37 protein-coding genes (1 of these 37 running past the window's edge) are annotated in these 57,671 nt (G+C 71.5%); 10 read left to right on the top strand and 27 right to left on the bottom strand.

Features of this window, described 5'->3' with window-relative positions:
• Positions 1 to 2,797, bottom strand: the 5' portion of a protein-coding gene (locus WME79_RS02755) for a DNRLRE domain-containing protein (RefSeq protein ID WP_437531505.1). It extends 2,828 nt beyond the left edge of the window; the window shows 2,797 of its 5,625 coding nt (coding positions 1-2,797); its start codon is at positions 2,795 to 2,797; the stop codon falls past the left edge of the window.
• Positions 2,798 to 3,095: 298 nt separating this feature from the next.
• On the opposite strand from WME79_RS02755, the gene WME79_RS02750 reads away from it, so the two are divergent.
• Entirely contained in the window at positions 3,096 to 5,561 is a 2,466-nt protein-coding gene (locus WME79_RS02750) for a membrane dipeptidase (RefSeq protein WP_437531503.1), read from the top strand.
• A gap of 588 nt (positions 5,562 to 6,149) precedes the next feature.
• Positions 6,150 to 7,502, top strand: a complete 1,353-nt coding sequence (locus WME79_RS02745) for a glycosyltransferase (protein ID WP_437531501.1) — start codon at positions 6,150 to 6,152, stop codon at positions 7,500 to 7,502.
• A gap of 79 nt (positions 7,503 to 7,581) precedes the next feature.
• On the opposite strand, the gene WME79_RS02740 is transcribed toward WME79_RS02745, so the two are convergent.
• From WME79_RS02740 to WME79_RS02730, 3 genes are read right to left on the bottom strand one after another with little or no spacing between them, the layout of a single operon-like run.
• On the bottom strand, positions 7,582 to 8,133 hold the full coding sequence (locus WME79_RS02740) for a manganese efflux pump MntP (protein ID WP_437531499.1): 552 nt from the start codon (positions 8,131 to 8,133) through the stop codon (positions 7,582 to 7,584).
• A gap of 14 nt (positions 8,134 to 8,147) precedes the next feature.
• Entirely contained in the window at positions 8,148 to 9,167 is a 1,020-nt protein-coding gene (gene dmeF, locus WME79_RS02735; RefSeq protein WP_437531497.1) for a CDF family Co(II)/Ni(II) efflux transporter DmeF, read from the bottom strand.
• An 11-nt stretch (positions 9,168 to 9,178) separates the two neighbouring features.
• Positions 9,179 to 9,457, bottom strand: a complete 279-nt coding sequence (locus WME79_RS02730) for a metal/formaldehyde-sensitive transcriptional repressor (protein WP_437531495.1) — start codon at positions 9,455 to 9,457, stop codon at positions 9,179 to 9,181.
• Positions 9,458 to 9,810: 353 nt separating this feature from the next.
• Here WME79_RS02730 and WME79_RS02725 point away from each other — a divergent pair, with 353 nt between their 5' ends.
• Positions 9,811 to 10,992 (top strand): hypothetical protein, encoded by a 1,182-nt coding sequence (locus tag WME79_RS02725; RefSeq protein ID WP_437531493.1) that lies wholly within the window; start codon positions 9,811 to 9,813, stop codon positions 10,990 to 10,992.
• A 494-nt stretch (positions 10,993 to 11,486) separates the two neighbouring features.
• Here the strand turns inward: WME79_RS02725 and WME79_RS02720 are convergent, their stop codons facing one another.
• From WME79_RS02720 to WME79_RS02630, 19 genes are all read right to left on the bottom strand, one after another.
• On the bottom strand, positions 11,487 to 14,891 hold the full coding sequence (locus WME79_RS02720) for a GAF domain-containing protein (protein WP_437531491.1): 3,405 nt from the start codon (positions 14,889 to 14,891) through the stop codon (positions 11,487 to 11,489).
• A gap of 105 nt (positions 14,892 to 14,996) precedes the next feature.
• On the bottom strand, positions 14,997 to 15,842 hold the full coding sequence (locus WME79_RS02715) for a lysophospholipid acyltransferase family protein (protein ID WP_437531489.1): 846 nt from the start codon (positions 15,840 to 15,842) through the stop codon (positions 14,997 to 14,999).
• Between the two features lie 141 nt (positions 15,843 to 15,983).
• Entirely contained in the window at positions 15,984 to 17,441 is a 1,458-nt protein-coding gene (gatB, locus tag WME79_RS02710; RefSeq protein ID WP_437531487.1) for an Asp-tRNA(Asn)/Glu-tRNA(Gln) amidotransferase subunit GatB, read from the bottom strand.
• A gap of 55 nt (positions 17,442 to 17,496) precedes the next feature.
• Entirely contained in the window at positions 17,497 to 18,171 is a 675-nt protein-coding gene (locus tag WME79_RS02705) for a NuoI/complex I 23 kDa subunit family protein (RefSeq protein ID WP_437531485.1), read from the bottom strand.
• Positions 18,172 to 18,182: 11 nt separating this feature from the next.
• Complete coding sequence (locus WME79_RS02700; protein ID WP_437531483.1) at positions 18,183 to 19,949, bottom strand: complex I subunit 1/NuoH family protein; 1,767 nt, start codon at positions 19,947 to 19,949, stop codon at positions 18,183 to 18,185.
• Entirely contained in the window at positions 19,946 to 21,628 is a 1,683-nt protein-coding gene (locus WME79_RS02695) for a 2Fe-2S iron-sulfur cluster-binding protein (protein WP_437531481.1), read from the bottom strand. Before WME79_RS02695 ends, WME79_RS02700 begins: the two co-directional genes overlap by 4 nt.
• A 79-nt stretch (positions 21,629 to 21,707) precedes the next feature.
• Positions 21,708 to 22,922, bottom strand: coding sequence for an NADH-quinone oxidoreductase subunit D (locus WME79_RS02690; RefSeq protein WP_437531479.1), 1,215 nt, complete (start codon positions 22,920 to 22,922; stop codon positions 21,708 to 21,710).
• Between the two features lie 3 nt (positions 22,923 to 22,925).
• On the bottom strand, positions 22,926 to 23,579 hold the full coding sequence (locus tag WME79_RS02685) for an NADH-quinone oxidoreductase subunit C (protein WP_272097621.1): 654 nt from the start codon (positions 23,577 to 23,579) through the stop codon (positions 22,926 to 22,928).
• On the bottom strand, positions 23,576 to 24,121 hold the full coding sequence (locus tag WME79_RS02680; RefSeq protein ID WP_437301525.1) for an NADH-quinone oxidoreductase subunit B: 546 nt from the start codon (positions 24,119 to 24,121) through the stop codon (positions 23,576 to 23,578). Before WME79_RS02680 ends, WME79_RS02685 begins: the two co-directional genes overlap by 4 nt.
• 26 nt (positions 24,122 to 24,147) lie before the next feature.
• On the bottom strand, positions 24,148 to 24,504 hold the full coding sequence (locus WME79_RS02675) for an NADH-quinone oxidoreductase subunit A (protein ID WP_437531476.1): 357 nt from the start codon (positions 24,502 to 24,504) through the stop codon (positions 24,148 to 24,150).
• A 268-nt stretch (positions 24,505 to 24,772) separates the two neighbouring features.
• Entirely contained in the window at positions 24,773 to 25,879 is a 1,107-nt protein-coding gene (locus WME79_RS02670; protein WP_272097618.1) for a hypothetical protein, read from the bottom strand.
• 416 nt (positions 25,880 to 26,295) lie between these two features.
• Complete coding sequence (locus WME79_RS02665; RefSeq protein ID WP_437531474.1) at positions 26,296 to 28,818, bottom strand: MXAN_6577-like cysteine-rich protein; 2,523 nt, start codon at positions 28,816 to 28,818, stop codon at positions 26,296 to 26,298.
• 244 nt (positions 28,819 to 29,062) lie between these two features.
• Complete coding sequence (locus WME79_RS02660) at positions 29,063 to 31,996, bottom strand: MXAN_6577-like cysteine-rich protein (RefSeq protein ID WP_437531472.1); 2,934 nt, start codon at positions 31,994 to 31,996, stop codon at positions 29,063 to 29,065.
• A 93-nt stretch (positions 31,997 to 32,089) separates the two neighbouring features.
• Positions 32,090 to 33,289, bottom strand: a complete 1,200-nt coding sequence (locus WME79_RS02655) for an alpha/beta fold hydrolase (protein ID WP_437531470.1) — start codon at positions 33,287 to 33,289, stop codon at positions 32,090 to 32,092.
• Positions 33,290 to 33,293: 4 nt separating this feature from the next.
• The gene (locus WME79_RS02650) at positions 33,294 to 33,419 is read right to left on the bottom strand and encodes a hypothetical protein (RefSeq protein WP_437531468.1); all 126 of its coding nucleotides are present in this window, start codon (positions 33,417 to 33,419) and stop codon (positions 33,294 to 33,296) included.
• 692 nt (positions 33,420 to 34,111) lie between these two features.
• Positions 34,112 to 35,137 (bottom strand): TIGR02757 family protein, encoded by a 1,026-nt coding sequence (locus tag WME79_RS02645; RefSeq protein WP_437531466.1) that lies wholly within the window; start codon positions 35,135 to 35,137, stop codon positions 34,112 to 34,114.
• On the bottom strand, positions 35,134 to 36,825 hold the full coding sequence (locus WME79_RS02640; RefSeq protein WP_437531464.1) for a sensor histidine kinase: 1,692 nt from the start codon (positions 36,823 to 36,825) through the stop codon (positions 35,134 to 35,136). Before WME79_RS02640 ends, WME79_RS02645 begins: the two co-directional genes overlap by 4 nt.
• A 12-nt stretch (positions 36,826 to 36,837) precedes the next feature.
• A complete protein-coding gene (locus WME79_RS02635; protein ID WP_437531462.1) occupies positions 36,838 to 38,643 on the bottom strand; it encodes a GAF domain-containing protein in 1,806 nt (601 codons plus the stop codon).
• A gap of 471 nt (positions 38,644 to 39,114) precedes the next feature.
• Positions 39,115 to 41,556 carry a thioredoxin domain-containing protein gene (locus WME79_RS02630; protein WP_437531460.1) on the bottom strand — a complete coding sequence of 814 codons (2,442 nt, stop codon included), beginning with the start codon at positions 41,554 to 41,556 and terminating at the stop codon, positions 39,115 to 39,117.
• A gap of 443 nt (positions 41,557 to 41,999) precedes the next feature.
• Between WME79_RS02630 and WME79_RS02625 the strand changes: the two genes are divergently transcribed.
• The 7 genes from WME79_RS02625 (at position 42,000) to WME79_RS02595 (ending at position 53,411) form a co-directional block, all read left to right on the top strand.
• Positions 42,000 to 44,429, top strand: a complete 2,430-nt coding sequence (locus tag WME79_RS02625; protein ID WP_437531458.1) for a hypothetical protein — start codon at positions 42,000 to 42,002, stop codon at positions 44,427 to 44,429.
• 1 nt (position 44,430) lies between these two features.
• Positions 44,431 to 46,806 carry a hypothetical protein gene (locus WME79_RS02620; protein ID WP_437531457.1) on the top strand — a complete coding sequence of 792 codons (2,376 nt, stop codon included), beginning with the start codon at positions 44,431 to 44,433 and terminating at the stop codon, positions 46,804 to 46,806.
• 134 nt (positions 46,807 to 46,940) lie between these two features.
• A complete protein-coding gene (locus WME79_RS02615) occupies positions 46,941 to 47,285 on the top strand; it encodes an HU family DNA-binding protein (RefSeq protein WP_012233145.1) in 345 nt (114 codons plus the stop codon).
• A gap of 162 nt (positions 47,286 to 47,447) precedes the next feature.
• Positions 47,448 to 48,677, top strand: coding sequence for a tyrosine--tRNA ligase (tyrS, locus tag WME79_RS02610; protein ID WP_437531455.1), 1,230 nt, complete (start codon positions 47,448 to 47,450; stop codon positions 48,675 to 48,677).
• Complete coding sequence (locus WME79_RS02605; RefSeq protein ID WP_437531453.1) at positions 48,670 to 49,716, top strand: hypothetical protein; 1,047 nt, start codon at positions 48,670 to 48,672, stop codon at positions 49,714 to 49,716. The genes tyrS and WME79_RS02605 overlap by 8 nt, the downstream gene beginning before the upstream one ends.
• A gap of 42 nt (positions 49,717 to 49,758) precedes the next feature.
• Complete coding sequence (locus tag WME79_RS02600; RefSeq protein WP_437531451.1) at positions 49,759 to 51,900, top strand: alpha/beta hydrolase; 2,142 nt, start codon at positions 49,759 to 49,761, stop codon at positions 51,898 to 51,900.
• A 173-nt stretch (positions 51,901 to 52,073) separates the two neighbouring features.
• Positions 52,074 to 53,411, top strand: a complete 1,338-nt coding sequence (locus WME79_RS02595; RefSeq protein ID WP_437531450.1) for a metallophosphoesterase — start codon at positions 52,074 to 52,076, stop codon at positions 53,409 to 53,411.
• 36 nt (positions 53,412 to 53,447) lie between these two features.
• Here WME79_RS02595 and WME79_RS02590 read toward each other — a convergent pair whose 3' ends face one another.
• From WME79_RS02590 to WME79_RS02575, 4 genes are all read right to left on the bottom strand, one after another.
• Positions 53,448 to 54,059 carry a DUF2914 domain-containing protein gene (locus WME79_RS02590; protein ID WP_437531448.1) on the bottom strand — a complete coding sequence of 204 codons (612 nt, stop codon included), beginning with the start codon at positions 54,057 to 54,059 and terminating at the stop codon, positions 53,448 to 53,450.
• Between the two features lie 241 nt (positions 54,060 to 54,300).
• A complete protein-coding gene (locus WME79_RS02585) occupies positions 54,301 to 55,644 on the bottom strand; it encodes a multicopper oxidase family protein (protein ID WP_437531446.1) in 1,344 nt (447 codons plus the stop codon).
• A gap of 1 nt (position 55,645) precedes the next feature.
• Positions 55,646 to 57,127, bottom strand: a complete 1,482-nt coding sequence (locus tag WME79_RS02580; protein WP_437531444.1) for a TolC family protein — start codon at positions 57,125 to 57,127, stop codon at positions 55,646 to 55,648.
• Complete coding sequence (locus tag WME79_RS02575) at positions 57,117 to 57,464, bottom strand: hypothetical protein (RefSeq protein ID WP_437531443.1); 348 nt, start codon at positions 57,462 to 57,464, stop codon at positions 57,117 to 57,119. Before WME79_RS02575 ends, WME79_RS02580 begins: the two co-directional genes overlap by 11 nt.
• Positions 57,465 to 57,671 lie beyond the last annotated feature (207 nt).

Here is a 57,671-nt window from a genome sequence, read left to right as displayed (position 1 = left end):
ACAAGGGCGCCTTGCCGGCGACCGCGATGTTCGCGCCCGTCGCCAGATCGATCCAGATCAGCGTGCGGTTCGCGCTGTCGGTGACGTACAGGTGGCCTCCGACCACGGCCACGTCACGCGGCGTGCCGACCACCGTGCGGTCGGCGATCGTCGTGACCTGGTTGTTGCTCAGCGTGAGCTTGCGGATCGTGCGGCTGCCGCGATCCGCGAGGTAGAGGGCGCCGTCGTGGAGCGTGATGCCCGAGAGGGTGTTGAACCGCGCGGCGGTGCCCACGCCATCGGCGGTGCCCGCGGAGGTCGACCCCGCGATCGTGGTCACCGCGCCGCTCGTCAGGTCGATGCGGCGCACGGCGGTCCGATCCGCGACGTAGAGCATCCGGGTGGCCGCGTCATAGGCCAGATCGCCGGCCTGGAGGAAGCGGGCCTGCGCGTAGCTGCCGTTCGTGAGGGCGCGCGACCCGGCCAGACCGAAGGGCGACGACGCCACGGGGAGGCAGCAGACGCCGTGCTTCTGGCAGCCCGAGATGTCGCGGAGATCGTCGCTGCGCACGTCGGTCACGCAGGTGCCGTCGCTGTCACACTCGTCACAGGTCTTGTTCGCGTTCCACTTGGCGGTGAAGCCTTGCTTGAAGGCGCTCTTGAGCAGCTTGGCCTGCTTCTCCTTCATGAAGGTGGCGAACAGCTCGTACGAGAGCTTGCCAGAGTCGCACCACTCCTCGGTGATCCCCGTCCAGTCGTCGATGCAGGCGCGGCCGCCGGTGATGAAGGTGAGGCAGCAGGAGTTGTTGGTGTCGAGCGGGGAGCAGCCGAGGTTCAGCTCCGACTCCTCGACCAGCCGGTTCGAGCAGTACGTCTGATCCTTGTGGTTGAAGACGGGCTTGCACTCGAGGTCCTCGTCGGGGTTGCTGTTCACGAGCGCCCGCTCGAGCGAGGTGTTGAGATCGACGACGCCGCCGGAGCCGCTCGGCCTGAGATCCACGGAGAAGCCGATGCTCGCCTCGACGCCGACCTTCAGCCGCTTGCCGAGCGGCACGCCGAGGAAGAGCTTCGCGCCGATCTCCGGCTTCACCGAGACCTCCGTCCCCGCCTCGCCGGTCACGTCCGGCGCCTGGAACGGGTGCATGTCGCGACCGAAATCGACATCCCCGATCTTGTGGTTCGTGTGCTTGTTGAGCGCCTCCTGCAGGCGCTTGCGCATGAAATAGGCCTCGTCGTACCACTTGACCCCGGCGCCGAGCCGGAAGTACGGGATGAGGAACGCGCCGGGGACCGGGGGGAGCGGGATCTTCGTCAGCTCCTTCTCGATCGGCTTCATCCGCATATCCAGGTTGAGCGCAGCGGCCATGATGGCGGCGGAGCGCCCTTCCCAGTCCTCGACCGGCTCCGCCGCGTCCCTGGGCCAGGTGGCCGGGCTCGGAGCGCCGCTCGGCGTGTAGTCCGCCGTGTAGGAGAACGGCATGTAGGTCCCGATGAGGAACTCCTGCGGAGACACCCGGCCGTCGTGATCGGTGTCGAGCGATTCGGTCTGATCCTCGTCCGCGAGGTAGAAGACCCCGTTCTTCTTGGCGGCGGAGAGGCTCAAGCCCCCGCCGCCCGAGTGGCCGAAGGCCGCGATGCCGAGGGGGGCTTCGCGGTTGAACCACTTGTAGCCGTCGAGCTGCATGTTGAACTCCGTCCCCGGAAGGATGCTCAACGTCTTGCCGAACGCCGTCACGGCGAAGCCGCCGGTGCGCATCTGGGCGCGCCGCTCCTCGCTCAGGTTATGCGACGTGTAGCGGCCGCCGATGCCCCACTTGCCGTCGCCGCTCTCGACCATCGTGGCGTACGCGCCATGGCCGGCCCAGGGGATGCACATGTGCAGATCGGGCCGCTGCTCGGAGTAGCTGCCGAGGTGGTAGCCCTCGGTGTAGAGGTCGATATAACACTGGATCTTCGCGAGCAGCTCCGTCGCGTTCTCGAGCTCGCCGCCGGCCTGCTCCAGGAAGTCGGCGAAGCGCCCGTCGGAGATCTCGCCGGCCATCTTGTCGAGCCACTTGACCGCCTTGAAGGCCCATTTGTACTTGCCCGCCTCGGTCTGCTGGACGTCGTTGGAGAGCCAGACGAGCACGCCGGTGCTGCAGGTGTTCGTCGGCGTCGTGACCGGGTCGCAGAAGTCGGAGCACTCCTCGTAGGTCGTCTTGCTCTTCTGGATGACGTCCAGACACCCGGCGGCCACGCGCTGGGTGCAGATGCACTTGCCCTTGTCCGCGTCCGCGACCGGCTCCGTGTCGGCGGCGTTGATCGCCTCGGCCGTCTTGTTGATGATCGACGAGAGGAGCTGCATCGACTGCAGGACGTGGAAGTTCGTCGTGATGTTCTGGAGGTCGGCGCCCTTCGGGTTGGGGTTCTCCGGCATCTTGCCGAGCAGGTTCGGGTCGCACGCCTTGGGCTTGAACTCGAAGCCTGAGCCTCCGCCGGCCCCGCTTGCGCTGCTGGCGCTGCTCGACGCGCTGCTGGCGCTGCTCGACGCGCTCGCGGCGCCCGAGCCGGTCTCGAACTCCTCGAAGACGGGGTCCGGCCGATCGGGCTGCTGAGACCACCTTGGCCAGCTCGGGGCGCCGCTCTGGCAGCCCACGTCGTCCGCGGAGCAGAGCGCTTGTTGCACGCTTCCGATGGGCTCGTTCGGCTCGCTCGGCTCGTCGGCGCCGCCCGCGCAGGCCGATGCGACGATGCCCAGGCACAGGAGGAGCGGGAGTCGCCCCGCGCGCCTGGGATCCGCGAGGGCGTCTCGTGATTGGATGAGCTGACGTATCAGCATGGACCTGAGAGCTGTCATTGAATCAACCCCGACGGCCTGATCGGCCGAGATGAGCGGACGTGACGCGGTCGGCCGCCGTGCCCGCTCGCGGAGCGGCTCGCGGTCTCCCATCGTTGCGTGGATTAGCTGCCTCCGGGCCGGAGGCGAAGGCGACAAAACGCGCCAGGCGCTGACAAAACCCGCCACGCGCCGCGCGGGCCCGGTTCACCGCTTGAAAATACGGCAGGGTATACCCCAGCTAACCAGGCGCCCTCATCGCCTGGAACCCCCACGACCGAACCCCCGGACCGCGACATCCATGACCTGCCCCGACGATTGCCTGACACGCGCGCTATCGACTCGACCTGGCCCGGCGCCCCGAGCGCGCCGCCGGCGCTGGCCGCGCTTCTTCGCGACCGCGGCCCTGGCCGCCCTCGCGCTCACGACGTCCGCGTGCGACCCGGGAACTCCCTCGCCTCCCGGCGAACAGGGCGCGCCGGACGATCTCGCGCTCTCTGCCTCGCTCGGCCTCTCCGCAAGCGCCACGACGGAAGCCGGCGCCGCCGCGGCGCTCCCGGTCCCCTCCCCGGCGCCGCTCGGCGGAGCGCCGGTGAGCGGGTTCGCGGACCTGCACTTCCACATGATGTCGGAGGAGGCGTTCGGGGGTGGATGGCTCCACGGCAAGCACGACGGCGCCGGCGCCCTGGACGATTGCGACGGCGGCAGTCCAGGGAGCGATCACGCGCGCGTTCAACAGGGCCTCAGCGGGCTCCTGGACCACTGCCCTCAGTCGACGATGCTCGATCTGGCCAGCGGCGGCGCGCTGTCAGCGCTGCTCGGCCTGGGCGGCGGCATCGGCGGCTCGGAGGTGATCGGCCAGACGGAGGGGACGAGCGGCGACACAGGGCTCCACCTCGAGCGAAAGCGCTTCTCCGAGGGGTGGCCGCGCTGGGACACCATCGCTCACCAGCAGGGTCACGTGAGCTGGCTGCGCGCGGCCCACGATCGCGGGCTGAGCCTCATCGTCATGTCGGCGGTGAGCTACGACTGGCTCTGCTCGATCCTTCCGGAGCAGAACCGGCAGCGGGCGTGCGACGAGATGGTGGATGTCGATCTCCAGATCCAGATGACCCACGCGCTGGCCGCTCGCAACGCCGGCTGGATGGAGGTCGCGCTCTCGCCGGCGCACGCCCGGCAGATCATCGGCGCGGGCAAGCTGGCGGTGGTGCTGTCCATCGAGGCCAGCCACCTGTTCGGCCGAGACGTCGACGCGGCGAAGATGCGCGCGCAGCTCGCCAGGTACCACGCCCTGGGGGTCCGGACGCTCCAGCCGGTGCACCAGGTCGACAACGCCTTTGGCGGGGCGGCGCTGCACAACCCGATCTTCCAGCTCGCGCAGTACACCGAGAACTGCTTCATCGACACCGACTGCGGCGCCACCCTCGCGGGGATCACGCTGGGCATGGATGTCGACGCGAGCTGCCGCAACGTGCGCGGGCTGACGCCCCTCGGCGAGGCGCTCGTCGGCGAGATGATGGACCGGGGGATGCTGCTCGACGTCGCGCACCTCTCGGAGCGCGGCGTGGATCGGGTGTTCGAGCTGGCGCGGGCGCGCGACTATTATCCCATCTACATCTCCCACGGTCACTTCCGGGAGATCATGGCCCCGGCGGTGGCTGAAAAGGAGAAGTCCACGCCGGCGCGGGTGATCCGGATGCTCCGGCAGACCGGCGGCATCTTCGGCCTGCGCACCGCGCACGACGAGACCCGACAGTACAGCCGCAGCTCCGTCGAGAACAGCTGTCAGGGCTCGTCGCGCTCCTTTGCGCAGGCGTACGAGTATGGGCGGCTCGGCCTGAAGGTCCCCATGGCCTTCGGGGCAGATCTCAACGGCTTCATCCAGCAGACCCGGCCGCGCTTCGGCGAGGACGGCGCCTGCTCGGCGGCGTTCCAGGCAGAGGCCGATTGCCAGGCCTGGGAGCAGCGCGCGCAGGGGCCCGGCCCCCTGGGGACGGCGTTCGACGAGAAGGGCCTGGCCCACGAGGGGATGCTGCCCGACCTCCTGGCCGATCTCGATCGCCTGGGCGTGGACACGACCGGCCTGAGATCCTCGACCGAGTCCTTCCTTCGCATGTGGGAGCGCGCCCAGGGGCCGCGGGCCGGGATGGCCGATCCCGCCGCCGATCTCGACGAGAGCGGCATCGCGCCCTTCGCGACGGCGGAGGAGCGGGAGTCTGCCTATCCCACGAAGTGCGGCGCGGCCTACTGCCCTGGATATCAGGTGCTGGGCGGGAGCTGCCGGTTCAATGAGGAGTGCGAGAGCGGCCAGTGCACGGCCGTCGCCTGCAACGCGATCCCGGGCCGCTGCGTCTGCAACGACGACGCCGATTGCGGCAGCGGCCTCCGCTGCGCGCTCAAGACGCCCGGGGTCGGCGGCGACAACGCCTGCGAGCCGAAGAAGGCCGAGCATCAGCTGTGTACGCGCGACAGCGAGTGCGCCTCCGGCCATTGTGGCGGGCTGATCGCCGGCGCGGGCTTCTGTTACACGCCCGGATCGAAGGCCATCGGCCAGGGGTGCCGTGTGAACGAGGAGTGCCCCAGCAACCGCTGCGGCGATCTCACCCAGACGTGCCTCTGCCGCTCCGACGCGCACTGCGCAGCGGGCCAGTTCTGCGGGTGGGGTACCAACGAGGGCGAGTGCGTCAACAAGCGCGGCCGGGGAGCGGCGTGCACGAAGGACAACCAGTGCGCATCCGGGAACTGCAGGTTCCTCTTCTGCCGCTGACGCGTCACGCAACATGCCACGTCGCCAATCTCACATGCCTGGAGGCAGGTCGATCGCCGGCACCTGACTGACCGCGACGGGAGCGATGACGCGTGAACCTGCCCGCCGTCGAGGAGCGCCCCCACCCCCTCTTCAATGCCTCTCCATCGCCAGGCGCCGGTTCTGCAGGACAAAGCCGTACGCGGCCCCGGAAGAAACCCGACACTCGCGCCGAGGCTAGAAGTCGCGGACGGATCCCGTCCAGCCGGAGCGAGCGCACGGCGCGCGGCCCGGCCTGGGCAACAATCCTCACGCACCGCCGTCTTACCATTCATCACAGTTTTGTATTGCCACATTCCTGGTTCGGCCTATATTCCACACCAATCAACTTTCCTACTGTCCGCCGCGCATCGGCCTCGGCGTACTGCGGCGCTCACGGTTCTCAAGCCCAGGACGCTCGTCCATCATCGCTTCGCTGCATCGGTCAGGGAGCGCAGCGCCGCTCCGCCGATCGGAGAAGCCAGATCACGCCTTGAGAAGCCAGGCAACGCAGGCACGCTGGACGAGCAGCGCGCGTCGACACGATTCCATTCGTTCGAGGGGGGAGACATGGATCTTCGTGACATTTACGGCGTGGGAGACCGCGACCGGAGCAGGGCGGGGCTTCCATGGAAGCTCGCGATCGCGCATGTGGTGAGCAGCTTGAAGGCCGGCGACGCCGAGCGGGTGGTCGTCGATCTGGCGGTGCTCCAGCGCGCTGCAGGCCACGACGTGACCGTGATCGCCATCGCCGATGAGCCGGACGGCCCGCTGGCGGAGCACCTGCGGCGGCGCGGCGTCGAGGTGCAGCTCCTGCCGAAGCGCCGCGGCTTTGACGTGAGCATGACCGCCCGGCTCGTCGCGTTCTTCAGGGCGAGAGGGTCGTCGCTCGTCCATGTGCACGACCAGCTGCCGCTCGTCTATGCCGCGCCCGCGGGCTGGCTCCACCGCGTCCCCGTCATCCACACGAAGCACGGCGCCTCGGAGGATCTGCGAGGCCGGCGATGGCTGCACAGCGCCGCCGCCGCGTTCGTCGACGCCCACGTCGCGGTCTCGCGGCCGACCGCCGAGACCCTGGTCAGCCAGGGCGAGGTCAGCGCCGAGAAGCTGCACGTCATCGCCAGCGGCGTCGATCTATCGCGGTTCGCGCCCGATCCGGTGGCCCGGGCCCGTGTCCGGGCCGAGCTCGGCATCTCGCAGCAGGCCTGGGTGCTCGGGTGCGTGGCGCGCCTCGCTGCCGTGAACAATAACGCATTGCTCCTGCGCGCGGCCGCGCAGGCGCTGCCGGAGGACGGGCGGCTGCTCCTCGTCGGAGATGGCCCGGAGCGCGCGCGGCTCGTCGCGCTCGCGCACGAGCTCGGCCTGTCCGGGCGCGCGCTGTTCGTCGGCAGGCGGCACCGCATGCCCCAGGTGCTCGCGGCGCTCGACGCGTTCGCCGTCTCCTCCACCTCCGAGGGCCTGCCGCTCGCCGTCCTCGAGGCGATGGCGGCCGGGCTCCCCGTCGTCGCGACCGCCGTGGGCGGCGTGCCCACGGCCCTCACCGACGGATACACGGGCTTCCTCGTGCCTTCCGGGGACGCCGAGGCGCTCGCGGCCAGGCTGACGGAGCTCCGCGACACCCCCGCGCTCGCCGCGCGGATGGGTCGGTACGGCCGGAAGGTCACGCTCCAGCGCTACTCCGCTGCCCGCATGGTCGAGCGTTACATGGATCTCTACACTCTGCTGCTCGTACGGCAGCTGCACCGCGGCCTGCCTGCCATCCGGCCGAGCGACTTGCTCGCCTGTGCGCGGAGCACGTCGTTCTTGCAGCGCGCGTTCGGCGTCAGCGCGGCTGCCAAGGCGCCGGGCCGCGGCTGGGGCGCGCCGCACAGCGACGCAGCGGCCAGCGCGCGGACGCGCTCGCCGATCGCGCTGTCGATCTGAGCGAGCGCTGCGGCGCAACTCAAACTCGCCTCGTCCCTGTGCACTCGGAGCCTGGCGGGCGCGGCCTGCGGGGACACGCCTAAGACACCATGAGGTGTTCGAGGAGAATCTTGACCCCGAGGCCGATGAGAACGACCCCCCCAGCGACGTCGAGACGCTTGCCGAGCATCGCCCCGAACCGCCGTCCCGCGAAGAGCCCCGCTGCGCTGAGAAGCGCCGTGACGACGCCGATCGTCACGACGGAGATCGCGAACGGGGCGTTCAACATCGGCAGTGTGATGCCCACGGCGAGGGCGTCGATGCTCGTGGCGATCGCCAACACGAACATCGAGCTCCACGCGAAGGGATCGGCCGTGGTCTCGCCCTCGCCGCTGTTGTCGCCGCGGGCTTCCCAGAGCATCTTTCCACCGATAAACGCGAGCAGTACGAACGCAATCCAGTGGTCCCACGCTTGCACGCGCGGACCGATCCGCGCTCCGAGCAGCCAGCCGATGACGGGCATCAGGGCCTGAGCGCCGCCGAAGAACCCCGCGACGAGCAGGACATGGCGCGCCCGAATCACCGGGACTGACAGCCCTCGTGCCGCCGCGACAGCCGTCGCGTCCATCGCGAGCCCGAGCGCGAGGAGCAAGATCGCGCTGAAATTCATGAGCCCCTCCGCGCGTCACCGACAGAGAGCGGGTGAACCTCGACCGTGACGTGCTGGAGGCTCGCGATCGGGACGAGCGCATCACGGTAGGCGGAAGGCGCCTGAGGGCTCGGTCCCGCGACCGAAACGATGCAGGCGCGCGCGCCTGGACCGATGTCCCACAGGTGGAGATCGACGACGCTCGCCCCTGCGAAGGTCGACTCGATTCGATCGCGGATGCGCTGAGCAAGGGACTCGGAAGGGACGACGTCGAGCAGCTGCTTGGCCGCCTGTCGACAGAGTCCGTAGCTCCACTTCGCGATGACGAGCCCGCCGACGATGCCCATCGCGGCGTCGAGGAACGTCCAGCCAAAGGTGCGCCCACCGAGGAGGGCGAGGATCGCGAGCACGCTGGTCAGCGCGTCCGCGAGGACGTGGAAGTACGCCGCACGCAAGTTGTGGTCGTGCCCGTGGTGGTCGTGGCCATGGGCGTGCTCGTCGTCGTGATCGCCATGGTCATGGTCGTGGTGATCGTGGTCGGAGTGGTCGTCGTGCGCCTCATGATGGTGATCGTCGGCGTGGAGGAGCTTCACGCTGACGAGGTTGACCGCGAGGCCAACGACGGCGACGGGAAGCGCCTCGGAGAAGGCGATCGACTCGGGATGGAGGAAACGGCGCAGCGACTCGACGACCATGAGGAGCGCGATGAGCGCAAGCACGACCGCGCTTGTGTACCCGGCGAGGGCGTGCACCTTGCCTGTCCCGAAGGAGAAGGCGCTCGACCCGGACTGCTTGCGCGCGAACCAGTACGCGAAGGCCGCCATGCCGAGCGCGCCCGCATGCGTGGCCATGTGCCAACCGTCGGCCGTGAGCGCGAGCGAGTTCGTCGCATAGCCGACCACGAGCTCCGCCACCATCATGGCGAAGGTCAGCGCAACGACCCACCGGGTCCTGGCTTCGTGCGAAGACGCGGCGGCGCCGTGGTCGTGGGCGTGTCGAAACTGGGCGAGCTGATCGGATCCCGTGGAGTCGCTCATCGTTGCTTCCTTCACTTCACATAGGCGCGGACGATCTGAACCAGCTCGTCCGCGGCCTCCCGCTGAGGCGCCGTTGCACGCTCCCCGTCGATGACGTGCGTACGGATGTGACCTTCGATGAGCTCGCCCACGAGGCCGTTCAGCGCGCCACGCGCCGAGGTCACCGTCTGCAGGACCTCCGAGCAACCCGCTTCGCCCTCGAGGGCCCGCTCGACCGCTTCGAGCTGCCCACGGATCCGCCGGACACGAGCGATGAGCTTCTTCTTGTTCTCGACCGTGTGCACGCTCATAGTATAGGGGGGTATACTATGTGGATCAAGCGCCACGCGCTGGCCCCTCTCGGAGGCCGGCGACGGTCGGTGCAGGTCCGCCGCCCTCGCCGAGGCCGCTGAGGCCGAGCTCCCAGGGGTTCGGCAGGGTGGACGACGGGGGACGTGCGCCTCGCGTTATCCAAGCTGCCGCATCGCACACATCACCACACTTCACCAGCATCACCACGCGGCAACGCGCACGCTTCCGTCCATTTCATACAAGCGTCCGGGCGAGCGCGAGCGGAAGATGGATGCTTCGAGCAGCGACCGCCGCTCGAAGCACCACGGTGAACATCGTGGTGTTCACCCCGTTCCCATGGAGGGAAGCGCCTATGCTGGGATGGTTAGGATTTCTCGCGGGCAGCGCCTTTGGCGCGTACGACATCGCCTCGGTCGAGGTCACGCGACCGCATCCATTGCTCGAGAGGGTGGTCTACGAAGTAGACGCCGGGGACAGCCCCCTCGATCGATTCTCGATCATCCACGTGAGCAAGCGCGGGGCCGGCCACGGCTGCAGCGAGCCCGTGATCCTCTTCAGCCCCTTCACATTTCCGGGCGAATTCTACGAAATCAGCGAGTCCGGGCGGTACGCGAAGTCCGCTGCGGGCGAGCTCGCCATGGCCGGCCACGACGTCTGGCTCGTCGACCAGCGGAGGACCGAGCTCCCGCCCGGCGCGTGCGAGTCTGGCGCCGCCGATTGCAGCGTGATGGCCGACTGGAGCTTCGACACCCTCTCGAACGACGGGCTCTTCGCTCTCGCGCTCGTGCGCTCGCAGAACCCCGGCGCGCGGCCCGTCATCGGCGGATTCTCCGCGGGCTCCAACACGGCCATGGCGCTCGTCAATCGCGCGCCCCGCGCCTTCTCGGGCGTGTTTCTCTACGAGGGCACCTTCTACACCGAGGATCCGGAGATCGCCGCGCACAACGACGTGATCTGCAGCAACCTCGAAGGGGCGCTCGCCGCGGGCTCGACCTACGATCCCAGCATCGCCGTCCTCGGGCTCGCATTGCGCGGCGCCGCCGCCGATCCTCAGGGCGCGTTTCCTCTGCCCATCTTCCCCCCGGGCACGACCAACCAGCTCGCCATGCTGCTCGTCTTCGGCGCCCCGCCTCCTCCAGGCGCGCTCGCCCCGACGCCGTCGTTCGTGCGCACCGTCGCCGATTTCGAGACCCAGAGCCTCGTCTATAGCGACCAGTCCCGGCTCGAGCTCGTGGGCCCCCTCTTCGACAACTACGGCTCCCTGGCCGCCGTCCGCGATCTCGCCTGCGGGCTCTCAGGACGCGACTCGAGCCACACGTCAAACCTCTCCGCCTTCCGCGGCGATGTGCTCATTTACGTCGAGGGCACCGGCTTCGGCCCCGCCATGTTCGACACCGCCGGCCTCTTCGATCGTGCCGCATCGGTCACCATCGATCACAACCCCGAGCTCGGCGAAGCGGACGTGTACTTCAACGTCCACTGGAAACAGACCTTCCTTGCCCCCTTCACGCGCTGGCTTCGCCAGAAGATTTAAGCGCTCGTACTGAAGACGTTTCGCGCTCTCAGGTGTGCGCCGACATGTTCGCTCAAGGCATGTATCGCGACGCGCCACGCGTGGAGAACGACGCATTCCGATCAGGGGCGTCAGATTTTCAACATCATATCTCCGCCGATCTCGCGCCCATAGCACCTCGACATCTCGGAGCCGGAGCGAGTCGCGGAGCGCCCCCCTTTTCTTATCCAACGGGTGCCAAGGCGGTGAGCGCCGGGGTGGGGGTGTGCGCGGCAGCGCGCGGGGGGCGCGCTGGAGCACCGAACGAGGTGCCATAAGGTCCCAGCAGGCACCACGTCCCAGGCGCGCCTTATGTGGCGCGCAACGAAACGTCTCAGAAGGCAGGGCCCGAAGTGAGACATGCCGGGCGGTGTTTCATGCGCAAGCTCCCCCGCCCCAGTCTTGGCGGATGGCCAGCGCCCCCCGCGCGCTGCCGCGCACACCCCCACCCCGGCGCGTGCCCCCCGGATCCCCCGTCAGTCGTCTCGGGACCAAGGCATCAGCCCGGTCGCCAGGCACTTCACCGCCGCCGCCAGCTCGATCGGCTCGATCGGCTTGGGCACATGCATCTGGTAGCCGGCCGCGAGCGCCCGCACCCGGTCCTCGGTTCGCGCGTACGGCGTCAGCGCCAGCGCCGGCGTGCGCCCCACCTTGCGCGGCAGCAGATCCCGCACCCGCCGGATCAGCGAGTACCCGTCCTCCCCCGGCATCCCGATGTCGACAACGAGCAGCGCCGGCTCCGACGTCTCCAGCAGCTTCAGCGCCTCGTTGCTCGACGTCGCCGTGCTGACCTCGGCCCCGCAGCGCCGCAGCACCGCCGAGAGCATCGCCAGCGTATCGGGATCGTCGTCCGCGATGAGCACCCGCACCCCGGTGAGCCGCGGGAACGGGTTGCGCGGGTCCGGCGCGATACCCGCGTTCGTGAGCGCCGTCGCGGTCGCGCCCGTCGAGAGCGGCAGCTGCACCGTGCACGTCGTCCCGCGCCCGGGGCCGGCGCTCGTCACGCGCACCATGCCGCCGTGCAGCCCGACGATGTGCCGCACGATCGACAGCCCCAGCCCGAGCCCCCCGTGCCGGCGCGCGCCGCTGTTGTCCTCCTGCCGGAAGCGCTCGAAGACGTGCGGGAGCGAGTCCGCCGAGATGCCCTCGCCGTCGTCGATCACCTTGACCTCAGCGAAGCGCTCGTCCTGCGAGAGCTGCACCTGCACGAGCCCCCCAGGGCGCGCGAACTTCACCGCGTTCGAGAGCAGGTGCCACACGACCTGCTGCAGCCGCGCAGGGTCGCCCTCGACGAACACGCCCTCCGGATCGAGCCTCGTCTCGATCGCCACGCCCTTGCCCGCGGCCGACGGGAGGATCGACTCGACCGCCGTCTGCACCGGCAACGTCAGCTCCACCGCGAGCCGCTCGATCTTCAGCGTGCCCGTCACGACCTGCGACGCGTCGAGCAGCTCGTCGATCAGCGTCACCTGGTGCTCGGCGTTGCGCTCGACCGCCGACAGCGCCCGCGTCTCCGCGACCCGATCGAGCGAGCCCGCCTGCATCATCCTCGCCCAGCCGAGGATCGCGTTGAGCGGCGTCCGCAGCTCGTGCGACACCGTCCCGAGGAACTCGTCCTTCAGCCGGTTGGCGTCCTGCACCTCACGGTAGAGGCGCGCGTTGTCGAGCGCGAGCGCGGCCCGGTGCGCCACCTCCTCCGCGAAGGCGACGTCGGACCGCTCGAAGAACCGGCCCGACTCCGACGACACGAGCGAGATCGCGCCGAGGATCCGCCCGCGCGCCCGGAGCGCCACCACGAGGTACGAGAGCGGCGCGAGCGTCCGGTTGGCCGTGGCCTCCTCGCTCGTCATCGCCTCGTTCAGCAGCACGTCCCCGCGGACGTCCGCGTAGAGCTCCGACCGGCCCGTGCGCAGCACGCGCGCCACGGGGCCCGGCTCGCCGTCGACCCGGCTCGGGTGGAAGTACCGGAGCAGCGGCTCCTTCAGCGGGCTCACGTGCGCGGCCGCGACGTGGCGCAGGCCGAGGCCGTCGTCGATGTCGATCAGGCAGAAATCGGCGAGCACCGGCAGGACGAGCCGCGCGAGCGACTGGAGCGTGGCCGTGAAGTCCAGCGACGCGGCCAGCGCCGTGCTGAGCTCGGCCAGGAACGCGAACCGCCGCGCCGCCTCCTCGGCCTCCGCCCGCGCCGCCTGCACCCGGATCAGCCGGGCGCGCTCCTCCTCGGCCCGCTTGCGATCGGTGATGTCGCGGTGGATGCCGACGAGGAACAGCGGGCGCCCCTCCTGGTCGTGGACCGCGTACGCCGTGATCTCGATCGGCACCTCGGAGCCGTCGCGCCGCACGCACGGGACCTCGCCGACGAAGGTGCGCGCGTCCTCGATCTGCTGGAGGATCCGGGCCGTGCTCTCCTCGCGGACGTCCTCGCGGTGGAGGAGCGCCATGCTCTTGCCGACGATCTCCTCGGACAGGTAGCCGAAGATCGACTCGGCCTCGCCCATCCAGTACCGGATGTTGCCCTCGACGTCCGTGACGAGGATGGCCTCGGGCATCTGCTTCAGCACCTCGTGCGAGAGGTGCATCGCCTCCTCCGTCTGCAGCGCGGAGAGGCGCGCCCGCTCGAGCGCCTGCGCGCTCTGCTGGACCAGCGCGAGCATGAACGCCCGGTCGTCCTCGGAGAACGACTGCGGCGCCGAGAAGCCGAACCCCACGGCGCCGAGCACGCGCCCCTCGAGGAAGAGCGGGATCGCGGCGTACGCGCGCTCGCCCGTCGCGACGCAGCACGACGCGAAGCCCGGCTCGAACTCGCCGAAGCGCTCCTCCGACTCGAGGAAGATCGGCTGCCGCTCCCGGACCGCGCGCGCGAGCGGCAGCTCCGCGCCGAGGTCGAAGCTCTTGAAGCGCGCGATCTGCGCCTCGAGGTAACCCGTCGAGCGCACCGTCTCGAGCTCGCCGCCGAGCCCGGCGCGCAGCGCCACCACGCCGGTCATCGCCCCGGCGGCCGCGACGACGTCGCTCGCGAGCACGCGGAGCACCGCGGGCGGCGTGATCGCGTCGGACAGCGCGGCCGTCACCGCGAAGAGCCACGCGGCCCGGTCCGCGCTCCGCTCCGCGGCGTGGCGCGCCTCCTCCGCCTTCCGGTAGAGGTAGGCGTTGTCGAGCGCCAGCGCCACGCGGTGCGCGAGCTCGGCCGCGAGCACGAGGTCGTCCGCGGAGTAGATGCGGTTCGACTCCGAGACGCCGAACGACAGCACGCCGAGCTTGCGGCCGCGCGCGATGAGCGGCACCGCCATCGCCGACCGCGTGCCGAGCTGCTCCAGCGCGGCGGCGCGCTCGGCGGCCTCGTCGCTCTTCTCGCGATCGAGCTCGTGCAAGAGCTCGGACTCGCCGCTGTGCAGCACCTTGGCGATGCCGAGGCGCTCCTCGGCGTCGGGCGAGATCGCGCGCAGGAGCCCCTCGCGCTCGGGGTTCACGTGCTTCGCGGCGACGCGGCAGAACCGCTGCCGCGTCGCGCCCGCATGGCCCGCGCGATCGGAGCCCGCCGGGTCGGAGTCCGCGGCGGCGCGCTGGCGCCGGGCCGCGTAGATACCCGCCACGGGCGCAGGGTCGAACCCGTCCGCCCCGGCCACGAACGTGGAATCGCCGTCCGACGACGGCGGAGGCGGCGGCACGGAGCCGACCAGGCCCATGGCGTCCGCGGCGCCACGCTCGATGAGATCGACCGTGCACCAGTCCGCCAGGTAGGGCACCGACAGACGCGCGAGCCGCTCGAGGATCGTATGAGGGTCAAGCGATCCGGTGAGCTGCTCGCTCGCGTCCGCCAGGAACATCAGCTCATTATGGATCGCCCCTCCGCGGGGCGGCTTCAGGACCTGCCACGTCATGGCGGTCTCGCTAGGGTTGCCTTCACGCTCCATGTGGTCGCCGGCGGCCCGCATCGTAGCGAGGGCCGATCGCAGAAGCCAGCGGCGCAGGAGAGAGCGCGGCGCCTAACCGTCGGCGGCGAGCCGCGCGCGGGCGCGGTGGACCAGCGCCTGGACGGCCCTGTGTGACTCGTCGCGCACCTCGCCGACGTCCTGGCCTACCGTGGCGATGGGCGCGCCGACCTCGAGCGCCACCGGGATACGTCGCGCACGGCTCACCCGGGCCATGTGCGCCGTGAACGACTCGTCGACGTAGGAGGACTCGGCGCCGCCGTACACGAGCCCCACAGGGACGATCTCCGCGCCAACGCGGCACGCCGCGGTGAAGCCGCCCGCGCGGAACGGCCGCACCTCATCTCCGGAGAACGTGGTCCCTTCGGGGTAGACCATCACACCACGGCCGCCCTTGAGCGCGGAGCACATCGCCTGGACGACCGCAGAGCCGCTGCGCTTGCTGGATCGGTCGACGAAGAGCGTTCCGACGCGGCGCGCCGCCATGCCGATGACCGGCCATCCGGCGAGGTCGGCCCGGCTCACGACCGTGGCCTCGAAGAAGGCGAGCGTGATCATGATGTCGAGCGCGGAGCGGTGGTTCATCACGAACAGCCGACCGAGCCCAGCGGCGTCGCGCCCGGGACAATACCCGGCGCCCACCGGATCGGCCGCGCCTGCGGCGCGCCCTGCCGCGAGCTCATCACGGACGAGACCGCCCGCACGCGCATCGAGTCCGTAGAGCTTCAGGAGCGCGCGCCCATACCGGCGCATCCATGTGTGGAGGACCACTTCGCGGTCGGCCGCGGGCGAGATCGCGGTGTCGACCTCGAGCAGGCCGTACATGCTGAAGGTGAGGCCGACGAAGCCGGCCGTGCGGAGAGGGAAGCGGAGGGCGTCGAGGGGACGAGCGCTGACCATGCGTCGGATGTCCTGCCCGTTCGGGGCGATCGTTCAACCAGGGCTTCGGCGAGGCGGAGGCGCGGGGCGCGCCCCGGATCGCGCGCCGAGAGCGCCTGCCGGCGGTACCCTATTTCACGCTTGCGCTCGGAGAAAGCGCCGTCACCCGCCCGTGGCGGGAGCTCCCTCGAGCAGTCGCTTCAGCACGTCGTTCACGACGGCCGGGTTCGCGCTGCCCCCCGTCTTCTTCATGATCTGACCGACGAAGAAGCCGAACAGCGCGGTCTTGCCGGCGCGGTACGCCGCCGCCTGCTTCTCGTTCGCGGCGATGACCGACGCGGCGACGGCCTCGATCGCGGCGGCGTCGCTCATCACGGCCATGCCCTTGTCGCGGACGATGTCGCCGGGCGCCCGGTCCGTACCGGCCATCTCCATGTACACCTCCTTGGCCTGCTTGCCGCTGATCGCGCCCTCGTCCACGAGGCGGAGCAGCGCGGCCACCTGCCCGGGGGCGACCGGGAACGTCGCGGAGAGCCCCGTCGTCCGGGTGTCGCGCAGCACCTCGCCCTGGACGAAGTTCGCGACCTTGACGGCGTCGCCGTGGAGGCGCGCGGCCTCCTCGAAGAACGCCGCGATCTGCGGGTGCCCGGTCAGGACCGACGCCGCGTACGGGGTGAGGCCGAGCGACTCGGTGAAGCGGCGCCGCTTGTCGACCGGCGGCTCCTGGAGCGCGCCGCGCACGTCGGCGAGGAACGCCTCGTCCACGACGAGCGGCGGCAGATCCGGCTCGGGGAAGTAGCGGTAGCCGGACTCGTTCTCCTTGTCGCGGAGGAGGTACGTCTCCTTCTTCTCGGCGTTGTACCCGCGGGTCTGCTGCCGGACGCGGCCGCCCTGCTCGATGAGCGCGATCTGCCGCCGGATCTCGAGGTCGATCGCCTCGGCGACGAAGCGGAACGAGTTGATGTTCTTGAGCTCCGTCCGCGTGCCGAGCTTCGCCTCCCCCACCTTGCGGACCGAGACGTTGGCGTCGCAGCGGAAGCTGCCCTGCTCGAGGTTGCCGTCGTTCACGCCGATGAACATCAGGATCTCGCGCAGCCGCTTCAGGTACTCGGCCGCCTCCGCGCCCGAGCGGAGATCGGGCTCGCCGACGATCTCGATGAGCGGCGTGCCGGCGCGGTTGAGATCGACGACCGACAGGCCGCCGATGCCGTGGAGGTTCTTGCCGGCGTCCTCCTCCATGTGGACGCGCGTGATCCCCGCCCGCGTCTTGCCCGCCTCGGTCTCGATCTCGAGCTGGCCGCGCAGCGCGAGCGGCCGATCGAACTGGCTGATCTGGAAGCCCTTCGGCAGGTCGGGGTAGAAGTAGTTCTTCCGCGCGAAGACGCTGCTGTCCTGGACGGCGCAGCCGAGCGCGAGCGCGGCGCTCACCGCCATCCGGACCGCCTCGCGGTTCAGGACCGGGAGCGCCCCCGGGAGGCCGAGGCAGACAGGGCACGTGTGCGTGTTCGGCGGGTCGCCGAAGCTGGTCGCGCAGCCACAGAACGCCTTGGTCCGGGTGAGGAGCTGCGCGTGGACCTCGAGCCCGATGACCGCCTCGAAGGAGCCGTACGTCGTCGCCATGACCCGGCCTTCTAGCAGAACCAGGCGCGGGCGAGGGGCCTCCGGCGAGGCCGGCTCAGTGATCCGCGTGGTCGCGCGAGAGGCCAGGGTGCGTCGGATCGCCCGGCTCGTGGCGCGTGTTCGCCGTCAGCCGCGAGCCCGAGCGATCGGAGAGGCTCATGAGGAGATCGCGCCTGTAGATGAACTGCTCGCGCGAGTCGTAGGGCACCGCGTGGAGGCCTGTGTCCATCCGGATGGCGTCGACGGGGCACGCCTCGACGCAGAAGCCACAGAAGACGCAGCGGAGCTCGTCGATGACGAAGCTGCTCGGGTACCGCTCGTAGCCTTTCCGCTGATCGCCGTCGGGGTACTCGGCCGGCTCGATCGCGATGCACTGCGCCGGGCACGCCGTCGAGCAGCAGAGGCACGCGACGCAGCGGGGCGAGTTGTCCTCGCGCAGCGTGAGCCGGTGGATGCCGCGGAAGCGCTCCGGGTAGGGGCGCTTCTCCTCGGGGTAGCTGATCGTCGTGACGCCCGGCTCGAGCGCGTGCAGCACCGGGTCGGGCTTCTGGCCAAGCACCATCTCCTTCGTGTTCTTGAAGAAGTGCTTCATCGTGATCCCCAGGCCCTTGACCATCTCGGGGATGTAGGCCTGCACGTCGGCGCTCCGGACCGGGCGCGGGATGGGCTTGCCAGCGACCGGCCTGCCGGCCGGCTTCGTCCACGTGTTGCTGGGGGTAGCTCTCGCCATGAGATCCTCCTCTACGCCTGCTGCGGCGACGCCTTGGTGCCCCCCGCCGCGGCGGTGAACCGGGAAGAGGTGGAGTTGACGGTACGCTGGCGCTCGACCGGCTCGAGGAGGCCGGCGATCAGCGCCACGACCGCCGCGAACCCGCCCAGGGCGACGAGCGCGTGGGTGACGTCGCCCGCGACCTGGAGACCGCTGACGAGCCCCGCGGGCGCCGAGTCGACGGCCAGCACGATGATGCCCGTGACCATCATGTTGACGATCGTGAGCGGCAGGAGCTTCGTCCACCCGAGCCGCATCACCTGGTCGTAACGGAAGCGCGGCAGCGTCCAGCGGAAGAAGACCTGCACCCACCCCATGAGGATCGTCTTGCCGAAGAACGCCAGCACGTAGGTCAGGCTCACGGCGAAGTGGGTCATCTTGTACTGGAAGAGCGTCGCGTCGCCGAAGGCGATGTTGATGCCGTCGCGGTCCAGGAACGGCAGGTGGTAGCCGCCGAAGAAGAGCGTGACGAGGAGCGCGCTCGACGTGATGAGCTCCACGTACTCGCCCGTCATGAACATGCCGAACTTCATCCCGGAGTACTCGACGAAGTAACCGGCGACGATCTCGCTCTCGCCCTCGGGCTGATCGAACGGGATGCGCTTCGTCTCGGCCGCGAGGGCCGCGAGGAACAGGACGAACGCGAGCGGCTGGACGAAGATCCCCCACGCGTGCTCGGCCTGCCACTGCACCATGTCGCCGAGCCGGACGCTGCCGTAGATGATGAAGAGCCCGACGACGCTGAGGCCCATCGCGACCTCGTAGCTGACCATCTGGCTCGCGGCGCGCAGGCCGCCGAGCAGCGAGAACTTGTTGTCGCTGGCCCAGCCGGCGAGCGCGGCGCCGATGATGCCGGTGCCCGCCATCGCGAAGATGTAGAGGATGCCGACGTTGAGGTCCGCGACCTGGAGGTTCACGACGTGGCCGCTGCACGTGAACGCCTGGTCGACCGTCCGCTTGAGAAGCGGGAGGTCACCGAAGCCGAAGACCCCGTCGCCGTTGTCCTCGAAGCAGAGCTTGTCGCCGAACGGGATGACCGCGAACGTCACGAGCGCCGGGAACATCGCGAGCAGCGGCGCGAGCGAGTGGAGGAGCCGGTCGGCGTTCTTCGGGATGAAGTCCTCCTTCCAGATCATCTTGATCGCGTCGGCCGCGGCGTGGAGCGTGCCGAGGAGCCGCAGCGGGATCTTGCCCTCGGGCACGCGCAGCGCCGCGTAGGCGCCCGTGACGAGGAGCAGCGCGCCGAGCAGCACGCACGCGATCCGCGCGACGACGGGCGCCGCCGAGAGCGGGACCGCCTGCGTCAAAAAGAAGACCGCGAGGTGGGCCATGACGCCCCCGTAGAAGATGTTGCGGGGCTCGACGCGGGCGAGCGCCTCCTCGGCCGGGTTGATCGGGCCGCCGCTGCGGGCCGACGCGCAGAACACGATCAGCCCGAGCCAGGCCACGGCCACCGCGAACTGCGCGGCGGCCACCATCGTCTCGGCCGCGGCCGGCGCGGACGCCGGGCGCGTCGCCGTGAACACGGAGAGCGCCGCGAGCAGCGCCGGGGGGAAGAACACGATGCCCCGCACCACCAGGGACGGCAGGTAGACGACCGCCCGGTTCGGGCCGACGCGGTCCTGCACCATCGCGCCCTGGCGCCGGTCGGCCCAGGTGGCGATCGCCGCCATGTTCAGCAGGAACAGGACGACGATGAGGATCTTGACGATCGCGAGAACGAGCTCGACGCTGGTCATGCCGTGGCCTCCGTCTTCTTCGGCTCGACCCGCGCGCCGTCGGCGACGGCGGGCGCCGCGCCGAGCGCCGCAGCGGGAGCGGCTGCCCCGGCTGGCCCACCAAGCGCCGCGCCGGGCGGCATCGCGCGGCGGAGCTCGGCCAGGGTCTTCCACCCGGTCTCGTACCCGAGCGCGCGCCCGAGCCGGCCGATGAGCTCCCAGGCCGGGCGCGCGTCGCCGTGCGGGAGCAGCGCCCGCTCGCTCCGCTGCGCCAGGCCCTTGCCGTTCACGTATGTCCCCTCGGCCTCGGCCCAGGAGCACGCCGGCAGGGCGACGCGCGCGGCCTTCGCGAGCGGCCCCTCGTGGGCGGCGATCGTCACCACCCCCTTCAGCCGCGAGAACGCCCGCTGCGCCTCGCCCGCGTCGACCTCGAGGTCCGACCCGAGGGCGACCACGTACGAATACTGCCCGGACGCGATCCCCTGGAGCAGCTCCGCGACCGGGCGCGGCGGGGTCGCCGCCGCGATCTGCACGGCGCCGCGGGTGTTCGGGTTCTTGTCCTCGCTGATGAGGATCTCATCGCCCTGGCCGAGCGGCTTGCCCGACACGAAGAAGTCGGTCGCGCCGAGGTACGTCGTGGCGAGGTGGTAGAGCGCGAAGTTGTCCTCGTTCGAGTGCTGCGCCGACAGGACGATCGCGACCTTCGCCGGGTCGTCGTCGTGGCCGGCGAGCTGCTCCTTGGCCGCGGCGAGCGCGTCGTCGACGCTCGCGTCGTCGTTGCCGACGAGCGCCGTGAGCAGCCGCCCATCGACCGCGTGCCGGTACGAGAGCATGCCCTCGTCGCACATCCAGTACGTGTTGACCGCCATGTTCTCGCGGGGGCGGTGCCGGTACGGCGTGTTGTTGCGCGGATCGTAGTCGAGGTAGGCGTTGCAGCCCGTCGCGCAGCCCTGGCAGACGGTCCGGGCGCTGCGGAGGAACCAGACGCGCGCCTTGAACCGGAAGTCGCGCGACGTGAGCGCGCCGACCGGGCAGACGTGCTCGGTCATGAGCGTGTAGTTGTGATCGAGCTCGCGCCCCGGCGAGACCGTGATCTCCCCGAGGTTGCCGCGCTCGCGGACGGAGAGCACCGGATCCCGGGCGAGCTCGTCGCAGACGCGGATGCACCGCGTGCAGACGATGCAGCGCTCGGCGTCGTACACGATGGTCGGGCCGAAGGTGACCGCCTTCGGCTTGTGCACTGGCTCCTGCCGCATCCGCTTGCCCTTGCGCTGGTGCTCCAGCCAGTAGTCCTGGAGGCGGCACTCACCGGCCTGGTCGCAGATCGGGCAGTCGACCGGGTGGTTCAGGAGCAGGAGCTCCTGCACCGCCGAGCGCGCCTCGGACACGTGGTCGCTGTTGTCGGACAGCACCTCCATGCCGTTCGCGCAGGCGATCTGGCAGGACGGCTGGAGCTTCGGCTTCGCCGCCGGCACGTAGTCCTGCTTCGCCGCGTCCCAGCGGAGGATGTCGAGGCTCATCGCCGGCCGCCCCGGCGGCGGCAGCACCTCGACCAGGCACATCCGGCAGTTGGCGGCGACGCTGAGGCCCGGGTGCCAGCAGTAATGGGGGATGTCGATCCCGGCGCGGTGCGCCGCGCGGATGATCGTGTCACCGCTCTCGAAGGGGATCTCCCTTCCGTCGATCTTGATCGTAGGCATCGTGCTCTCGATTCCCGGCGGGGCCGCGGAGGGCCCTTGCTTTCCTAAGTCGATGACGGGAGCGCTCCTCGCGCCGTCGCTAGTGGTCGCACTCCCCGCCGATCATGTTGAGGGAGCCGAAGGTCGGCACGACGTCGGGGATCATCAGCCCGGTGATGAGCTGGGAGAGGCCCTGCGTCGTGGCGAAGCACGGCGGACGGATGCGGACGCGGTACGGCGTGCCGCTGCCGTCGGACACCAGGTAGAAGCCGAGCTCGCCGTTGCCGGCCTCGGTGTACGAGTAGCACTCGCCCGCGGGCACCTTGATGCCCTCCATGACGATCTTGAAGTGCTGGATGGTCGCCTCGATGGTCGTGTAGACCTCCTCCTTCGGCGGCAGCACGATGCGCGGATCGTCGATGTTGACGGGCCCCTCGTCGGGCATCTGCTCGAGCGCCTGCTCGATGATCCTCCCCGCCTGGCGGATCTCCTCCTGGCGGCACATGAACCGGTCGTAGTTGTCGCCCCGCGTGCCGACCGGAACGTCGAACTCGAAGCGGTCGTAGACCATGTACGGGTTCGCCCGGCGCACGTCGTAGGGCACGCCGGTCGCCCTGAGCACGATGCCGGTCCAGCCGAGCGCGAGCGCGTCCTCCTGCGAGATCTGCCCGACGCCGTCGAGGCGATCGAGGAAGATGCGGTTCTTGAGGATGAGCTTCTCGGCGTCGTTGATGAGCGCGAGCACGCGCGCGAGGCCCACGCGGACCATCGCCTTGAAGTCGGCCGTGGGCGGCCGCGCCATGCCGCCGACGCGGCCGAAGCTGTGCGTCAGGCGCGCCCCCGTCTCCTCCTCGAAGATCTCCCAGAAGATCTCGCGCGCGCGGCACAGGTAGAGGAACGGCGTGAAGGCGCCGAGCTCCATGGCCATGGCGCCGCTGCAGATCATGTGATCGCAGATGCGCGCCATCTCGCCGAGGATCACGCGGTAGTACTGGCAGCGCTCGGGGACCGTGACGCCGAGCATCTTCTCGACCGCCAGCGCGAAGCCGACGTTGTTGAGCATCGGCGAGACGTAGTTGAGCCGGTCGACGTACGGGAAGACCTGCGACCACGTGCCGCGCTCGCACATCTTCTCGAAGCCGCGGTGCAGGTAGCCGATCTGCACGTCAGCCTTGTTGATCGTCTCACCGGACAGCTCGAGCACGATGCGCACCGTGCCGTGCATCGCCGGGTGAGACGGCCCCATGTTGAGGAGCATCGGCTCGCTCGGTAGGTCGAGCTCCGCCTCGTCCAGCTCGCGATCCAGGGGTTCCATGGGTCAGCTCCGCTCCTCCAGCGCGCCAGCGCGCTTGCCGTTGCTCACGGCCTCGTCTCCGTCGATCGACGCCCCGGGGCCACTCCGCGCGAAGTCGTGCGACTGGCGGCCGAAGCTCATGCCCTCGTCGGGGCCGAACGGCGGCAGCTTGCCGGTGTTCGGCACGTCCCGGAACGGGATGAGCGGCTGGATGCGGTTGGCCGGATAGTCCTTGCGCAGGGGGTGCCCCTCGAACTCCGGGTACATCAGGATGCGCCGGAGATCCGGGTGCCCCTTGAAGACGATGCCGAGCAGGTCGTAGCACTCACGCTCGAACCAGTTCGCGCCCTTCCACACCGGGACGATCGAGTCGATCTCGGCGCCGTTGCCCTCCTCGTCGCCGACACGCGCCTTGATCCGGACGCGGTGGTTGCGCTCGAGCGACCGCAGGTGGCAGACCACCTCGAAGCGGGGCACGTCGCCGCGCCAGAGGTAGTCGACCGCCGTCAGGTCGACGAACATGTTCATCAGCGTGCGCGGGTCGTTGCGGAGGAACAGGGCGGCGTCGCGCCACACGGCGGGATCGAGCACCGCCGTGTCGTCGCCGAACTGCGAGTGCGTCTCCAGGACGGCGCCCGGGAACTGCGCCGTGAGGAGCTCCAGGACCTTCTTGCTCATGGCAGGCTCCTCTCCTTGCGCTGGAGGGTGACGAGGTGCTCCGTCGTCTGCGCCGGGTCCTCGCGCGGCTTGACGATCGCCGGCGTGCGATCGCCGCGCGCGATCTTGTCCTGGAGCAGCATGAGGCCGTCGAGCACCGCCTCGGGGCGCGGCGGACAGCCGGGCACGTAGACGTCGCAGGGGATGACTTTGTCGATGCCGGCGACGGTCGTGTAGTTGTCGTAGAAGCCGCCGCACGAGGCGCACGTGCCGAAGGCGAGCACCCACTTCGGGTCCGCCATCTGCTCGTAGATGCGGCGGAGCGCCGGCGCCTGGCGCTGGCTGATGGTCCCCACCACCCAGAGCAGGTCGGCCTGGCGCGGCGAGAAGCGCGGCACCTCGGCGCCGAACCGCGCCATGTCGAAGCGCGGGCTCGCCATCGCCATGTACTCCATGCCGCAGCACGCCGTCACGAACGGGTACTGGAACAGCGAGTACTTCTTCGCCCAGTTCAGCAGCGCGTCCACGCGCGTGGTCGCGAAGCCGTGCTCGGAGCCCTCCATCACCCGCGTCGAGGGCCCACCGGCCTTCATTTCTCCCATTCCAGAGCTCCCTTCTTCCACACGTACACGAGCGCCACGACGAGCAGCGCGATGAACGAGCTCATCGTCGCGAGGCCCGTCCACCCGAGGGAGCGGAACTGGACCGTCCACGGGTAGATGAGCACCGCCTCGATGTCGAACACGACAAAGAGGATCGCCGTCAGGTAGAACTTCACGCTCGGCTTGACGAATCGCCCGCCCGTCGAGTCGCTGCCGCACTCGTACGGGATCATCTTCTCGGGCGTCGGGTTCCTCGGGCCGAGCAGCGACGTCAGCGTGAACATCGCGAGCGCGATGATCGCGGCGACGAGAAACAGCAGGAACAGGGGGATGTAGGTGGCCATCGAGAGAGCACTCCTACGTGTCGACCCCCTGGAGGGGTCGACCATCTCGCCGAGGCGCGCTGCGTCTCGGGGCGAGACCTCGGGGCCCGCGGCCCCGAACCATGCAGTCCAAAAAGGTGAGAGCGACGCGGCGATGCTGCCTGAAACAGCAAAAATCCGAGCGATCCCGGCTTAATCCGCGCCGGATCTAGTCGGCCGCCGCGGGGGTGTCAATGGAGGCGGACGGTCAACCTACGGGCAGCGGTCGGTCAACGCGCGGGCCGCAATCCTAGGAGCGGTTGGCGGCCAGGACCAGCCCTCGCCACGCGGTGAGCGCCGTCCCCAGGGTGGCCTCGATCTCCCGGATCTCCTCCACCATGTCGGCGTCCGCCACGCCCACGCTCCGCGCCTCGCGGACGCAGGCGAGGGCGGCGACGAACTTCTTGCGCTGCACGAACGCCCGCGCGAGCAGCGGCCAGATCTGCTTCGGCGGGGCCCCGAGGTTGGCGGCGCGCCGGAGGGGGCCGATGGCCTCGCCGGCCCGGCCGTCCTCGAGCATGGCCTCGCCCAGCCGGCGGAAGATGTCGCCGGCCGCGGCCCCGTCGTGCGCGTACTGGACGGCGAGGCGCATGACCTCCTCGCCCTGGTGCTCCTCGCCGAGCTTGACGCACGCGGTGCCGAGGAGGCCGAGGCCCTTGGCGATCAGGCTGCGGGCGTCCGGGGTGAGCATCTGCCCCTCGGGCGTGCGCAGGAAGATCGCGAGCGGGGCCGGCCAGGTGCCGAGCAGCTGGATCACCTTCGGGAAGTCGCCGCGCTGCGAGGCGACCTCGGCCTCCGCGACCTTCGTGAGGTCGATGGCGGAGCGCGCGCCGGCCGAGGCGCGCTCGAGCTCGTCGCGCACGTGCGAGCGGATGCGGGCGCGGAACTCGTTGAGCTCGTGGGTCTCCTCGATTCCGTCGCGCAGGAGGAGGAGGCGCGAGGTCTTCCCCTCGACCGCGAGCTTGCGGAGGCTGTAGCCGTAGAGCGGGGCGAGCAGCAGGTAGCGGACGCCGATGTGGAGCTGGATGCCCTCGAGGTCGGTGTCCCGCTCGGGCGCGGGCGGCGTCGTGTCCTCCGTGAGGAGGGCGCCCACGAGGCGGTGGCGGAAGTCCGCGAGCGTGAGCCGCTGGACGTCGCCGTCGATATCCTCCTCGCCCGGCGGCGCGATAACGAAGTCGACCAGGGTGTTGTCCGGGTTACGGCGGTCGACGGTGAGCGCCGTGATGCGGGCGCCCGTAATCATCGAGAAGGCAAAGAACGCCTCGCCCACGATCTCGCAGAGCGCCTGGAAGCTGCCGATTCCGTCGCCTATGCGCTCGAACCAGCCGTCGGTCCGAACGGCATCGAGGGAGAACACGCGTTCCTTTGGCATGGTTCGACCCGGATCACAGGGGCGCGTCCCGGATGACGGGCGCAAGTCCCAAGGGGGCCGAGACTCGCACGGGCGGGCGCCGCTCTCAAGAAAACTCCTAGGGCGTGCGCGTCGACGCGCCGACGCGCACGCCCGCGTCGCTCACCGACGAGAGCGCTGGCCGCCTTCCATGGCTCCCCGTTGCTCCCCATCGCTCCCCACCGCTCCCCATCGCTCCATGCCGGTCCACCTGCCCCCACGCGCGCCGATCCGCTCCTCCCCTCCCCAGCCCATGGCCCCGAGCCCCCAGCCGGGGGCCGCCGCGACGGCCGACCCGCCACAGCGTCCGTGCCTCGCAGGGTCGAGCCGCCCCGCTCTCCGCTCCCCGCCGGCCGAGGGGTCGCCGAGCGGGGCGCGCCCGCTCAAGGGGCAGCGGCGATGTTGAGGGTGAGGTTGCCGGAGGCGGAACGCCGGCTGTCGCCGATGATCGTGATCACCTGCCCTGCCGTGAGGGTCACGGTCACGCGCGAGCTGACCCTGTCCGTGTTGTCGTTGCACGCGAGCTCGGGGCCGGAGCAGCTGTCGCCGTCGTGCACATGAAGGACAGTGTCGAAGTTCGACGACAGCGTGTCGATGACGTAGGTCCCGTCCGCCGGCGCGACGAAGCGGTAGACCCTGTCGTTGCCGCTCGACGGGACGCAGCTAGGTGTGGCCGAGTTCGGCTGGTACAGGGTGGAGCCCGTCGTCGTCTGCGGGACCGTCGAGCCGAGATCGATGGGGTTCCCGCAGATGCCATCCCCCTGGAACAGGCTGATGTTGAGCGTGAACGCGCCCGTGGCCTCAGGTTTGGCGCCATCGACCACGACGACGCTCTCCTGCCCCGCGGCGAGCGGCACCACGACCCGCGATTGGATGCCCGTGGCGTTGTCGTTGCAGCCGAGCACCGCGCCGCCGCACGTGCCGGCGTGCACGTGGACGACCGTGTCAAAGCTCGATCCGAACGTATCGAAGACGTACAATCCCTCGGCCGGCGCCGTGAAGCTGTACGCCAGCTCTTCGCCGCCAGGCATGCCGCACGGCGTGCTCACGTAATCGCCGGCGCCGACGGTCGTCCCACTCACGGTCTGCGGGACGACCGACTCCAGCGCGTTCGCCGGGCACGGGGGGGCCGGGGTGCCGCTCACGTTGAGCGTGTACGCGCCGTGCTTCCCGGACGCGCCGTCCACGACCACATACGCCGTCTGCCCCTGCGCGAGGGGCGTGGACACCTGCGATTGGTACGAGCCCCCCGCGTCGTCGTTGCACCCCAGCGAGGTGCCCGTGCAGCTGCCGTCATGAACGTGGAGCACCGTGTCGAAGGTCGAGCCGAGCGTATCGAATGTATACCGGCCTGCGATGGGCGCCGTGAAGCTGTAGCTGACCTCGGGGGAATTGCCCATGGCGCAAGTCGGCTGGAGGACGCCGTCGAGGCCTGACGTGTAGCCCGTGACGGTCTGCGGGTAGGTGGAGCCGAGATCCCGCATGGGGCACGTGGGCGGCGCCCACTCGGCGACGTTCAGCGTATAGGGCCCACGCGCGCCCTCGAAGCCGTCGATGACCGCCACGACCTTCTGGCCGGCGCTGAGCTCCACCGTGGCGCGCGACTGTGACCCTTCTCCTGAGTCGTCGGAGCAGGTGAGCACGTCGCCATCACACGCGCCATTGTGCAGCTCCAGGATCGTATTGAACCCGGAGCCGAAGGTATCGAATACATACTTCCCTGCCGCCGGCGCCGTGAAGACATAGCTCGCGTCGGGGCTGTCTGCAGCTCCGCACCTCGGCCTGATCGCGTCGCCGAAGTGCTCGGTGTTGCCGGTGAGCGTCGTCGGGAGCGCAGCGTCGATCACCCACCCAGGGCACTTCGGCGGATCGGCCTTCGCCATGTTGAGCGTGAAATCACCCTCCCCTCCGTCGAAGCCGGTCACGACGATGAGCACCGGCTGGCCCGCCTCGAGGACCGCGCGGACCCTCGATTGCTTGACCCCGGTGTTGATGTCATCGTTGCAGGCGAGTTGAGCGCAGGTGGTCGCTCCCAGCACCCCGATGGCCGTATCGAAGGTGGACCCGACGGTGTCCAGCGTGTATGTCCCCGCCTCGGACGGCGTGAAGCGATAGACCCGCTCCGACGAGGCGGCGGCCACGCACGCGAGATCGTAGTTCGTCTCGCCGCTGATGGTGGTCCCCGTGACCGTCTGCGGGAACGTGTTGCTGAGCTCGTCATACGTCCCGAGGACGCAGGTGCAGGCGCCTGCCTGGCATAACGCCCCTCGCTCGCACGCGACGCCGCAGGCGCCGCAGTGGAGCTGGTTCGTCTCCAGATCGGCGCACGCGCCATCACAGTCCGCGAGACCGGCAGGGCAGGTGCAGGCGCCATCGACGCACTGCTGGGCAGGCGCGCAGCTGGATTCACACTCGCCGCAGTTGAGCCTGTCGCTCAGCACATCCACGCAGGCGCCGTCGCACTCCGTGAGGTCGCCCGCGCATGCGCAGGAGCCGTCCGCGCAGACGTACCCCTCGGCGCACTCGACGTCGCAATCGCCGCAGTTCCGCGGGTCGGTCTCGAGGTTCACGCATCTGCCTGAGCAGTCGGTCTGGCCTTCTCTGCACTCCTCCCCGCCCCCAACGCCGGCTCCTATACCGCCGCCGCCCTCGCCGCCGCCGCCGCCCTCGCCGCAGCGGCCCTCCACGCAGAGCTGCCCCTCTTCGCAGGCGTCGCCGCACGCGCCGCAGTGCTCGGCGTTCGCCTGGAGCTCGACGCACTCTCCATTGCACCGCGACAGCCCCTCGGCGCACTCGCTCGACGCGTTGGGGCTCTCCGCGCAGGACGCCGCGAGGACAACCCCCGCCGCCAGGAGCAGCGCGGCGGACGACAGGGCGGGCCTGGGGCGCAAACCGGATCTGTTCATAGCCATCCTTGGGGGGTGCCTGGCCGTTCGAGGCGAGCGGAGAACGAGGCGCGCGCCAGGATACGCCTACGGCCGACGTATCCGCAACCGGCGGGGGTGCTCGGCCAGCGCGAGGTTCGGCTGGCTGCGCGCAGGTCGAGCCGCGGCCCAGACCGCGCTCGCCGCGCCGCGGAGAGGCGCCCTCGCGGGCTCGACGCAACAGACGCCGTCGTCAGGCCGGCTCCAGGGCACATCCGGCGCGGACTCAGAGCTTGGCGATCTTCAGCGTGAAGTCGCCGGACGCTCCATTGTACCCGTCGACCACCACGGTGATGGTCTGATTGGGGGCGAGATCGATCTTTACCCTCGACGCTCGTGAGTCGGTCAGATCGTCGTTGCATTGTTGCTCGGTGCCGCCGCAGCCATCGGTGTGGACATGAAGTACGGTGTTGAACGACGAGCCGATCGTGTCGATGGTATAGGTGCCGCCGATCCGGGCGGTGTAGGTGAACACCGCCTCCGGAGAGGTCACGGACGCTGCGGACACGCATTTTGGCCTCACCGCGTCGGGCTGGCCGCGCGTGGTGCCGGTCCTGGTGAGCGACAGCGCCGATCCGAGGTGGATCGCCGTCGCGCACGTCCCCGGGCCGGTGAACCGGTCCACCTGGAGCACGTAGTCGCCGGAGCTCGTGCCGCTGCCGTCGACGACGACGAGGACGGTTTGACCGGCGGTCAGGCTGAGGGCGATACGCGACTGCTTACCGTCCATGTTGTCGTTGCACCCGAGCGACGTCCCCGTGCAGCTCTGGTTCAAGATCTGGAGTACGGTGTCGAAGCTCGATCCGAACGTATCGAAGATGTAGAGCCCGTTTTCCGGCGCGGTGAAGCGGTAGATCATGTCTGGAGCATTCGAGGAGCCGCAGGCCGGGCGAACGGACTCGGGCCGCTCCGCGGTGCTCCCTGTCACGAGCTGCGGGACGGCGGAGCCGAGATCGATCGCCGTCGAGCAGGTGCCGCCGCCGGAGAACGGCGCGATGTTGAGCGTGAAATCGCCCGACGCGCCCGCGGCGCCGCCGTCCACGAGGAGGACGATCGTCTGCCCCTGGGCGAGCTCCAGCGTCACCCGCGACTGCTCGCTTCCCGGCGCGTCGTTGTTGCACGCGAGCACGGCCCCGGAGCAGCTGCCGTCGAGGACGGAGAGGACCGTGTCGAAGCTCGATCCGAACGTATCGACGACGTAGGTGCCGGCCGCCGGCGCGGTGAAGCTGTAGGTCACCTCGCCGGCGCCGCCGCTGCCGCAGCTCGGGCGCAGGACGTCGGCCGCATCCGCGGTGGTCCCCGTCACTGTCTGAGGCACCGTCGACCCGAGATCGAGCACCGGGCACGGGAGGACGAAGGTCTGGCTCACGTTGAGCTTGAAGGCGCCGGAGGCGACCGCAGCGTAGCCGTCCACGACGACCGAGACGGTCTCTCCCTCGCTGAGCGTCACCTTCACCTGCGATTGCCGGCCAGAGGTGTCGTCGTTGCACGCGACGCTCTCGCCGCTGCATGTCCCTTCGTGGACGTGCAGGACCGTGTCGAAGGAGGAGCCGAAGGTATCGAAGGTGTAGAGTGCGGTCGCCGGCGCGGTGAAGGCATAGGTGGCCTCGGGGCCGCTGTTGCTGGTGCAGGGCGACGGGAGGGCGCTCACGCGATCCGGGATAGCCGTGGTGCCCGTCACCGTCTGCGGAAACGTGGCGTCGAGCGTGAACTCCGGACATGGAGGCGGCACGTACTCGGCGACGTTGAGCGTGAATGGCCCGGCTCCGCCGTCGATGCCGTCGACGACCGCGACCACCGTCTGGCCCTCGGCGAGGTTCGCGACGAGGCGCGACGTCGCGGCGCCCATGGCGTTGTCGTTGCAAGCGATCACCGTCCCGGAGCAGGACCCCCGGCGCAGCTCGAGGACGGTATCGAACGTGGAGCCGGACGTGTCGAAGATGTACCTGCCAGCGCGCGGCGCGGTGAAACTGTAGCTCGCGTCGGGGGTGTCGATTGAACCGCAGCCCGTCGAGACGGCGTCGCCGAGCCCCCAGGTGTCCCCGGTGACGCTCTGCGGGAGAGCCGTCGCGAGGGTGCCGAGCGGGCACGCCGGCGGCGCGATCCGGTCGAGGTGAAGGGCGAAGTCGCCTTGCGCGCCGTCGTAGCCCGAGACGACGACGAGGACGCTCTGCCCTTCCTCGAGGGCCACCGAGGCGCTGCCCGTCGGGGCTTTCCCGCGATCGTCATTGCACGCGAGCTCCTCGCAGGCGTCGAAGTCCAGGACGCCGATGGCGGTGTCGTAGCTCGATCCGGCGGTGTCGAACTTGTACCTGCCGGCCTCCTCCGCCGTGAACCTGTAGACGAACTCGGTCGAGCCGGCGGCCATGCAGGTGAGCGAGAAATAGGTCTCCGCGCCGACCGTGGTGCCCGTCAGGAGCTGCGGGACCGTCGAGCCGACGTCCTCGTAGTCGCCGACGGCGCAAGCGCACGCGCCCTCTCGGCAGAACAGCCCCGGGGCGCACGCCGCGCCGCAGGCGCCGCAATGCGCCGGGTCGACGGCCAGATCGACGCACCTGCCGCCGCAGACCGCGAAGCCCTCGTCGCAGACGCACGTCCCCCCCACGCACGCCTCGTGGAAGGGGCAGCGGGCCTCGCAGGTCCCGCAATGCAGCCGATCGCTCTCCACGTCCACGCAGCCGCCGCCGCACTCGGTGAGGCCGGAGGCGCAGCGGCAGGCGCCGCCCTCGCACCGCTGTTCGGCCGCGCATTCCTGGCCGCAGCCCCCGCAATGGGCGGCGTCGGTGTCGAGGTCGACGCAGCCGCCGCTGCACGCCACGAGGCCGGGGGCGCACAGCCCGCCGCCCGCGCCGCCCGTCGAGGCCGCGTCCATGCCCCCCGCTCCGTCCACGCCCCCGCCCCCCGCCCCGCCGATGCACACGCCCGCCTCGCACCGCTTCCCGCTCGCGCAGACGCCGTCGCAGCCGCCGCAGTGAGCCGGATCGGCCTGCGTGTCGAAGCACGCTCCCCCGCACAGCGTGAGGCCGTCATCACACGGCGCGGCGGCCGAGTCCCCCGCGCAGGACGCGGTAAGGGCGGCAAGGGCGACGAGCGCCGCGACCGTCAGCCAGAGCGCCATCGACGACAGCTCGAATCTGGCGCGCAATCCGGGGTGACGCATGAACATCCTTCGGCGGACAGGCCGGCCACCGCGTGGCTCCGAGAGATCCGGCGTCGAGGGTACCCCTCTTCGCTTTCGTTCTGCAATCGGACGTCAGGCGGCCGGGAGATCCGGCATCGGAGCGGCCTCGTCGGATGTCGGCTGACGCGCCTGGATGGCCTCCAGCGCCACAGCGCCCGTCTCGGGCCCTGGCGCGTCTTCGGCCTGCAGATCGGGGCCGAGGAAACGAGCGATCGGCTCGAAGAGCTCGACGCCGGTATAGGCGCCGACGGCCAGATCGCCGTGACCGTAATCTTCTCGCGCTCCGAAGTCGCGCCCGAGCACGAGAAAGCGCTTCGGCGTCTCCGGGCGATCGCGCGCCCACGCGTCGAAGGCCGCGCGCACCGCCGAGGCGGGGGCTATCCTGTCGGCGCTGCCTGCGATGAACAGGGCCGGCGCCGCGACCGAGGCGAGGCCGTCCAGGGCCCTCTCGCCGTCCACGCGGATCTCCCCGTCGCTCGCCATCCAGGCGGCGAAGTCGGCGTTCAGCGCTGCAGGGATGTCTTCGATGCAGTTGACGAGCGCGAGCCGTGTGACGCCGGGAGGCACGTTGCGCGGGTTGGCCACGGCGTGATGGATCGGCGTCGGCAACCACTCTGACGCGAACGCGACGCTGCGTGCCATGAGGCGGAGCGGGACGCCTGGCAGCAGCCGGCCCGGCAGGAAGCGCATGAGGCGCACCGGCGTGCTGATCCGGCCAGGCGAGCCGACGATGACGACGCGGCGGACCCGATCGCCGGGGACGCTCCGGCCAAGCGCGGCATAGAGGAGCATGCCACCCATGGAGAAGCCGACATAATCCAGCGAACGGGCGCCGGTGCGCTCCAGGATCGCCTCGATGGCGCAGGGAAGATCGTACCGGACCATGGCGGAGAACCGGACGCTGCGGCGCTCGGCGCGGGTGAGGAGGCGGCCGCTGCGCAACGTCAGCAACCACACGTCACGTCCGAGCGTGGCGAGGTGGCGAGCGAGCGAGTAATCGGGGTGGATGTCCTGGTTCCTGTGGTTCGCGGCGAGCCCATGGACCAGCAGGATCGGCGGCAGGTCCGGCTGCGCCTCCGCGCCGTCCGGCCGGGGGACGCGGCGGATCTCGATCGGCGCGCCATCCTCGGTCCGCAGCACCTCTTCCACGCTGTACTCGAGCGGCAGCGTCAGCCGCTTGACCCAGTAAAGGAGGTGCGCCCAGAGCCCGATCGCCGCCAGCACCGCGAGCGCCAGCGCCACCAGGAGGGTTGCCCCGAATGTCCAGACCATACGGTCAATCTACCTGCTGGCGCTGCTTCCGCATGCAAGCAACCTCGACATTCTTTTTCACCAGGATGGACGGAACACAGGCCAGCCGCTCGTCGAGGCCGCAACCCGGTTCGCTCGTCTGGATGATCATGAATCCATGGGAACAGCATGTTTCACAATCATCTCCCGCAGCGCGTGAAAAAGTCACACAGCGCTCCGGAAGCCACTCCACCCCATCGAGCCGGACAGCGCCTGGGGCGACTGCCCCTGGCGGAAACGCACGTTGGCAACGGCTCGTTTTCCCTGGGATTCACGTCTCGCAAGGACATGACCATGTGCCCAGGCCTACCGCGGCGCGAGATTGAGAGCTCCAGCACAGGCGTGCACAAAGGTTCCAGATCTACCGGCCCCGGAAACTGGCATGCGGGTCGCAATACGCCAGGGCGACAAGAGAGCTGGCAAGGGTTCCGTAAGCACCCGGGAAGGGGGGCACGGCAAGAAGAACGCCGCAGCAGAGCTCGGGGGGGCTCCGTTGCGGCGCTCTTCTTGCCGTGCCGTCTGCCGAACGGCCGCGCTCATGCGCTTGCCGGAGACAAAATGAAAAAAGCGCCTCGCGGACCTGGGGGGGGAAGGTCTCCGCGACGGCGCTCGACCGTCTTTTTGCAGGCTCTGTGCCGTCCTATTCAGAATAGAATTTCAAATACTTACAGCAAACGCCACTAGCCGTCGTTGCATCCTTGAAAATCAAAGATGCAATCTGGTTCAGATTCGAAGGACTTCACGTCATCGATCTGAATCGGCATGTAACTGTTCCGGACGGAAATCTGCCGTGTGGGGGCGTGTTCACTCGTCCCAGTGGCGGCAGACCGGCTTCACGCCGCACCCCTCGCAGCGGACCGGATCGCGCCGCGAAGGGCATTGCTGGAGCATGCCGAGGTGGCAGAGGGCGAAGTCGTATTTGACCGGGTCGGTCGGATCGAAGCCGCGGAGAGCCGCGGTGATCTCCTCTGCCGTCTTCCAGGTGGCGCCCCTGCGATCGGTGAGCCCGATGTTGTAGCCGAGCTTCTCGATGTGCGTGTCGACAGGGATGAGGAGGGCCGACGGGGGCACCGGCCACAGGCCGAGGTCCACGCCGTCGGCGGGGCGGATCATCCACCGCAGCAGGAGCATGAGCCGCTTGGCGGCGCTGCCCTTCTCGGGATCGGGGAGGATGTGCGCCGCTCCGCGGTCGTCCGGACGCCGGTCGAGGCCGCCCGCGCTTCGGATCGCCCGCACCCAGGCCCCGAGGGCCTGGCGCAGGTCGCGGGTGCGGGAGAGCTCGGCCGCAAAGGCGGCGCCGAGCGAGCCTGAGGCCCGCTGCACCCGCCGCGCGCCGACGATCAGCCCGACGAGGTCGCGATCGCGGTAGATCCGGTGCCGGAAGCCGCGCAGCCGCGCCGAGACAGCCCGGGCGTCGTCGGCGGTGAGGGCGATCTCCGGCCCGAGGCGGTCGAGCGCCTCGCCGATCTTGGCGTGGAGCGCCTTCACGTTGCCGAAGGCGAGCGACGCGGCGATGAGCGCCACGAGCTCCTGATCGGCCGGATCCGTGTAGCGATGGACGAAGGAGACCGGGTCTCGCGCGCGGCGCTCCTCGACGGCGCACCGCGCGCGTACCCCGTCGAGCGCAGCCTTGACCGCGGCGCTCCGCGTGGCGTCCGTCCGCTGGGGCGCCGACTTGACCGCGGGGACCGTCCGCTGGGGCGCCGACTTGACCGCGGGGACCGTCCGCTGGGGCGCCGACTTGACCGCGGCGTCCTTCCGCCGGGGCGCCGCCTTGACCGCGGCGTCGCCCGACCGGGGCGCCGCCTCGCCGCTCCTGCGCGCCCTCATGGCGACCCCGCGTCCGGCGCCGGATCGGCCACGACCGGCTCGGCGGTCGCGGCGGGCTCTTGCGCCTCCCGATCGTGCTCCAGCGCGGGGAGCGACACGACGAACGCGCTGCCGCGCCCGTCGTCGGTGAGCGGGCTCTCGACCCGCACGGCGCCGCCGTGGCTCTCGGCGATGTGCTTCACGAGCGCGAGCCCGATCCCGCTGCCGCGCACCTGCCGCTCGCTCGCCCGCCGTCCGCGCGCGAAGCGCTCGAAGATGTGCTTCTGCTCGTCGGGATCGATGCCCGGCCCGCGGTCGCTCACCCGGATGGTGACCCGCCTCGCCTGGCGCGTCAGCGCGGCGAGGCGCCCGCCGCTCCCGCCCTCGGCCTCCACCGCGACGGCGACGCGGCCGCCGTCCTTCGCGTACTTGAGCGCGTTGTCGAGCAGGTTCACGAGGGCGAGCTCGAGCGCGCGCGCGTCGATGAGCGCCTCGGGCAGCCCCTCGGCGATCGTCAGCTCGACGGTCATCTCCTCGCGCTCGGCGCGGTAGCGGTACATGTCGACGGCGCGCGTCGCCACCTCGGCGACGCTCCCGCGCGCGAACTCGTAGGCGGCCTTGCCCCGCTCCACGCGGGCGAAATCGAGGACGTTCTCGATGAGCGCGGTGAGCCGCTCGCTCTCGCTCACGATGATCTGCAGGTACTGGCGGCGCTTCTCGTCGTTCGGGACGCGGCCGCCGAGGAGGAGCTCGCCGAACATGCGGACCAGCGAGAGCGGCGTCTTGAGCTCGTGGGACACGTTCGCGACGAAGTCGCTCTTCAGCGCCGCGAGCCGCCGCTCGTTCACGGAGGCGAGCACCACGATCGCGAGCCCTGCCAGCGCGACCAGGGCCGAGAAGCCGACCATCAGGATCTCGATCAGGCGCTGCCGCTCGACCTTCTCACCGAGCTCCTCGGCGGTGGTGAGCGCCATCTGGAGGCGCCAGTTGTAGAGCGTGGTCGGGAAGGGGCGCCCGACGGTGAACTCGCCGCCGATGATGGGCGGGCCGAACACGATGCGGCCCTCCTCGTCGATGACGTTCATCCGGCTCTTCTCGCGATCGAGGTCGCGGAAGAGCCGGGGCATCACCTCGTGGACCAGGCGCGGCACCTCGTGCCACGCGACGATGAGGCACTTGCGCCCCATGTGCTCGCGCTGCCAGTAGCTCACGAGCAGGCTCTGCTGATCGATGACGTGGTGGAGGTGGCGCAGCTCGGTCGTGTCGCCGGCGAAGTTCATCTGCGGCAGGAGGCGGGCGAGCAGGAGCTTGCGGAAGGCGTCGTCCTCCCGCCCGGACGCGCCGCGCGAGGCGAACGCGAGCACGTCGTGCGCCTCGTTGTCCATGTCGAGGACCAGGATGGCGCGCACGGTCGGCGTCTCGCGGGCCGCCGTGGGGAGCCACCGCCGCGCGATGACCGAGAGGTTCGCCACGTCGACGTGCGCGGCGACGACGTTGTCCTGGGCGATGATCAGCTTGTCGAGCCGGTCGACGCGCTCGTCGGCGAGGGTGAGCGTCGCGTCGAAGACGGTCTGCTGCCGCGCCTTCTCGATCTGCAACGTCGTGCGCAGGGCGATCCCGCCGAGCACGAGCACGGCGACGACGATGGCGGGGACGAGGGCGAAGTACGGGACGCGATGGCGCTTCCCAGCGGAGGGGAGGAGGTCCATCGCTCGGCTCCGCTAGCGGGCGGCCTTCTTCGCCCCCGCGGTCACGAGGCCGGGCTCGAGGACGACGCCGCGCGCCCCGACGAACTCCGCGAACTGCTGGCCGATGTACGTGAGCGCGTTGCCGTCGCTCTCGGAGAAGGGCTTGCCGTCGAGCGGGTTTCCGATCTCGAGGAGGCCGAGGTAGCGGCCCGCGAGCTCGACGGGCGCGCAGATGACGCTCCGGAGCTCGACGCCGATCGCCTTCCACCGCTCGTCCATGACGCGCTCGTCCTTGGCCGCGTCGGGCACCACGACGGCGCGCCTCGACCGCATCGCGGCCATCGCGAGCGGCGCCCGCTCGGACAGCCTGGCGAGGAGCGCGCTCTTGCCGCCGTACTGCCGGACGACGACGAACTCGCGCCGGTTGATGTCGAACAGCGACACGAGGCCGAGGGCGCACGGGATCTTGTCGAGCGTGAGCGCGAGGATGAAGTCGGCGCCCGCGAGGGTGTCCTGGAGGAAGTGCAGGTCGCTGCACGCCTCGAACAGCTCGGCGATGAGGTCGTCGCCGGAGAGGCGCCCGTTCTTCGGAGGAAAGGAGGAGCGCCGCCGCGGCGGGGCCGGCGTGGGTGCAGCGACCTCGGGTGGCTCCGGAACGAGCTGGAGACGTGGCAGCGCTCCCTGCTCGTCGGCCGGCACGGCGAGCAGCACCACGTCGGCCGGCGGCGTGAGGGCTGGCCGCGGCAGGTCCGCAGAATACGCGGCGGCCGGCGGTGGCACGTCCGCAGGCGGCGCGGCGTCCGCAGGCGGCGCGGCGTCTGCAGGCGACGCGGCAGCCGCAGGCGGCGCGGGGTCTGCAGGCGACGCGGCAACCGGCGGCGCAGCAACCGGCGGCGCGGCAGCCGGCGGCGCGGGGTCTGCAGGCGACGCACTGGCCGGCGGCGCGGCAGCCGGCGACGCGACAGCCGGTGGCGGTACATCCGCGGGCGGCGCCGCAACCGGCGGCGCCACGTCCGCAGGCGGCATGGCCGGCGGCGGTGCGGTGCCGCCGGTGCGCGGGCGGAACTGGATCTCGGGCTCGGCCGAGCGCCAGTCTTTCCAGGCGAGGGTCGCGAGCGGGCTGCGTTGAGGCCGGCCGTCGAAGACGTGATCGAACACGGCGATATGGATGAACTTGCCCGGGCGCGCGTCGTCGATGCGCTGCCGTGCGCGCTCGAGCCGATCGACCAGCAGCGCGCTGACGAGATCGCGCGGGGTGCCGGTCGCGACCGCATAGACGAACTCTCGGTACGTGAGCGGTGAGCGCTCGGACGGGTTCTCCTCGCGCTGTGAGATGAGCTGATACGGCGGCAGCTCCGCGGGCGCTCGCTCCGGCGCGGCGCCTCGCTCCGGCGGCGCATCCCGCCCCGGCGCGGCCTCCCCGCCTTTCGCCGGCTGCGCCTGGGCGCCCGCTTGCTCCGAGACGAGGAGCGCGGTGCCCATCGAGATGAACGGGACCGTGGGCGCGATCGGGCGCTTCCCTGCGACACGCCCCGCAGGCTCGGCCGGCTTTGGAGAAGCCGCCCCGGCCGGGGACGCGCCCGCCGGCGTGTCGGTCCCGTCCGTCAGCGCCGCGTCGTCCGGGGCGCGCTGCACGACGTACCGCACGCGCGTCGCCGGATCGATCGCTCGGTAGCCGCTCTCCAGCAGATCCACCGAGAAATTGTTGAGCGGGCCCCCATCACCGCGGAGCGCTCGGGCCTTCTGCAGCGCGGGCTGCCACTGCGGGGCCTCGACGCACACCTTCCTGCTCGGCGGAGCGTTCTGGCCTAACGACGAGATCTCGACGAACCAACGCATCGTTTGCGGTTCCAATCCGCGCTGGCGCTGACTGGGTGGCGCGCTCGGGCGCGAAGATCGTTCTACTCGACGCGTGCGAGAGGGGTCAACGCGCAGGCCGCACGGGGAGCGCGCGGAGGGCGCGCGGACACCTTTGGAGGATGGCGCGAAATCTTCTCAACCGGGACCGGCAAGAAGAATCGGGCCTGACCTGAAATCGCGCCGCCCGCGCCGCGAGTCGCCGCGGACGAACCCGTTCGTCCACTGAACGGCCGCGGGGTGTCCCCCGTGGCAGGAGGTCCCCCGATGTCGAGCCGCGCCATCGCGCTGAACGGGGCCACTCCGCCTCGCTCGTCGCCACGCCATCCGCCGTTCTCTTCGCGAGCGGGATACCCGTCCTACATCCAATCCAGCCGGGGGACGATCCGGGAGGCCCGACGTTGGGACTCCCCACGTGCGCGGATCCACCCCTGCGGGGGCCGCGCACGCTCGCTATTGCGTCCGCAGGATGATGTGGAAGCCGAACGGCGTCTCCACGACCCCGCTCATCGCGCCGACAGCGAGGTTCTCCACCGCCTGCTCGAACTCGGGCACCATCATGCCCTTGCGGAACGTGCCGAGATCGCCGCCGCGCGCGCGGCCAGACGGATCGTCGCTGTACTGGGTCGCGAGATCCTCGAACCTCGCCCCCTGCTGCGCTCTCACGAGCAGCTGCCCGGCGAGCGCGCGCGCCTCGTCCCGCGTGCGAACGATGTGCGCCCGGGCCCGCAGTGATCCTGCATACATGATGAGCAGGTGCTTCGCCCCCATCTGGCCGACCGTCGCAGGGGACTGGGCCGGCACCGGTTGCGCCGCGCCCGGCGTCGGCTGCGCCGCGCTCGGCTGGGCCGGCGTCGGCTGCGCTGCTCCCGCCGCGGGCTTGCCCGCGCCGTGAAGCGACTCCTTCTTGGGGGGATCGTGCGGGCCGAGCGCCCTGTCGACGAGCCGCTTGAAGTGCGTGATCGGCTGCGCCCCGCCGAGAAAGTAGTCGTTGATGGCGAAGGACGGCGTGCCGGTGATGTGCAGGCGCTCGGCGAGCTTCTGATCCGCCTCGACCGCCGCGCGGTGCGCTCCCGAGTCGAGCGCGGCGCGAAACTTCGCCACGTCGAGGCCGATCGCGGCCGCGTGGCCCTCGAGCGCCCCCCGGCCGAGCCCGCTCTCGGACGGGTCCTCCCACAGGCGCTGCGCCATCGCCCAGAAGCCGGCCTCGCCCTTCTGCCGGAACGCCTCGATCGACGCCTCGGCGGCGAGGGGCGCCCGCGTGTGGAAGGGGAGCGGCAGGTGCCTGAAGACGACGCGGACCTTGCCCGGATACGCGGCGATGACCTCGTCGATCGTGGGCTGGACGCGCTTGCAGAACGGGCACTGGAAGTCGGCGAACATCTGAATGGTCACCTTCGCGCCAGGCTTCGCGCCCTTGCCGGGGTTGTCCCTGGTCGGCGCGGGGGCGAGGATCCGCTCGGGCGGGTTGCCAGCCCTCGCGTCCTTCTGAAGCGCGTCGTAGACCTTCGCGGGCGGCGTGCCCGCGGCCACGAGCTTCGCGGCGTTCGCGATCTGCTCGTCGATGAGGGCCTCGAACCTCTCTGCCGGTTGGGCGCCGGCGATCCGCCTGCCGTTGACGAAGAAATGGGGCGTCCCCCTCGCCGCGAGCTCGTCCGCGAGGCGCTGATCGCGCTCGATGCGCGCCGCATGCCGCCGGGCGGCGATGGCCCCCTGCGCGCGGGCCACGTTGAGGCCCAGAGACTTCGCGTGCGCCGCGAGATCCGCGTCCTCGAGGCCCCCGGTCTTCAAGAGCTCGTACGCGCTCCAGAACGCCGCGTCGCCCTTCTGCGCCTTGGCCTCCAGCGCGAGCTCCGCGGCGGGCTCGGCCCGCTTGTGGAAGGGGAGCGGGTTGTGTTTGAAGACGACGCGCAGCTGAGCGCCGTACTTCTTTTCGAGGCCGTCGACGGTCGGGACGACCCTGCGACAGAACGGACACTCGAAGTCCGAGAACATGACCAGCGTGACCGGAGCGTCCGGGTTGCCCCGGATGGGCGACCCGTCGACAGGCACCTTCCACACGGTCGTGTCCTCGGGGGCCGGCGGCGTGGGCGGCTTCGGGGCCGGAGCGCGCGCCTTGTTCTGCTCGGACAGGGCCGCGTAGACGCGCTCCTGCGGGACGCCGGCTCGCCGGAGATCCTCGGCCGCCCGGAGCTGCTCGTCGACGAGGGTCCGGAAGTCGTCGATGGGCCGCGCCCCGCTGACGAGCACCCCGTTCACGAAGGTCGCCGGGGTGCCCGTGACGCCCGCGGTCTTGCCGGCCTCGATGTCCCGGTCGATCTTCGGCGCGTGCCGCTGCTCCTCGAAGGACGCGTGGAACGCCGCCTGATCGACGCCCGCCTCGGCGGCCCACGCCTCGAACGACTCCGGCGTGAGCGAGCGCTGGTTGGCGAAGGCGAGCTGATGGAATTTCCAGAACGCCTCGGCCCCGCCGAGCCGAAAAACCGTCTCGGCCGCCAGGTGCGCCGGGCGCGCATTTTTGTGGAACGCGAGCGGGAAGTGCTTCCAGACGATGCGCAGCCGATCGGGCCCGTAGGCCTCCTTCAGCTGCTCCAGCGTCGCCATGTACCTGGAGGTGAAGGGGCACTCATAGTCGCCCCACACCACGAGGGTCACCGGCGCGAGCGGCTCGCCCCACCACGGATCCGCGCGGGTGACGGGCACGGCGGTGCCCGGCTCCGGCTCCGGCTCGGGCTCGGCCGCCACGACAGCGGTCGGCGCGGGGGTGGGGAGGACCACCGTCTTCGGCCGCTCGACCGCGGACGACGAGCCCCCCGCGCCCGACGCGCAGGCAGCGAGGAAGCACCAGAGGAACAACAGCGAGAACAGACGGGAAAACGGCGGTAGCGCAGGCATGAGCCCCCTAGAGTGTCGCGGTCCGTGGACGGGATCCTACACGGACGGCCACAGCTCAGGTCGCCCGAGCCGCGGCGCGCCAGCGCTGCAGACGGGCGCACGACGGGAGCCTCGGCGATCACCGACGGCGAGCGCCTGCCTGCCAAGAAACACCCGCAGATCCGTCCGCCAGCCATCCGACCAGCGAGGCAACGGAGAAAAAAAAAGAGCGCCCGCTCGACGGCGGGGGGGGGAGACCGTCACGGGCGCTCTGCACTCCTGACTGAGCAGGATGCGGGCCAAACGCGTCCCTTCCGAGTTCAGGGACTTTCGCTAGTAAAACGTCTTACCTCTTTCAATCCTGAAGCAACCGCTTGCAAACGTGCGGGGCAGAGCCGGCGGCCTCAGCCTTCACGGGCGGGCTCCTCGGCTCGGGCTGCGTGAAAGTCGTGTAAAAGAGCCGCGTGTCACCGTCCAGCGCCGACCCTGGTTCCTTCTCGCCGCCCGGAAGCGCAGCGCCCCGGCCGAGCAGCGCCTCGCCCGACGGAACGGACGGAACCGACGGAACCGGGACCACCGCCTCCCGAGACGCCGGCCCGGCGGCGCCCTCAGGTTGGCTCGATCGCCTGGTCGCGGTCTGGCCGCGCGTCGATCCGATCCTGTTCGCCGCCTACGCGGGCGCGTGCGTCCTCTACGCCGCCGTCGCGTTCTACAGCGCAATGCACCAGCAGACAGGCGGCATGTGGTCGGCGCCGCTCGACGACGTGTTCATCCACTTCGATTACGCCCGCGCCACCGCGCGCGGGTACCCGTTCGAGTGGTCCGAGGGCAACGGCTTCTCGAGCGGGAACACGAGCCTGAGCTACCCGTTCGTCCTCGCCCTCGGCTACCTCGTCGGCTTCCGCGGCGTCCTGCTGATGCAGTGGGCGGCGATCGTCGCGTGCACCTCCACGCTCGGCTTCCTGCTCGTCGGCGCGCGGCTCCTCGAGCCTGTCGGGCGCTGGGCGAAGTACCTGCTGCCGCCCGTGGCGCTCTCCATCGGGGCGCTCGACTGGTCGCTGTTCAGCGGGATGGAGAACGCGTTCCACCTCGGCGTCTGGGCCCTCGCCACCCTCGCCGCGCTCTCGGTCGCCCGCGCGGCCGGCGCGCCGCGCGAGCCGACGGCGCAGGCGACGCGGGCGACAGCGAGCGCGCGCGCCGCGGCGCCGCCGAAGCGCCTCGCCCACCTCGGCTGGGCCGCCGGCCTCGCTGGCGCGCTCCTCTATGCCACCCGGCCCGAGTCGGTCGTCTGTGTGGCAGCGCTGAGCGTCTACGCGGCCATCGCCGTGGCGCGGGCCCACGGCGCGCGCGCGGCGATCGCGACCCTGCTCCGGACGTCGGTGCCCGGCGCGCTCGCGTGCCTCGCCCAGGCGGTCGCCAACCGCGTGTTCACCGGCGAGTGGGCGGCGAGCGGCGCCATCGCCAAGCTGGCGCTGAACAACCCGTACATGACGTCCTCCGAGAAGTGGGACACCTACGAGTTCCTCGCGACGTACGTCGTCGCCCGCAACACCAACCACCACTTCTCGGACGCCCTCCCCTGGGGCTGGCTCGTGCCCGCCATCGCGCTCATCCCCCTCGCCTCGCGCAGGACCCGCGGGGCCGCGGCGCTGCTCTGGGTCCAGATCGTCGGGTGGCTCGCGCTCGTGGCCCTGAACGGCCAGGTCCGCTGGCAGAACGAGCGCTACACCATGCCCGCGGTCGCCTGGCTGCTGGTGCTCGCGGCGATGGGGCTCGCGCTGCTCGTCGCGCGCGCCGCATGGGCCAACTGCGATGAGCGCCGGCAGGAGAAGCCAGAGAGCGCCTCGGCCGAGCCCACGGCGCGGCGCGGGGCCCTCGGCGGCATCGCGGCCGCCGTCCGTGGCGGCGCCCTGGCGCGCGGCCTCTGGTGCGCGCGCGTCGCGCTCGCCCTCGTCGTGGCCGCGCTCTTCTGGGCGCACCAGCTGCCCAGGATGCGCGACCAGATCTGGTTCTTCGGCCGCGCCAGCCGCAACATCCGCGATCAGCACCTCGTCGCCGGCAAGCTCCTCGCCCAGCTCGACGTGCGCCGCGTCCTCGTCGGCGACGCGGGCGCGCTCCTCTACGCGTCGGACCGGCCCGGCCTCGACATCATCGGGCTCGGCGGCTACCACGACCTCCCGTTCGCGCGCGCGGGCGTCCACGGCCTGGGCGCCTCGCTGGAGCTCATCGAGCGCATCCCCGCCGACGATCGCCCCGACACGCTGGCCATCTACCCGGGCTGGTGGGGCGACCTCCCGGCCATCTTCGGCAGGCGGATCGCCGCGATCCCCGTCGTCGGCAACGTGATCTGCGGCGGCGCGGAGAAGGTCATCTACCAGGCCGACTGGAGCCCGCTCGCGCACGGCGAGGGGCCCGCGTCGATGCGCGCGGACGAGCGGATCGTCGACGAGCTCGACGTCGCCGACCTCGTGAGCGAGCGGGAGCACGGCTACGCCTTCCCGCGGCCTCAGGCCGGCTTCGTCGGCTTCAGCGTCCTCCCGGATCTGCGCGGATCAGGGCACGATCGCTTCGACGCGGGGCGCGTCATCCCCGGCGGCAGGAGCGAGGCGGCCCGCGTGCACGCCCCCCGCGAGGGCCAGGGCAGACTCGTGGTCCGCACCGCCGCGCCCCGCGCCGCCACGATCCGCGCGACGGCGGACGGCCGGGAGATCGGCCACCTCGCGCTCAAGAGGGGTGACGGCTGGACCGAGGCCTCGCTCGACCTCCCCGAGGGCCTGCCCGAGACGTTCACGCTCACGCTCACGCCGGTCGACGGCGAGTGGGTCGATCACCACGTCTGGATCCTCGATCGCCCCGCGCGCGGCGTCAGCGCGCGCCCGCTCGCCGGACAGTGACGTGCGCGCCGGCCTGCCCCGCGACCCCGCGCAATGGATCGCGCTCGCGCTCGCCCTCGCCGCGGTGCTCGCCTGCGCCTGGCTCCTCCGCCACGGCCGCTCGCCCGCGATCGCACGGGCCGGCCCCGCGCCTCCACGCCCCGGCGCCGCGCGCTCGGGCCGCGACCCCGCGCCCCTCTCCGGCACGGCCCTGAACGCGGCGATCGCCGCGGCCCTCTCGGTCGTCGCGGCGCTGCTCTCGGCCGCGTACGTCGCGGTCTACCTGCGGGGCGGCCCCCGCATCATCGACGCGACGAGCTACTGGCTCGAGGCGCGCGCGATGGCGGCCGGCCACCTCGCATGGCCGCTCGACGAGCCGGCGGCCTCCGTGCTCGGTCGCTTCCTCGTCCGCAGCGACGCGATGGCCGGGCGCAGCGCGGCCGAGGTCGCCGTCCTCTTCCCCCCGGGCTACCCCGCCCTGCTCGCGCTGGGCTTCCTCGCGGGCGCGCCGCTCGCGGTCGGTCCCGCGCTCGCCGCGGCGCTCGCGATCGCCACCTACGATCTGGCCGCGCGGTTCGCGCCGGAGGGCCCGGCCCCAGCCGGGAGCGCCGCGCCGATCCGCTTCGTTCCGCTCGTCGCCGCGCTCTTCTCGGCGCTCTGCGCCGCGCTCCGCTACCACACGGCCGACACGATGTCGCACGGGCTCGCGGCCCTCTGCTTCACGGTCGCGCTCGCGTCGGCGCGGCGCGCGCTCGATGAGGCCCGCGCCGCCACGGCGACGGGCGCCGCGGCGGGGCCCCTCGGTCCGGCGGTCCGCGCCGCCGCGCTCGCCGGGCTCGCTGCCGGCTGGCTCGCGGCGACGCGCCCGCCGAGCGCGCTCGCCCTCGCTGCGACGCTGCCCTTCGTGCTTCTTCCTGCGATCGCGCCGGGGAGCGCGGCGGCCGGCCCGCGCCAGGGCGATCCGCCGCCGCGCCCCTCGCCGCGGCTCGTGCGGCTCGCCGCGGCGATGGCGATCGGCGCCCTCCCCGGCCTCGCGCTGCTCGCGGCTCACCAGCGCGCCGCGACGGGCGCCTTCGCCTCATCGCAGGCCGCGTACTACGCAGTCTCGGACGGCCCGCCCGGCTGCTTCCGCTACGGCTTCGGCGCCGGCGTCGGCTGCCTCGGCGAGCACGGCGACTTCGTCCGTCATAACCTCGCGGAAGGATACGGCTTTCTGGCTGCTGCCGGCACGACGCTGCGCCGCCTGAAGCTCCACCTCGTGGACGCGCTCAACGCCGAGCCGCTCGCGCTGCTCGTGCTCGCCGGCGCCGTGATCGCCTGGCGGCGGCCGCGCTCGCGCGCCCTCGCGATCGCCCCGCTCCTCCAGGTCGCCGCTTACGCCCCCTTCTATTTCGACGGCAACTACCCGGGAGGCGGCGCGCGCTTCTTCGCCGACATGCTGCCGGTGGAGCACGTCCTCGCCGCCATGGCCGCCCTCGCGCTCGCGGAGCGCGCTGCGCCAGCGGCGCACGCGGAGCGCGGCCCCGCGCGCCGGCGTGGCGCGCTCCTCGCGGCGGCGCTCCTCGCGGCGGCGCTCCCGCTCGCCGGCTTTGCCTTCCGCGCGGGCTTCGATCACGCCGCGCTCCGCGATCGCGAGGGCGGCCTGCCCATGTTCGACCCCGCCGCCGTCGCGCGCGCGGGCGTCTCGCGCGGCCTCGTGTTCGTCGACACCGATCACGGCTTCAACCTCGGCTTCGATCCCGCCCCGGAGGACGTCGCGGTGCTGCGCTACCGGGGCGACGCGATCGACCGCATGGCGTGGGAGGCCCGCGGTCGCCCCCCCGCGTACCGCTACCGCTTCGCGATCCCGGACGCCGGTGGCCTCGCCTCGGTCTCGATCACGCCGCTCGTCTTCGACGCCGAGCCGCCCAGCGAGGCCCGCATCGAGGGCGAGTCGCTATGGCCGCCCCGCGAGCAGCGCGGCGCCTTCGCGCTGCCCGAGCACGCCGGCGGCACCTGCGCGTCAGGCGGGCGCCTGCTCGCGGTGCACGCGGCGGGGCGCGGCGAGGCCGTCGTCCGGGTCGGCCTGCCCGCGCCTTGGCTCCGCGGCGCCCGGATCAGCCCGCGCGTGGCGCTCTCGGGCGACGGCGCCGGCGAGGTGCGCCTCCTCGTCGATGGCACCCTGCTCCACGTCTGGCGGGTCGAGCCCGCCACGCCGAGCCTCCCCGGCGCGCCGCTCGCCTGCGCCGACCTCCCGCCGCACCCCATCCCCGAGGATGCCGTCGGAATCGAGCTCGCCCTCGCCCGCGAGGCCAGGGGAACGAACGAAACGAGCGAAACGAGCGAAACGAACGGAACCGAGGGCCTCTTTGCGCTCGACGCGCTCTCCGTTGTGGGCGGGAATTCGGTTGACCGCTAGTCCCGTAACATGCGAGCTTTTCATAGGATTCTGTTGTCGTGCGGCTCCTGGAGCGGCGCATCCCCTGGAGCTCTGCGGTGGAAAGCGGCAAGTCGAGCGCCGGCGGCGGTCCGCTCGGGTGGGGGAGGTGGACCATGACGAAAAGCGAGCTCATCGACGCGATCGCGGGACGGGGGGAGCTCACCAAGGCTCGAGCGGAGCTCGTGGTGAACTGCGTCTTCGACGCGATGACGCAGGCGCTCCAGCGCAACGAAGGCATCGAGATCCGCGGGTTCGGCAGCTTCACGGTCAGGCCGTACAAGCCCTACAGCGGCAGGAACCCGCGCACGGGCCAGCCGGTGCCCGTGCCCGCCAAGCGCCTTCCGTTCTTCAAGGTCGGCAAGGAGCTCAAGGAGCTCGTCAACGCGAGCCGCGCATACGCGATCTCGGGTGACGACGACGACGAGGACGAGGACGACGAGGAGAGCGACGACGAATGAGGCGGCGCGCGGCGCGTCCGTGACGTGACGCGCCCCACGACGTGACGGCGTGACGACGTCGCTCGCGGCGCCCTGGCCGCTCCCCACGCCCTCGTCGCTGGCGCGCCGAGGCGCGTCGCCCCCCTGGCGGGCGGTTCCGCTGCGCGGTAGAAGCGGGCCCCCATGGTCCCCGCCGAACGTCAGCTCCAGATCCTCTGCAAGGGTGTCGTCGACCTCCACGTCCGAGCCGAGCTCGAGGAGCGGATCCGCGAGGGCAAGCCGCTGCGCGTGAAGGCCGGCTTCGACCCGACCCGCCCCGATCTCCACCTGGGCCACACGGTGGTGATGCAGAAGATGCGGGAGTTCCAGGAGCTCGGACACCAGGTGGTCTTCGTGGTCGGCGACTTCACGGCGATGGTCGGCGACCCGACCGGCAAGAACGAGCTGCGCCCGCGGCTCTCGCGCGAGGAGGTCGTCGCCGCGGCGGAGACCTACCAGGCGCAGGCGTTCAAGGTCCTCGACCGGGACAGGACCGAGGTCCGCTACAACTCCGAGTGGCTGAACAAGCTCGATCCGACGCAGATGATCGAGCTCTGCGCGAAGTACACCGTCGCCCGCATGCTGGAGCGCGACGACTTCAAGAAGCGCTACGACGAGGCGCGGCCCATCTACGTGCACGAGTTCATGTACCCGCTCCTCCAGGCCTACGACTCGGTCGAGCTCGAGGCCGACATCGAGCTCGGCGGCACCGATCAGCTCTTCAACCTGCTCGTGGCGCGAGACCTGATGCCCCGCTACGGCAAGCGCGCCCAGATGGTGATGACGATGCCGCTCCTCGAGGGCACGAACGCGCGCGTCGAGGACGGGAAGGTCGTCGGCGCCAAGATGTCGAAGAGCGCGGACAACTACGTCGGCATCACCGAGCCGCCGTTCGAGATGCTGCAGAAGCTGATGCTCGTCGATGACGGCGTGATCTGGCGGTACATGGAGCTCCTGTCGTCGCGCCCGCCCGAGGAGATCGCCGCCCTGCGGGAGGCGGTCCTCCGCGGCGAGCAGGGCGTCATCGGGGTGAAAGAGCTCTTCGCGCAGGAGATCGTCACCCGCTTCCACTCGGCGGAGGACGCGCACGCGGCCCTCGAGCGGCGCCGCAGCGTCGCGGCCGGCGGCCTGCCGGAGAACATCGAGGAGCTCCAGGTGGCGAGCGACCGCGACACGATCCCGATCGGCAACGCGCTGGCGCTGGCGGGGCTTGCCGAGTCGACCTCCGCGGCGCGGCGCCTCGTGAAGGGCGGCGCGGTGCACCTCGACGGCGAGGTGGTCAAGGACGAGCAGCTCACGCTCGAGCGTGGGAAGCGCTACCTGGTCCGCGTCGGCTCGAAGAACCGCCGCTTCGCCTACCTCGTCGTTGGCTGACGCGCCCGGGCGAGCGCCTCGCCGGCGCGCCGTGCTCGGCGGCGCCCTGGGCTGCGCCCTGGGCCTCGCGCTGCCCTCGTGCGGCGGCGCGCCGCGGCCGCCCGCCCGGCCAAGCCCGCCGCTGCCGCCGCTCGCCACGGCGGACCTGACGCGCCTCCTGCCGCAGGCGGGGCTCAGGTGGCTGATCCTCGTCCGTCCCCGCGAGGTCGCGGCGGTGCCGTGGCTCATCCCGTCGATCGCGCTCGTGGCGCCCGAGGAGAACCTGGCCCGGCACGCCCGCGCGACCGGCGTCGATCTGCGGCAGGTGCGCGAGGCCGCGATCGCGTCGTACGCGGGCGCAGAGCCGGCGGGAGGCGCGACGCTCTACATGGCGCGCCACAGCGGCGATCCGCGCGCCATCGAGCGCCTCTTCCGGCGGCGGCTCACGGGCAAGGAGCGGCGCGCGCTCGATCGCCCGGACGTCGTGCGCGTGACGGGCGACATCGGCACGACGCCGCACGCGCTGGTGCTGCTCGGCGAGGACGTGGCCTGTGTGCAGGACGGCGGCAGCCCGCTGCGCGGGCCGGCGCGCGTCGCGTCGCTGTACGCGCTCGGGCGCCTCAAGCGCTCGCCCGCTGCGCTCTCGGGCGGCCCGCTGCGCGCGCTCGAGGCCCGCCTCGGCCCGGCGCCCGTGCGCGCGTTCGCGCCGGGGCCGTTCGACGGGGAGCTCGCCCGCGGCGCGCGGGGGCTGCTCGCGGCGGCGACCGCCGTGGGCGCGGCCGCCAGGCCGAGCGCGCGCGAGGGGATCGCGCTCGCGATCGCGGTGGCGGGCGACTTCTCGACGAGCGGGGAGGCCGCCTCGGAGGAGCTGCTCGCGGCCTGGAACGAGCTGGCGGGCGGCTCGTTCGGCCACCTGCTCGGGCTGGACGTGCCGGTCGAGCCGCCGCTCGCCACCCACGCGCCGGACGCGGTGGCCGTCGCGGTCGAGCTGAACCCGCGGGCGCTCGCCCGGGGGCTCGCGGCGGCGACCGGCGAGCGGCTCGCCGAGATGCTGCGGTAGGCGCGGCGGCGCCTCGCCGGTAAATTGGGTGGCGTCAGCGCCATGCCTACCACGACCAGCGGCTTCTTCCTGCAATGCGCCTCCCACGGCACGCTCGAGCTCGTCTTGCCCGCCGCCGATACGCCGTTCGGCGTCGAGCACCACCGCCGCGAGGAGGGCTCCGGGCCATGGCGTCACGTGGCGACGTTCGCCAGCGGCCTCGGGCCGGTCGACGCGGTGTCGCTCATCCAGAGCAACTTCGGCGATCCAGGCCACCTCGAGGCGGTGGTGCGCGCCGGGGATCGGCTGGCCGAGTTCTGGTGCGCGCCCTCGAGCGAACCGTCGTGGAGCGAGCCGCGCTTCTTCGCGGAGGGGGCGGCCGGCGACCCCGCCCTGATCCAGGGCGGCTTCGGGGGTAAAGGCAACTTCGAGCTCGTGGTGCCTCACGCGAGCGGCGGGATCGCGCACTACCACCGCGACAACGACACCGCGGAGCTCGGCTGGCGCGGCCCGGTGATCTTCGGCGAGGGGCTCGGTCGATTCGAGGCGGTCGCGATGATCCAGCGTGTGGCCGGCGCGCCGCACGGACCGCATGCGCGCGGCGACGGCGATCTCGAGGTCGTCGCGCGCATCGGCGATCGCCTGGTGATGTTCTGGCGCTCTCCCGGGGCCGGGGCTGCATGGCATGGCCCGGAGGAGGTGGTCTCCGGGGTCCGCGGGACACCGGCGCTCGTCCGGAGCACGATCGGCGGACCTGGAACGCTCGAGCTGTTCTCGCCGCTCGCGCGCGTGGGGCTCGCGCGGTGGAGCCGCGACGACGGCGCCCACGGGGCGCGCTTCCGCGGTCCGACCGTGTTCGCCACCGATCTCGGCCGGTGCGAGGCGGTATCGGTGATCGAGAGCTGGCCGCTCGGGCGAATCGAGCTCGCCGTACGCGCCGAAGGGCGGATCGTCCACGCGGCGCGCGACGGCGCGGTCTGGTCGCAGCGCGCGATCGTCGGCGACGCGTCTCCTTCGCCCGCGGACATCCCCTCTCCGGGGACGCTCCCTCCGCCTGCCACCACGACGAATCGCCCGCCTGCTGCGACGACCTCTCGTCCGCCTGCCGCCACGACCTCTCGCCCACCCGCCAGCACGACCTCTCGCCCGCCTGCAGCGACGACCTCTCGCCCACCCGCCGCCACGACCTCTCGCCCGCCCCCCTCCACGAGCTCGCCTCCGCCTGCGCCGCTCCCCACCGGCGCTTCGCCGCGGCTGCGCGCCGGACCGCACCGGGCGGGGTTCCGGCGCATCGGCGCGCTCTCGCTGTCGGCGGACGCCTGCTACCCGGACACGTGGCCGTTCCAGGGCGCGATCTACCGATGCCCCGTGCGGAGCGCCGCGCTGCTCTACTACCCCGCGTCCGCGGATGGCGAGGAGGCGCCGCTCTCGCCAGGAGGCCCGTTCCCGGTCATCGCGATCGCCCACGAGCGGCGCCTCGCCACGAGCGCCGCCACCGCCGGGTCGCCCGCGGGTCTTGCCCAGGACTACCGCCAGCTCGCCGGCGTGATGGCGCACCTCGCGCGCTGGGGCTTCGTCGTCGTCGCGCCCGATCTCTCGTGGCTCACGCCCGACGACGCGCCGCTGCGCCGCGCCTCGGTGCTCCGGGACGCGCTCACGCACCTCCGGGCCGGCTCCCGGGGCCCGCTCCTGGCTGACTTCGCTCGGGTGGGCCTGCTCGGCCACGGGCTCGGCGCGCAGGCGGCGCTCGCGCTCGCGCTCGACGCCGCTTGCCCGTTCGATGTCCGCGCCCTCGCGCTCCTCGCGCCGGCGGGCGCCCCCGAGCGCGCGCTGGCCATCGACGCGCTCGCGCCTCGGCCGGTGCTCGTCGTCCGCGGCACCGCGGACCCCATCGCCGCCGCGCTCCCGGCGGCGCTCTACGACCGCGCGCGCGCTCCGAAGCACCTCGTGACCCTGCCGGGCGCGAACCACTTCGGCTACACGACGTCGCTCGGCCTCGCCGAGCCGCTCGATGGCCACGCCGGGCTCTCGCGGCGCGAGCAGCAGGCGATCGCGATGGGCTACCTCGCCGCGTTCTTCAATGGCTACCTCCGGGACGGACACAGCGACCTCGACGCGCTCTCGGGCAAGGCGTCGCTCGAGGGGCTCGAGGCAAGGGAGATCCCGGTCAGCGCCGAGGTGCCTGACGGAGCAGCTGGCTCCTAGGGCTGGCCGCGCGGCGTGCCGCCGGCACAGCGGCCGCTGACCGATCGCAGCGCGCTCGACGCTCTGGTTGCGGCGGACATCCGCGCGCGCAGCACGGCGAATCCCTGCCAAGGGAACGCCGCTGGCGGGGCCGCGGCCGGGCGCCCGATCGACGCGATGCTACTTTCAGTCGCGTGTACCAGCTCGGCGGCCTCGTCGTCACGCTCGTCAACGGCCTCCTCGGCCTGATCCTCTGGCGGCGGCTCCGCGCGGCGTTCCCTCGACATGGAGCGATGATCAGCGGGCTCTGCGCTGCCGGGCTGCTGCTGGCCGCGCTCCCGGCGCTGCTCATGGCCGCGGCGAGCTTCTCGGGGCTGCGCGCGCTCCAGCGCCACGCGCCGGAGCCGCTGGCGCTGATCGCCATGGGCGCGCAGGTGGGCCTGCTCCTTTACGGGTTGCTGCTCGGGCTCGTTACACTGGCGTGCGCGGCCGTCCGGGCGCTCCGCCGGCTCCAGCCGCCCCGAAACGCCGGGCCTGCGGCCGATGCCCGGCCTGCGACGAACGCGCAGAGCAGCGCCGGCGCTCAGGCCGATCCAGCCGCTCAGGACATCCGCGTGCCTGCGGACGTCGAGGCCCAGCCGGAAGCCGTCGACGAGCGCCGCCGCCGCCTCGTCATCGGCGCGACATGGGCGCTGCCCGCGGCGGCGGTCGCGGTGTCGATGGGCGGCGTGCTCGCGTCGCGACAGCGTCCGGTCGTGGTGAGGCTTGCGCTACCGGTGCGCCGCGAGCTGACGAGCCTGCACGGCATCACCATCGCGCAGCTCAGCGACGTGCACGTCGGCAGCTTCATGGACGCAGAGCGGCTCGACGAGCTCCGCGACGCCATGAACGCGATCCGCGCGGACATCCACGTCGTCACCGGCGATCTGCTCGATCACCACATCTCGCAGCTCGAGCTGTCCGCGCGGCTGCTCCGGGGCCTGCGCCCCGCCCGAGGGCAGCTCTTCTTCTGCATGGGCAACCATGAGTACATCGCCGCCCGGTCGGCCAGTGTGGGGACGATCGTGAAGGGCCTCGAGGAAGTGGGCGCCCAGGTGCTCGTCGACGAGGCGCGGGAGGTCCGCATTGGCGGCGATCACCTGTGGATGGGCGCCATCGACTACCCGAGCCACGCGCGCCCGGGAGAGCCCGCCCGGCGCCCGACGCTCAACGGGCTGGATCGAGCGCTCGGTCAGATGCGCGACGACGGCGCGCCGCGCGTCCTCCTCAGCCACCACCCGGGCACGTTCCGAACCGCGCGCGAGCTGCCGTTCGATCTGATGCTGTCCGGTCACACGCACGGCGGGCAGATCTCGCTCGGCCGGATCGGCGATTACGCGCTCACGCCGATGTTGCCCGCCGGGCTCTACCACAATGGGCACTACGAGCACCGCGGCCGTCGCCTCCACGTCAACGCCGGCGCCGGGGGCTGGCTGCCGGTCCGCATCAACTGCCCGCCAGAGATCACGCTCGTCGAGCTCGTGCCCGCCTGACGCCGCAGCCTCGTGGACGCGCTCACCCGCCCTCGGCTACAGCGTCACCTCGAACGGCGCGCGCGCGAGCTCCTCGCCCGTCTCCGACCGCACGACTGCCGTCCACTCCCCCGCCTTCCGCGCACCGCGCGTGAACGCCCACGTCCGCCACCGCGGCGACGGCCCGACCCCGAGCGTCACATTCCCGACCGGCTCCCCGCCGCCCGGCGGGACGAACGCCACCGTCACCTCGCCCTCCACGTCGCTCCGGTTCTCGACCTCCAGGTACGCATAGAGCCGCGGGGTCTCCGGCGCATGGAACGTCGTCCCCGGCGCCACCGGCTCGCGGTCCTTCACCCCCTCCGCGATCACCAGCCGCTTCACCTTCAGCCCCGCCGCCCCCCTCCCCTTCTCCTTGGCCTCACGGCTCCCCTTGCCCCCCTTGTCCGCAACGACGTTCGCGTCCGGCGCGGGCGCCGTCACCGTCGCTGCCGGCAGGCCTGCGGGCGCCGCCGCCGTGGCGGCTGCAGGCTCGGGGCACTGCGTCGCCGCGGGGCTCGCGGCAGCGGCCGGCGCCGGAGGCCGCGCGTCGTGACGCTCGCCGCAGCCGGCAAGCGAGACCGTGCAAAGCGCCAGAAACGTCATCCGTCGAGCCATCTTCATTGCCATCGAAGCACTCCTCCGCGATCCGGGGCGTCCCGGCCTCGCCACCGGATATGGCAAGGCGTGGACCGCTTCTGGCTCATTGAAATCACTGAAGATTTTGGCTGACCTGTGGTCGCTCGACCGCGCCCCGTGTGTCCATCAAGACGGCCGCCCCGCAGCGCCGTGATCAACCCGAGCCCCCGGCCCTCTCGATTCGACGCGCGGACGAGGTACCGACCGCGAGCATTCGCTCACGTCGAGAGATTCACCCGCCCGGCTTCCCTCCAGAAGCGGGGTCAATCCCGTCCGCCCGCATCCGCTCGGCGCTCGCCGGCCCGGCCACGGTGCCGGCGGGGTGCACATACCACCCGGCCGGGTCCGCCTTGTCCGGATCGTCGCGGACCTTGAGGACGGTGAACATTCCCCCCATATCGATGTACGAGAACGGCCCGGCTGCGCCGCGCATCGGCAGGCTGTTCGCGGGGATCGGCATGGGCATCTCGCCCATGCCGCCCATCCCCGTGGTCCCCATCGTCATGTAGCCGGGCATCACGCGGCTCATCCGCCGATCGAGCGCGCGGGTCTCGACGCCGACCATGTTCGGCAGGCCATGGCCCATCTGCATCATCGTGTGATGGGTCATGTGGCAGTGCACCGCCCAGTCGCCCGGCTCCTCGGGGACGAACTCGATGACCCGCGTGCTGCCGACCGGGACCAGGACCGTCGTCTCCGGGTACTGGGCCGACTCGGGGACAAACCCGCCGTCCGTCGCCGTGACCTGGAACGACAGGCCGTGAAGGTGGATCGGGTGATGATCCATCGGGCCGAGGTTCCCGAGGCGCACGCGCACGCGCTCGCCGCGGCCGACGAGGAGCGGCGCCGTCGCGGGGAACGCCTTGCCATTGAACGTGAGGACGTTGAAGTCGCTCATCGCGTTCGGGTCAGGCCGGCGCGCGCCCGCGTTGATCTTCCACTCGTGCGTCATCAGCACGAAATCCCGGTCCACGCGCGGCCCCCTGGGCCTCCTCGGGTGCACGACGAACATCCCCACCGCGCCCAGCGCGATCTGGGTCATCTCGTCGAAATGCGAGTGGTACATGTACGTCCCCGGATACCGCACGACGAACTCGTAAACATACGTCTCGCCGGGCGCGATGGGGCGCTGGGTGAGCCCGGCGACTCCATCCATGCCGTTCGGCAACACGAGGCCGTGCCAGTGGACCGTGGTGGCCTCCGGCAGGGAGTTCGTCACGTAGATGCGCAGGCGATCGCCCTCGACCGCCTCGATGGTCGGGCCGGGCGTGCTCCCGTTGTAGCCCCACACCTCGCTCTTCAGGCCGGGGGCGATCTCGTGCTCGAGCGGGCCCGCGACGAGGTGGCCGACCTTCACGCCGTCCACCACGCGCAGCGGGAGCGTGCTGCCGTTCGGCGTCACCACGGCGGGCTGCCCCCCGGGCGCCGCTGTCCGGCGAGCCGGCGGCGTCGCGGGCGGCGCGGCGCCCGCGGCGGGCGGCGCGCCAGGGCGCTGCTGCGCATGAGCGAGCCCTTGCGTGAGGATGGCGGCGCCCGCGGCCAGACCGCCCGCGTGGATGAAAGCACGTCGGTCCATGTCAATGCCCTCCTTCGCCGGTGGCCGAGGCCCTCGGCATCGCTGCGGGAGCTCCGGCCCCCGCGGCCTCGACGCGGCGCCCTGCCAGGAGCGCGTCGAACGCAGCCTTCGCCGTCCAGTGCTCGCGCAGCGCCTCGACCGCCGCGAGCTCGGCGTCGAGCTGCTCTCGGCGCGCCGAGAGCAGCTGGAAGACGCCGACCTGCATCGCGTTGTACTGGAGCAACGTCTGCTCCAGGACCCGCTTGCGCGCCGGGAGGATCACGCGCGCGTAGTGCCGCGCCCGCGCGTGCGCGAACGAGAGCCGATTGCGCGCCTCGCGGGCCGCCGAGCGGACGTCGACCGCGCGGCCGTGGTAGCGCTCCAGCAGCCCGTCGAACTCGGCCGCCTGCGCCGCCTCGGCGCCCTGCCGCCGATCGAAGATCGGGAGCGAGACGCGGACCCCGGCGCCGACGACCCACGGGTGCTCGTGCGCGTCGCCGCTCGCGCCGAGCTCCCGCTCGCCGTGCACGGAGGCCGCCACGTCCGGCACCCAGCCCTCGGCGCGCAAGGCCCCGGCGCGTCCCGCCGCCGCCTCGAGCCGGCTGCGCAGCTCCGCGAGCTCGAGGCTCGCCCGCAAGGCCAGGGACTCCGCGCCCGGCGGCGTCGCGAGCGCGTCGGGCGCCGCAGGGACCGCGCCGGCGATCGTCCAGGAGGTCGCCGCGCCGGAGAGGCCGAGCAGCCGGGTGAGCCGCTCGCGCTGCGAGAGGAGCTCCAGCTCCATCTGCGCGGCCGTGACGCGGGCCTCCTCGTAACCCGCCTCCTGCGTCGCCACGTCGAGCTCCGGGACGTTGCCCGCCTCGAAGAGCGCGCGGGCGGCGTCGCGGGCCGCGGCGAACGCGTCGAGCGCGCGGTTCGCGATGCCGAGGCGCTGCTCCGCCGCCTGCACGGCGTAGAACGCGGCGCGCACCTGGTAGCCGAGATCGACGACCGCGCCCGCGGCGCGGTAGCGCTCGGCCTCGTGCTCCGAGCGCGCCGCCCTCGCGTGGAGCGGCGAAAGGAGCGCCGACGTCAGGTCGATCTCGACCGCGAGCTCGAGGTGCGCGTGCTCGACCCCCTCCTGCTGCGGCGTCACCCCGATCGCGATCTCCGGGTTCGGGAGCTTGCCCGCCTGCTCGAGGTTGCCGCGCGCGACGCCGACCTCCTTCAGCACGGCGCGCAGCTCGCGGTTGTTGAGCAGCGCGATCCGCACCGCGGCGTCCGCGGTGAGCGGCTGCCGCGGCGCCTGGCCGAGGGCGCGCGCGCCGTCGGCCGGCGCCAGATCGACCTCCTCCGACGCCGCGCTCTGCGGGAGCTCGAGGCGGGAGAGCTCGCGGATCCGCGCCATGTCAGCGGTCGACGACGGGGCGGCGCAGCCGGCCGCGGCCGCCGAGGAGAGCGCGAGGCCCGCCACGAGCGGCAGGAGGCGCGAGGCGAGCGCGCGCGAGCGCCGGCGTTCAGTGCGCATGGACAGGCTCCTCGGGCCTGGCAGCCGCCGGGCTGCCCTCCGGCGGCGTCGCCGGCGCCGGGCTGTGATGGTGGTGGTGGTGGTGATGGTGAGGGTCGGCGCCGGCGCCCGCGGCCCCCGCCGGCTCGAGCCCGACCCAGCCCGCGGCGGGCTCGCCGGGCAGCGGAGGCTCCTCCGAGAGGGCGGCGCCGATCCGCGGCGAGGGAGCTTCCGCGGCCTGCGGCGAGGCAGCAGAGGACGCGGGGAAGCTCGCGGGAAGGCTGCGCGGCGCGCAGCCGGCGAGCGCAGCGACGAGCATCAGCAGGGCGTAAGGACCGGCGAGGTGAGGTGATTTCATGGAAGCCGCTCCAGCGTGGCGAGTGCGATCACGTGCGGGGCCCGAGGACGACCGCGCCCCGCAGCGGCTTCATGCCGCATTTGAGCTCGAGCGCTCCAGAGCTCAGCGCAGGAAGTTGGATCGCCAACAGCGTCGTCCCAGGTTGCATGCATGGCCGACGCGCGCGGTCCGGCGGTATTACACGTCGCCGCCCCTGGCCGCGCGCGG

This window comes from Sorangium sp. So ce726, assembly GCF_051521405.1.
In the GTDB taxonomy this organism is placed as follows: domain Bacteria; phylum Myxococcota_A; class Polyangia; order Polyangiales; family Polyangiaceae; genus Sorangium.
This window is presented reverse-complemented; position numbering and strand designations above follow the sequence as displayed.

Excerpts from the sequence above, each read along its gene's own strand:
- WME79_RS02720 (WP_437531491.1), bottom strand. The coding sequence starts at position 14,891 with ATGACGTGGCAGGTCCTGAAGCCGCCCCGCGGAGGGGCGATCCATAAT.
- WME79_RS02575 (WP_437531443.1), bottom strand. The coding sequence starts at position 57,464 with ATGAAATCACCTCACCTCGCCGGTCCTTACGCCCTGCTGATGCTCGTC.
- WME79_RS02650 (WP_437531468.1), bottom strand. The coding sequence starts at position 33,419 with ATGATCATCCAGACGAGCGAACCGGGTTGCGGCCTCGACGAGCGGCTG.
- WME79_RS02745 (WP_437531501.1), top strand. The coding sequence starts at position 6,150 with ATGGATCTTCGTGACATTTACGGCGTGGGAGACCGCGACCGGAGCAGG.
- WME79_RS02690 (WP_437531479.1), bottom strand. The coding sequence starts at position 22,922 with ATGGAACCCCTGGATCGCGAGCTGGACGAGGCGGAGCTCGACCTACCG.
- WME79_RS02580 (WP_437531444.1), bottom strand. The coding sequence starts at position 57,127 with ATGCGCACTGAACGCCGGCGCTCGCGCGCGCTCGCCTCGCGCCTCCTG.
- WME79_RS02600 (WP_437531451.1), top strand. The coding sequence starts at position 49,759 with ATGCCTACCACGACCAGCGGCTTCTTCCTGCAATGCGCCTCCCACGGC.
- WME79_RS02675 (WP_437531476.1), bottom strand. The coding sequence starts at position 24,504 with ATGGCCACCTACATCCCCCTGTTCCTGCTGTTTCTCGTCGCCGCGATC.
- WME79_RS02715 (WP_437531489.1), bottom strand. The coding sequence starts at position 15,842 with ATGGTCAGCGCTCGTCCCCTCGACGCCCTCCGCTTCCCTCTCCGCACG.
- WME79_RS02730 (WP_437531495.1), bottom strand. The coding sequence starts at position 9,457 with ATGAGCGTGCACACGGTCGAGAACAAGAAGAAGCTCATCGCTCGTGTC.
- WME79_RS02725 (WP_437531493.1), top strand. The coding sequence starts at position 9,811 with ATGCTGGGATGGTTAGGATTTCTCGCGGGCAGCGCCTTTGGCGCGTAC.
- WME79_RS02655 (WP_437531470.1), bottom strand. The coding sequence starts at position 33,289 with ATGGTCTGGACATTCGGGGCAACCCTCCTGGTGGCGCTGGCGCTCGCG.
- WME79_RS02700 (WP_437531483.1), bottom strand. The coding sequence starts at position 19,949 with ATGACCAGCGTCGAGCTCGTTCTCGCGATCGTCAAGATCCTCATCGTC.
- WME79_RS02615 (WP_012233145.1), top strand. The coding sequence starts at position 46,941 with ATGACGAAAAGCGAGCTCATCGACGCGATCGCGGGACGGGGGGAGCTC.
- WME79_RS02585 (WP_437531446.1), bottom strand. The coding sequence starts at position 55,644 with ATGGACCGACGTGCTTTCATCCACGCGGGCGGTCTGGCCGCGGGCGCC.
- WME79_RS02685 (WP_272097621.1), bottom strand. The coding sequence starts at position 23,579 with ATGAGCAAGAAGGTCCTGGAGCTCCTCACGGCGCAGTTCCCGGGCGCC.
- WME79_RS02660 (WP_437531472.1), bottom strand. The coding sequence starts at position 31,996 with ATGCGTCACCCCGGATTGCGCGCCAGATTCGAGCTGTCGTCGATGGCG.
- WME79_RS02645 (WP_437531466.1), bottom strand. The coding sequence starts at position 35,137 with ATGAGGGCGCGCAGGAGCGGCGAGGCGGCGCCCCGGTCGGGCGACGCC.
- WME79_RS02705 (WP_437531485.1), bottom strand. The coding sequence starts at position 18,171 with ATGGCGAGAGCTACCCCCAGCAACACGTGGACGAAGCCGGCCGGCAGG.
- WME79_RS02635 (WP_437531462.1), bottom strand. The coding sequence starts at position 38,643 with ATGCGTTGGTTCGTCGAGATCTCGTCGTTAGGCCAGAACGCTCCGCCG.
- WME79_RS02750 (WP_437531503.1), top strand. The coding sequence starts at position 3,096 with ATGACCTGCCCCGACGATTGCCTGACACGCGCGCTATCGACTCGACCT.
- WME79_RS02590 (WP_437531448.1), bottom strand. The coding sequence starts at position 54,059 with ATGGCAATGAAGATGGCTCGACGGATGACGTTTCTGGCGCTTTGCACG.
- WME79_RS02680 (WP_437301525.1), bottom strand. The coding sequence starts at position 24,121 with ATGGAGGGCTCCGAGCACGGCTTCGCGACCACGCGCGTGGACGCGCTG.
- dmeF (WP_437531497.1), bottom strand. The coding sequence starts at position 9,167 with ATGAGCGACTCCACGGGATCCGATCAGCTCGCCCAGTTTCGACACGCC.
- WME79_RS02640 (WP_437531464.1), bottom strand. The coding sequence starts at position 36,825 with ATGGACCTCCTCCCCTCCGCTGGGAAGCGCCATCGCGTCCCGTACTTC.
- tyrS (WP_437531455.1), top strand. The coding sequence starts at position 47,448 with ATGGTCCCCGCCGAACGTCAGCTCCAGATCCTCTGCAAGGGTGTCGTC.
- WME79_RS02665 (WP_437531474.1), bottom strand. The coding sequence starts at position 28,818 with ATGAACAGATCCGGTTTGCGCCCCAGGCCCGCCCTGTCGTCCGCCGCG.
- gatB (WP_437531487.1), bottom strand. The coding sequence starts at position 17,441 with ATGGCGACGACGTACGGCTCCTTCGAGGCGGTCATCGGGCTCGAGGTC.
- WME79_RS02630 (WP_437531460.1), bottom strand. The coding sequence starts at position 41,556 with ATGCCTGCGCTACCGCCGTTTTCCCGTCTGTTCTCGCTGTTGTTCCTC.
- WME79_RS02695 (WP_437531481.1), bottom strand. The coding sequence starts at position 21,628 with ATGCCTACGATCAAGATCGACGGAAGGGAGATCCCCTTCGAGAGCGGT.